Here is a 57,671-nt window from a genome sequence, read left to right as displayed (position 1 = left end):
GGCGAAAAATTAGAAGTTCTTGGTGAAGTAAATGCTGCTAGCCCTTAGAGTTGTTGGTTTGTCTGAGCTAGCCTTAGTTCTACCAAAACTCTTGGTCTAGTAGCTTTTTAAACTTCTAATATGAACATCTACTTCAGGCAAGCTTCAGTAGATGGGCTTTCATACTAAGCTCAGCTATCGTTTCACTCAACTTCACTAAGTATTCAATGCCTCTTTTTGTAGCCATTTGTCTTATGGAGCATATTCTATTTATCTTTTTAGTTTTATTCACATTTTAAAAACTATTTTTATAATTTCCTATGATTTTAAAATATCCACTATTCTTTTCTATTAATTCTAAAGCATTTCTAACAGTTTCCTCTTTTAAATTACCTTCAAAATCAACATATAATAAGTATTTCCAAGACTCATGCTTATTAGGTCTTGATTCTATCTTAATCATATTGATGTTATTTTCAGCAAAATGGCTTAACAATCTATATAACGCACCAGCCTTATCATCTAGAGAAAATACTACACTAACCTTATTAAAGGAATCATCATAATTTAAATCCTTACCTATTATAATAAACTTCGTATGATTATCTTTCTTATCATTAATGCTTTCTTTAACTATATTTAATCCATAAATATCAGCAGCTCTTCTGCTTCCAATAGCCGCCTTGGTTTTATCCTGCAAATCTGCTATATGTTTTGCACTTATTGCAGTATTATGATATGGAATTAATCTTAGATCTGGATACTTACTTAAAAATCCCTTACTTTGTTCAAAGCCTTGTGGATGAGAATATACTTCTTTAATAGTATCGAGGCTTGCACCTTCAACACTCATAAGATGCTGATCTATTTTTATGCATTCTTCTCCTATAATATAAAAATTATATTTTACTAAAAGGTCATAAACTGCAGTAATAGCTCCAGTATAGGAATTTTCAATTGGAAGAATTGCATATTTTACTTCATTATTTTCTAAAGCCTTAAAAACATCATAAAACTCTTCATAATTTTGCAGCTTACTATATGATTTAAAATATTTTATAAGAGCTTCTTCACTAAAAGATCCTTCTACTCCTTGATATCCTATAACATCATTTTCATCAATATTAAGCTCTTCATTTTTCCCTTCACAATTATCCATTAAGTTTCCTTGAAGGGATCTGCTTAACTCCATTATATTTTCAAAAAATCCTCTAGTTATATCAGTATATTCTTTATTCTTAAGGAGAGAAATATTCTTTTTTATTACTTCCTCTTCTCTTTTACTATGAAATATAGGTAAGTTTCTTTCTTTTTTATATTCTCCTACCTTTAAAGCAACATTCATTCTCTTTTCAAAAAGGGAAACTAACTCCCTATCTATGGAGTCAATTTCCTTTCTATACTCTTCTAAGTTCCCCATTACTCTCTCCCCTTTAATAAATCAAATATTCCAATTGCAGTAACGGCTTCAATAACCGGTACTGCTCTTTGAGCTATGCAAGGGTCATGTCTTCCTTGAATTTGTAATTTAACATTTGTCTTATTCTTGATATCTATAGTATTTTGTTCCTTTAATATAGATGAAGTTGGCTTAACAGCAACCTTAAACACTATTGGCATTCCATTAGAAATGCCTCCATTAATTCCACCATTATTATTAGTCTTAGTTTTAGCTACATCTCCATCATAGTAGAACTCATCATTAGCTTCTGAACCATATAAAGTAGTAATATCAAAGCCTCTTCCAAATTCTATTCCCTTAACTGCAGGTACAGAGAATATTAAATGTGATAATGTAGATTCAACAGAATCAAAGAACGGATTTCCAACTCCAGGCTTAATACCAACTACCGCACACTCAACAGTTCCCCCTACAGAGTTTCCATCATATTTAGCTTGCATTATTGTATGCTTAATCTTATCTTCTAATTTTGAATCTAATAAAGGAAGTTCTTTTTCTCTTAATTCTTTTAACTCTTCTTTTGAAATATTAATACTATCAAAAGCTTTGTCCTTAATATCCTTAACAGAAGCTATATGCGCTCCTACTACTATTCCTCTATCTTCTAGTATTTGCTTACATATAGCTCCAGCAAATACAAGTGGTGCTGTAATTCTTCCTGAGAAGTGTCCACCGCCTCTATAATCATTAAAACCTAAGTATCTTGCATTACCTGCAAAATCAGAGTGTCCAGGTCTCATAAAGTCCTTAGTTTTCTCATAATCCTTAGATCTTGTATCTCCATTTCTAATAATTGCACATAGTGGTGCTCCAGTAGTTTTCCCTTGGAAAACTCCACTTAAAATTTCAGGTAAATCCGCTTCTTTTCTTGCTGTAGATAGCTGATTCCTACCTGGTGCCCTTCTTGCCATTTCTTCTAAAATCTTATCCATATCTAATTCAAATCCTGCTGGTAATCCATCTATATTAATTCCAATTGCATTTCCATGAGATTCTCCAAATATAGAAACCTTCAAGTTATTCCCCCATACTGCACTCATTTACTTTTCCTCCTAGCATTTTGTAATCCTCAAAAAAGCTTGGATAAGACTTTGCTACACAATCATAATCTTTTATAATTATAGGCTTTTTACACCTTGTAGCTGCAATTGCTAATGTCATTGCAATTCTATGATCCTTCCAGCTCCAAACTTCAATGCCACCTTCTAATCCTTCTACTCCATCTATTATTAAACCTTCTTCTTTTTCAATAATCTTAGCCCCTAATTTTTTAAGCTCAGTTGCAACAGCCTTTAATCTATCACACTCTTTAATTCTAAGTCTTCCAGCATTAATAATTTCAGTTCTTCCTTTTGATAAGGCTGCTACTAAAGATATTACAGGTATAATATCTGGACATTGAGATGCATCTATTAATGTAGATTTTAATTTACAATTTTCTTTTATAGTTATACTATCTTTAAATTCGAATTTTGCACCCATTCTTTCTAAAATATCTATTACTTCCTTATCTCCTTGCAGAGAATCTTCTCTTAAATCTAGAAGTTCAACTTTAGAACCTAAAGCATTTGCAGAAAGATAAAAAGCTCCTTGAGAATAATCACCTTCTACTCTATAATTTCTTGAATTATAGCTTTGGCCACCTTTAATTATAAACTCTCTATAATCTCTATTTTCTATATCTATACCAAAATCCTTCATACAAGCTAAGGTTAAATCAATATATCCTTTTGATTCTAATTCTGTGCTTATTATTATTTTTGAATCTCCCTCTAATAATGGAAGGGTAAATAATAATCCAGTTATAAATTGAGAGCTAATATTTCCTGGTATAACAAATTCTCCAGCCTTTATACGTCCTTTTACCATTAAGTTTAACTTATTATCTACTGCATTATATTTAATTCCTTGTGCTTTAAATATATTGTAATAAGTATCTAGTGGTCTCTTGCCTAAATTTCCTCTACCAATAAACTTAGTCATTCCATCAAATAATAGAGATATTGGAACTAAAAATCTTAAAGTTGAGCCTGACTCATTACAGTCAATTGTTCTTGCAGCACTCCTTTTTGCATCTTTATGAAATGCACCTGTTATAGTTAATTTATCTTCATTCTTATCTATAACTGCTCCAAGAGACACCATTGCATCTATAGTTGCATTAATATCATCTGAATAATCAATATTATCAATTACTGAAACTCCACTACTAAGAGAAGCACAAATTATTCCTCTATGAGCCATACTTTTTGAAGGTGGTATCTTAACCTTTCCTTCTAATTTAGTATTTAACACTTCAATTTTCATAAAAACCTCCTCTTCAATTAACAATTGGCAATTAGTAATTAACAATTATTGATGTAATTCCTTCGGAATTACTAGAGTAAATTACTTTCAAAACTCCTATAGAGTTTTCTTCTTACCTCTTACCTTTTACTTCTTATCTCTTACCTGTGCAACAGCACTAATGAATAATAGATAATTGACTTTGATCTATTGGTTTAACAAAGCTATTTCCTATTTCAGTAATAAAAATTAAATTAAGCTTTTTCCCTAAATTCTTTTTATCTAAAGTCATAGCTTCCTTTATTTCATCAATATTTATATCTAACTTATAAGGCAAATTGTATTTTATTAAAATTTCTTTTATTATTTCAGATTCACCTTGTTTAGTTGCACCTAGAGCTTCACTTAACTTAGTTATTTCATACATACCAATTGCAACTGCCTCACCATGAGTATATTTACCAAAGTTATAATATTGCTCAATAGCGTGACCAATTGTATGCCCAAAATTTAAAAGCATTCTATCCCCAGTGTCTTTTTCATCCCTTTCAACAACTTCCTTCTTAATTTTACAACAATTATTAATAATGTATTCAATATTGTTCATAACTTCTTCTTTACTGTTAAAACTTTCAAGTTTCTTAAAGAATTCACTATCTTTAATACATCCATACTTTATAACTTCTGCCATTCCATCATTAAAGAATTTATCAGTTAATGAAGATAATACCTCTGGATCTATAATAACTTTCCTCGGGTGATAAAAACTTCCTACTAGATTTTTCCCTCTTTCTAAATCTACTCCTACCTTACCACCAACACTACTATCTACTTGAGCTAAAAGAGTAGTTGGACATTGGATAAATGGAACACCTCTTAGATATGTAGATGCTACAAATCCTCCTAAATCTCCTATCACTCCTCCTCCTAAAGTTAATATTAAATCATTTCTATTAACCTTAAAATCTAAAAGTTCATTATAAACTTTAGGTAAAGTATTAAAAGATTTGGTTTCTTCACCTGCTTTTAAAACAAGCTTTTTAACAAGATATCCTTCTTCTTCTAAAGCCATAACCACCTTATCGCCATAATATTTATCAACATTTTCATCAGTAAGAACAAAAATCTTATTACCCGTGCATAAAAATTCTTTAACTTCTTTACCTATCCTACTTAATAAGCCTCTTTCTATAACTATGTCATACTTGCTATGAGATAAATCTATAGATAGTTTCATTTCTACACCCCTTTTTTCAATTAATAATTAGCAATTAACAGTTAACAATTTTGGATGCAATTCCTTCGGAATTACTTTTTTAAAATTAAGAATTAAAAATAAAAAGTGAATGATATAACTTTTCAGAGCTAAGTTATTAAAATAAAAATTAGATTAAGAAACTCAGCTTGCCTGAGTTTCCTCCTCCATTCTACATTCTTCATTATCCATTCTATATTTTTAATTATAACTCAGCACACTGAGTTATAATTAAAGAACTCTACCTACTGCAGCTGCTATTGCTTTTAATTCTTGTACTAATGTTTCATAATCATTTGGTCTTATTGATTGTGGACCATCACATAATGCCTTTTCAGGATTGTTGTGAACTTCAATTATAAGTCCATCTGCTCCTACTGCTACTGCTGCTTTTGCTAGTGGAGATATCATAAATCTCTTTCCTGTTGCATGGCTTGGATCTACTATTACTGGTAAGTGACTTAGCTTCTTAACAGCTGGAATAGCACTTAAGTCTAGTGTATTTCTTGTGTAAGTTTCGAAAGTTCTTATTCCTCTTTCACAAAGAATTACATTTTCATTTCCTCCAGCCATAATGTATTCAGCTGACATTAACCATTCTTCTATAGTAGCTGATAAACCTCTCTTTAATAATATTGGCTTTCTAGTTCTACCTAATTCATTTAATAAATCGAAGTTTTGCATATTTCTTGCACCAACTTGAATAACATCTACATCTCTTTCAAAGATTTCAATATCATATGGTGACATAATTTCTGTTACTATTGGAAGTCCTGTTTTTTCTCTTGCAATCTTTAAAAGTTCTAATCCGTCATATTTTAACCCTTGGAAACTATATGGAGAGGTTCTTGGCTTAAATGCTCCTCCTCTTAAGAAGTTTGCCCCTAATTTCTTAACTTCTTCTGCTACAAATGTTAGCTGTTCTTCGCTTTCAACTGAACAAGGTCCAGCTATCATTGCTAGCTTATTTCCACCTATTTCACTTCCATTTACATCAACTATTGAATTATCTGGATGGAATAATCTATTTGCCTTCTTAAATGGCTCTTGAACATGCATTACTTTTTCTACAATATCATTAGCCTCAATTTTTAAAGCATCAATTTTACTAGTGTCTCCAACTAATCCTAAAATAATAAGATCTGTTCCTATTACAGGGTTAACTTTAACACCTTCTCCTTCTAATTCATTTGTTAACTTGTCAATTTCCTCTTGTTTTGTTTTTGGTTTTAAAATTATTACCATGAATAAAGCCCCCTTTTATTTTAATTAATAATTAAAAATTAACAATTAATAATTTAGGTTATAATCTAGTAAGCTAGATTGTTTAAAATTTAGAGTCATATTTTAAATAAATTTAAAATCAAATATTGAAACTAAATTTCTATTAAATTATTATCTTTATTAATTCAAATCACTTTTTTATATTAAAAAAGAGAACTCCTATGAGTTCTCTTGAATAATCAAAATATTTTAGTTAAAAAATATATAAATTTATACTATACACTCATAAGAATGGAATTATTATTTTTTTTGCAGAACAAATAGCCAGCGCTAAAGAAAAAGCCCCAGAATATAAAGTAAAAAAAGCTATTAAATTGTGCTGCTTTATTTATAATTCCTTTCATAAGAATCCTCCATAAATTTATTTTTAAAAATTTCTTTCCCTAATTATACCAAACCATAAGTCATTGTCAATATTTTTAAGAATATTTTTTCAATTTAACATTCCATATTTCACTACAGAATCTACATTTATAGTATTATTAAATTACAGATTAAAAATGCTTTTTAATAAATTATCTAAGCTGAAATCATCGTTCTTTAATTTAGATATAAGTTGCCAAGATAACTACCTACTTAAATATTTTAAGCACAAATTATAATTTAATATAAAGTAGAATCTTTATTGCAACTTATATAAAATATTTATTACCATATTAATTAATCTATAAAATAGGTGCAACAAGTCTTATTAAGGCTTCTTTAATCTTAAGTGCTCTACTTCTATTTTCATATTCTTCCATAGTAACTAACTTACAATCTTCAATATCCTTAATAAATATATCTTCTTGTTCTTTAGAGAACTTATCATCATAAATAATAGCATTTATTTCAAAGTTTAACTGAAAACTTCTAATATCTAAATTAGCTGTTCCAATGCTACATACCTTACCATCTGAAACTATTGTCTTAGAATGTATAAATCCCTTTTGATAAGTGTAAAATTTTACACCCCACTCCATAAGATCTCCCATATTAGCACTTAATATCCATTTCATAAAGAAGTGATCTGGTTTATCTGGAACCATTATTCTTACATCTATTCCAGATAAAGCTGCAATTTTTAAGGCTTCCTTCATTGGCTCATCTGGCACTAAATAAGGGGTTTGAATATAAACACTTTCCTTAGCATTGTTAATTATCTTCATATAAGCATTTTTTATATACTCTTCCTTATGATCTGGTCCTGAGGAAACTATTTGAATTCCTATATTACCTGAATCCTCTTGTAACTTAAAATACTTATCATAATTTTTAAGCTCACCTTCTGAAGCATAGTCCCAGTCTAAGATAAATCTTTTATTTAATTCATTTACTGCTTTACCCTTTATTCTTATATGAGTATCTCTCCAGTAATCAAATTGATCACCTTTATTTACATATTCATCTCCTACATTGAAGCCTCCTACATATCCTACTTCCCCATCAATAACTACTATTTTTCTATGATTTCTAAAGTTTAGACGTATGTTTACATAAGGTAATATTCCTGGGAAGAAGATATGAAACTTAATTCCAAGACTTCTTATATATTTTATATCTTTATTCCTTATACTTTTAGATCCCATAGCATCTACTACAAATCTAACTTCTACACCCTCTTTGACCTTTTTGCTTAGCTCATCAATTAATGTTTTACCTAGGTTATCCATTCTAAATATATAATATTCTATATGTATAAATTCTTTTGCTCCTCTTATATCATTAATTAGTGAGTTAAACTTTTCTTCACCATTTATAAATGTAGTAACAGAATTTCCATCAGTATATATGGCTCCAGAATGAGTGTAATTCATTCTAACTAATTCTAAGAATTCTGCTGATGTTCCCTTTTCTTTTTCTTCCTTAAACTTTTCCATTAAAACTTTTGATTTCTTTTCATCTACAACCTTTTTTTCTCTAAATATTTTTTGCCTACTTAAGTTCTGTCCTAGTATCAAATATATAATGAACCCTACTCCAGGTAATATAAATAATATCAGTAACCATGCCCAAGTTGTATTAGGTTCTTTTCTTTCTATAAAAATTAAAGATATTGCTGATAAAATACTAACTAAATAAGCTATTATTAATATAGAACTATTCATCATTATCACCTCATTTTTCAACAATTTTCCTTCACTTAATTATAACCTAATTTTCTAGAAAATAATAATTAAATAATTGATAACAAAAAAAGCTACCAAAAGGTAGCTATAAGTTCTTTTATTCATTTTAAATAATCAAAAATATCATTTAAATTATTTTATTTGCTTTCTATTTCTCATATTCCTTTATAGCATGTCCATTTACACTTCAAAAAGAATCTTTCTCAGCTCCTCTACAGTAGTACAATAATTAATGCAATTCTTCTTCATAAAATTCATAATTGTAGGTATAGAATGTGCCCATCCTACTCCAACAAAATCTACATCACAACTATCAGCCATATCTTTTCCTGGCTTTAAATCATCTACCATTATCATATCTTTTGAAGATATTTTTAATTCCTTCATTATACTTTCTAAAGGATATGGAGAAGGCTTTCTCTGTTCAGGTAACAGCTCCCAACCAAATACCATATCTGGAGTTGGTAATCCATTTGCTTTATAATCCCTTATAATATTATCCTTCATAGAATGAGAAACAACACAAATATATCCACCTCTATTTTTAAACTCCCATATCAATTCATTAATTCCAGCGAAGGTCTTTGGAATATGAGAATCCACATACTCTAACCAATTCTTTGTTTGAAAATCCATTTCTTCTTTTGTGAATCCTAAAATTTCATTACAATACACACTAAAACCTGGTTCAAAATTATATAAAAAATGTTCTTCTAATGAAATTTTCACTTCAGGACGTAGCTTTTCCAATGTTAAAGAAAAAGCTGGATAGTGAATTGTAGAAGTACTATTCACTACTGTATCATCATGGTCTAAAACTAAACACTTATATTTCATAAAAATTCTCCTATAATACATCATCTCTTATGTAAATTATTATTTTGCATATATCTGTTTCATCTATAAATTCCAATTTACCTAATATATTTCTAATAATTTACCATAATAATTATAACATAAGCCAATAACACTTTTTAGTATCACTGGCCTAATTAAAGACAAAACTATTTATAAGAAAATCTCCATAATTATAATATAATTTAAACATTACAAAATTTTCATCTGATTCCATTGTATATCTCATATCTTCATGTTTATCTATAATAGTCACTCCAATATTCTTTACTATCACTATCCTTTCAAAACTTCTATGACATATAGTATCATTAGAATCAGTGTTTCAAATGAAGGCAATCTATATTTTATGTGAAAAATAATAATAAAAATCTACTAAAAAGACATAATAATCTGCTAATTCTTCTTAACTATTAACAAATGTTAATGTTGTTCTTAGAAATAACATATAAAATAAATTTGGAGTTGATATTAATTGAAAAAAGAAGATAAATATATATTAATTAAAAATACTTTTAGTAATAGTAATTACTGTATTAGCCATGAAATAATTGAAAAAATACTAGCAATAAGTTCTGAAGCTCACTTCCTTAAAAATGATATGATCTTAAATATGTGGGATGAACAAAATGAAGTATACATAATCTTTTCTGGAATAGCTAGAAGCTATTATTTAGATAAAGACGGAAATGATATCACAAAATTTTTTATGAAAGAAAATGATTTTTGTATAGGAGAAAGTCTTTTTTCTAATCAGAAAAGTATTCAAGGCTTTGAAGCATTAGAAAATATAAAGGCATTAAAATTTAAGGCTAAAGAATTAAAAGAATTAATTTTACAAAATGAAAGCCTAACTCGTTTATATATGGAATTTTTAGAAAATAATCTACTTTATAAAATGCAAAGAGAATATGCATTTCAAATAATGAGTGCAACAGAAAGATATATAGCTTTTCAAAAAGAATATAAGGATATTAAAGAAAGAGTTTCTCAGCATTATATTGCTTCTTATTTAGGTATAACACCAGAATCCTTAAGCAGAATAAGAAGAACTATTAAAGAAGAAAATTAATACGAAAGGAGATTTAGTATGAATTATAATGAACAAAAAGCATGGAAAGAAATCCAAAAATTCTTACCACAAAAATTACATTTCACTTCTAATTACAATCCTGAAGAAGAATGGTGGAATTGGAAAGGAAATAAGGTGCATTTAGATACATTTAGAAATAAGAATGCCAAAGCAAAAGTTATTTTATTTCACGGTGTAGGAACAAATGGTAGGCAAATGTCAACAATTATTGGAGGTCCACTTTCTAAAGATAATTTTGAGGTAATAGCTATAGATATGCCCCTTTATGGTGTAACTGAAATTAATAAAAATATGACTATTACATATGATGATTGGATTAATTTAGGGAATGACTATATCAATTACGAATTAAGCAAGGATTCAAGACCAATATTTCTTTATGGTTTATCAGCTGGTGGTATGGAAACCTATCATGTTGCCTGCAAAAATAAGAAAGTAAAAGGTATAATCGGAATGACATTTTTAGATCAAAGAGATCAAAAGGTTAGAGATGAGACCACTAAAAATATATTTTGGGCAAAATTAGGTGTTCCATTATCAAAATTATCTTCTAACATAGGTCTTTCAAAGTTTAGAATGAAAATGACTATTTGCTCAAAAATGAATACTTTATGCAATGATGAAAATGCTCTTAAAGTAATGCTAAAAGATAAAACTTCGGCTGGAAGTAGTGTACCATTAAAATTCATTTACACTTATATGACTTATATACCTGATATTGAACCTGAAAATTTTAATATTTGTCCAATTCTATTAACACAGCCTAAAGAAGATAGATGGACTCCACTACATCTTAGCACAGAATTTTTAAATAAAATTAAGAAAGTTCCAGTAAAAATTGTAGAATTAGAAAAGGGAAGTCATTATCCAATAGAAGAACCAGCCTTAGACAAATTACATTTAAACATTTCACAATTCATAAATAAATATCTAAATTAATATTATAAAATCCAGCAATTTATATGTTGCTGGATTTATTTTCGTAACTTTAAAATTATAATAAAATACTTAATTAGCAGCCTTCTTTTTCTTAATTAAACTTTTTTAATTAAATCCAATAGCCCCTAATAGTTCCTTGACCTTCAATTAATTATAATAATTCTTTAGCTAATAATTTATATGTTCTAAGTTTAGATTCTATTGAATAATTTATTCCAACTATCATAGCCTCATCAATGCCATACTTTTCTTCGTTACTTCTTAATATATCTGCAATTTCCTTTGAAGATCCTACTAACATACGATTACGATTAGCTTGAATTCTCATCTTATCAATTTCACTATAAGAATACCTTAATGCCTCTTCTGGAGATACAAGAGAACTTGAAATACCTTTTCCTATATTTAAAAACATTAAATCTAGACTTGCTGCTTCAAACTCTGCTTCCTCCTTAGTTTCTGCTGCTACAACAGAATACCCAACATTTATTTGTGGCTTTTGCATAAATTCTGATGGAATAAAACTTCTTCTATAATCATCAAAAACAGATTCTAATAATCTACCACCAATAAAATGAGCATAAGAATATCCAAGTCCCAATTTACCTGCTTGAACAGCACTATTTCCACTTGAACCTAACATCCAAGCCTCAGGAAGGGGTGATCCTATAGGTGCTGCAAAAGCCTTTTTATTTGGGTGATTATTACTAATATACATTAGTGTTTCTGATATTTTACTATATAAGTTATGCATTTCAGGATCTTTTCCTTGAGATAATGCAAGCATAGATGCATAATCACCACCAGGTGCACGACCAATCCCAATGTCTATTCTATTTGGATTTAATGTACTAAGCATATTAAATACCTCTGCAACCTTATAAGGAGCATAATGCATTAACATTACTCCACCTGTTCCAACACGTATATTTTCCGTTACAGAAGCAATATGTGCCACTAATATTTCCGGAGCTGTACAAGCTAATCCTTCACTAGAATGATGCTCTGAATACCATAATCTATGATACCCCAATTCGTCTACGACCTTAGCAAGTTCTACTGTATTATTCATAGTATCAATTGCTGTATTTCCCTTTGATATTATTCCTTGATCTAAAACACTTAATTTCATATTTAAACATCTCCTTCTATTCTAATAGCTATTGCTATCTATTTTTCTTAATATACAAAACACCCTATAGCTAGACACTCTTATCCTATCTAACTATGGGGTGAATTTTATATTAATAGCCTATAGTGTATTTCTAAATCATTACTATTTAATAATATCTAAACTCTAATTCATTTAGATTTAAAAAATTTCTAAGTTACCTAAATTACTTCCATTGTGCAATTTGGTCAATTGGAAGACGTACAGATTTAAAACCATTATCAGCAGCTTTACCAATTGAAATAAGCATAACTGGAACATAACGACTTTTATCTAAATCAAATACTTCTGCAATTTTATCCTTTTCAAAGCCACCTATTGGACATGTATCATATCCATGTGAGCGTGCTACAAGCATTAGTTGCATAGCTACAAGACCACCATCAATTAATACTGTTTCTTTGTTTACTTGTGGATCTATTGTTGATGCATGGGCTGTAATACCTCTTATTTGTTTTTCTTTAACTTCTAAAGGCATATATCCAAGCTCTACAGCCTTACTATAAATTTCTTCACTATAATCAAAATTCTTAAGATCCCCAAATATAGCTATTACTGCTGAAGATGTTTCAACTTGAATTTGATTAAAGCTTGCAAGTGGAGCAAGATTTGCTTTCCCTTCCTTGCTTTCAATTACAAGAAAACGCCATGGCTGCATATTAAGTGAAGAAGGTGCAAGGGTTGCTTCTTCAAGTATTTCTGCCATTTCTTCTTTGCTTATCTTTACAGATGTATCATAGGTACGAATTGAACGGCGTCCCCTTAAAATTTCATTAAAATCATTAACCTCTTGTGTTTTTCTCATATTTAAATTCCCTTCTTTTCATATTATTTAAAATATTTTCTTAATGTCACCTTGAGCCTTATTTGATATCTTCATTAATTACTCAAGTATTTTCTTAGGATCCATTCCCTCCAATAATATTTTATAAATTAGTGGAGTTTTTCAAGGATTATCCTAAGACATATCTATATAATGCTTTTTATTACAAAACCATATTTTCTTTTATCCATTCTTCTAAAGATTGAACTTTAGGCTTAAAATCCTCTTTTATTTTTTCATATAAGGATGCTATTGTTTCACCTTTCAATACAGATTTCCAAGACTCCTCAGCTTCCTTCATTAATCCTGTTAGTAAACACCCTCCATCTTCACATTCTAATTCAAGCATATCATTTAATACACCTCTTGAAGAATAAAGAGATTGCTGTCCCTCTATAGCAAGATATATATCATATACCCTAATATCTTCAGGCCTTTTACTTAATCTAAATCCACCCTTAACACCTGGAACAGAAATAATCAAATCTGCATTAACTAACTTCCTCAATAATTTTTGAAAATATGTTGAAGAGGCACCTAATTGTTGACTAATTGCTTCCCCTGGTAATACAGCCTTATCAGGTAACATATTTAAAATAAGAATTGCATACACAGACTGTTCAACTCCGGTTTTCATCTTCATTATAAGCACCGCCTTTATATATACCTTTTTAACTTTTATATATTCTAGATAACCAGGACAATCATTGTCCACATTATTTTATCATAAAGTGTATTTAAAAGTCAATTTTTCTATTTTATTAATTATCTTCTCTTAATATCATTATTTACATAATGATGATTATTATAGAAAAAGTATCGAAAAAATAGTAGCCCCAATAATACCTTAACTAAATAACTACTTCTGTAATTAAGTTACATAAAAAATATTAGTTTTAATTTAATATAGTAAATACATAAAATTTTATTTATATAATAAGGAGAGTTTTAGTGATGATAAAATATATTATTGCTCCAATTATTGGCGGATCATTAGGTTATTTATATTATAAAAAAATTGGTTGCGCTAGTGGAACATGTCCAATAACATCAAACCCATATGCTTCTATCATATATGGTTCTATAATAGGTCTATTATTTGCTTCTTAAAACTATATCAATAAGTATATTAATATACTAAAAAAACAAGGCCAAGTTAAATAGTTATTAGCTATTTAACTTGGCTTTTATTCTTATTATTATTTAAATTTACTTCCTAAATATTAATACTTTATTATCTTTTAATATTTCTTCCTCTGTATGAACAAAACCCACCTAAAACATTAACTAATTTATAGCCTTCCTTACTAAGTATTTTTAGAAACATATTTATACATAATAGATAATAAAACGTCAAAAAAGGTTGTAGTATAAACTACAACCTTTAACAATCTAAAATTATCTTCTATTTTGTTCTTTTTTAGCTCTTCTACAAGATACACATCTTGTTGGCTCATTTTCGAATCCTTTTTCTTTATAGAATTCTTGTTCTCCTACTGAAAATATGAATTCGCTTCCGCAATCTCTGCATGTTATTGTTTTATCTGACATAAATGTCCCTCCTAAAATTAAAGATTCTAATTTGATATAATAATCTCTAATTTGCGAGAAACTATTTACCCAAATGAAACTTTTTATTGTTAGCAAACTTTGCTACTCATTTATAATAACACAGTTTTTATTTAATAGCAACCTTTTCTGTAAATAATTTTTCTTACAACCGATTTTTAACAATGAAACAGCTTTTGGCAAGATATATAAACACCTAAGACTATAAACCTCACTTCTAAGAAAACTCGACTAGTATTTTCTCGCTTAGTAAGTTTACCTAACCAAATATAAAATTTGGAGGCTTACTTATGGTACGATTCACCATAACTACGTTGAACAAAAAGTGGTAATAATTTAAAGATTACATCTATGTAGTACTCAAACACCATTACCTTTTCTACATATAGTGCAATAAACTTCTTTATAAGTTCATTATCTCTTTGCTCTAATATCTTTTTATGTTACTTAACATTTTGAATGTTCTCCTTCTGATATTAATGTGCAATTGCCAGGCCACATTTTTTTATATCAGAAGGAGCTTTTCATACTCATAGGTATAAGCTATACGGAACCCCACATATAACACTGGGTTTTCTAAACACAAAAACTTTATATTCTAAACTTTCCTATATATAAGATTTTAAAACTATCAAATCTCCACTAATAATATATTCCCCTAATGTAGCTGGGATTAATATACTTTCTCCTTTTGATATATCTAACTTCATATTATTTTTACATTCAATGATTCCTTTTCCATCTACACAAGTTAATATATAAAACTTATTTATATCACTTTCTTCAACTAATTCTCCATTTATAATATATTTTTCAATAGTAAAATACTTAGTTCTACATAAAATATTTTTTCTATATTCAATATGTTCTTCTAATTTATTGTTCCCATAGTTTACTGCATATAAATTAAATTTTATTACATCTAATGCTCTATCAATATGTAATTCTCTTGGTCTTCCATAATCATAAATTCTATAAGTTATATCACTATTTTGTTGAATTTCCGCAATAATAACTCCTTCACAAATAGCATGGACAAGACCACTGTTTATAAGAAAGCAATCTCCTTTTTTAACTTCTATTTCATTTAAATATTCTTCAGTTCTTTCTTCTTTTATAGCTTTTTCAAAAATTTCTTTATAGCAATCTTTAGTTCCAACTATTAATTTAGCTCCTGGCTTTGCATCAACTACATACCAGGCTTCTGTTTTACCTAAAGAATTTTCATTTATTCTTGAATATTCATCATTAGGATGCACTTGTACTGATAATTTTTCTTTTGAATTTATAAGTTTAATTAATAAAGGAAATTCCTTATTCTCAAAATTCTTCCCCAATAAATCTGTACCATATTCTTTAATCAACTGATCAAATCTTTTTCCTTTAAACTTTCCATTTGCTACTATACTCATTCCATTTGGATGACAAGCAACATCCCAACTTTCACCAATATTCCCTTCCGGCAGATTATCCCTAAATTTTTCTAAATCTCTTCCTCCCCATATTTTCTTATAATATAAATTTTCAAACTTTATTGGATACATAGTTTAATCTCCTTCGCTTTATCATGTCATATTTACTTTAAACAATACTATATTCCATATTTCAAAATAGGCTGTATCAAAATATATATGATACAACCCTATCCATTAAAAATATTAATTTATAAATGATATTTTTAATTTATTACATATACCTTTAACATAAAATACTAATGATTTTCTAATCATAATTATTTAAAAGTATAATTTTATTGTTATTATATTATATGGGTCAATTACTAACTTAGAATTATCTTGCACTTCTTCAATAGCATTTACAATTTCCCATCTTTTAAATTTATTAAAATCATATCTGTCTACTATTAGCTCCTCATTACTACAATTTTTCATTCTTAATAGTATTGCGTTATCTTTAAGTGATGCTGATATAGAACTTATACATATGTTTTTATCAAATTCTAAAAGGCTGTATTCTCTCTTTAAATCTAATTTTGTTCTAGAGTTTTGTATTTTATTATCCAACCTGTTTATAAATTTATTTAAACCTTGTAATTGATAGAATATATTTTGTGAATTAACTTTCTCATATCTTTTTTCAACTTTGTTTTCATTAAAGCTTTCCTCTAAAAGTGATATAGAAAACTCAAATTCATTCTTACCTAACTGTTCTGCATTTGGTGTAGCTATCATTACATGACCTTGCTTTGTCGTATCTCCTGATGCTCTCCCTGGTCTATATAGTAAATTTGGTTTTCCTAATTGGCTTGTAGTGGATAACAATGTTAAATACATTCTATCCTCTATAACTTGATATTCCTTTATCCCCTTAGAATATATACTTAATGTATTTTTATCATCTGTAATAGAAACAGTCCCCTCGAACACCTCAATATCTATTGGAATTTCAAGATAACTACTATTCCAATCCCCAATTTTGCCATTTAATATTGGTCTTTTTATATAACCAAAAGGTATAGACGCAATTGATTCATTAGATAAAATATCAGACTTTATACAAGCTCTTAATCTGTGACTTAATATATTATTATCAACAATTATCCTACAATTAATTAACTCATCATCTTTTAGTAAAGAGATTATTAGTTTAATATCTAATGGTTTTAATTCATTTCTATCAAGTCTTGATTCAAGATCTTTTGGTAATAATACTCTCCCACTTAATTCTAACTTTTCAATGCCTTCTGAAGCTTTTCTAATTCCTTCAACTATTCTAAATGTTATATTTGAATCTCCTCTAAGTGGTGAAAAATCATAAGTGTCTCCATCATTACCACAGTTCTCAAAAGTAATGAAATCTTCAATCTTTCTTCCATCTTTAAGTTCTACACATAGTTTTTCATTTTCTACAAATATCTTATAATTATCATTTTTTATTTCTAAATTATTACTATTTTCAATTATATCTACTTTTCCTTCACTTAACTTGAATACCTTATATCCCATAGACGGTAATGTAGTTTTAATTAAAGCAGTTATTTTATAATATCCATCCTCATTTATAAAATAATTGCCTTCTGGTGCTTCAATTAATATATTTTCTTTTCCTTCATACTCATGAATATCTAGTACAGTACACTTTTCAACATCTGCTACAAATTTATCCTTTGTGCTACTTAAAAATTCAACAACTTTAAAACCATCATATTTGTAAGGTAATGTGTTAAATACTAAAATTTCATCCTTACTTAATTTTAATCCTTCAGCAATTCTTTTCTTAACAAGGTTTTCTATTCCATCTACAATTTCCCTTGCTTGCTTCATACGGTATAATACATCATTTGCCACATCATCTGTTATACAGCCAGCCATACCATCATGAGCTTGACCTTCCATTATTTTTTTCCAAGCTGTTGTAATTAAATTCTTACTTATTTTTATTCCTAGGCTTTCAGCTATAGCATATAATGGCTCAACTCTTTTTAAAAGGCTTTGCTCCATATCGAAATTCATTTTCTTTATATCATATCTAACTGATCCTATTGTCTTATGAATTCTACCAGTTTTAGGTTCTCTAAATTCACCCTCATATCTCTCTAGTTTTTCACTATTTTTTCTTATATAATCAATAAAATCTAAATATGTACTTTGAACATATTCATCATCACTAATTTTATTAATTTCATCAATCTTATTTTTAATATTACAAGTTATTTCTACTTGGTCATTCCCAATAGGTATTAAAATTTCATCTAAGTCAGTCATTGACTTTATTTTGTCAGCTAACTTAAATAGCTTATTATTTAAAAATTCTTCATTAGTAAATAGTCTTGGAATGCTTCCATAACCATCAATTAAATTAGCTGCATAAACTTCTTCATTACCTAAGCCCTTCCATTTAAAATAGGGAGACTTAACATGCTTATCTAAGTTTATACCTCTCCAGAAAATTATGTTATCTATATTACAATTTCTAAGTATAGTTGGCATTTGTGCATTAAACCCAAAAGTATCTGGTAAATAACCAACTTCCATATGCTTACCAATTTTATTTGTCTCATGTATCCCTATACTTAAATTTCTTAATATAGATTCACCACAAACTAATTGAGCATCTGTTTGAGTATACCATGGTCCAATTAGAAGCCTTCCCTCTTCTACTAATTTCTTTATTTGAGGTAATCTTTCTGGTCTTATTGATAAATAATCCTCTATTATGGATGCTTGACCATCTAAACAAAACCTAGCATCAATATTCTCTTCTAATTCAATTAATACATCTTCAAAAACTTGATCACTTAATAATAAAGCATCCATAGTTGAAAAATACCATTCTCTATCCCAATGTGTATGATTAACAATATTAATTTTAGTCATAACTTCTCCTCCAAATTTAATATATATGCCTCATTAGTACTATTTTTATTGATATATTATTTAAGCCTAATGAAGTCAATTTGTTATGTAAGTATATCTTAATTTGATACTATTATTACTGAATTTATTCTATTAAAGAATATATTTACTAAAGGTGCTACTGAAAGTATTATTACTATTGTTCCTATTCCAATTGGTCCTCCTACAAGGATAGCAAAAATTATTCCTACACCATCTGTTACTAACTTTGCCATACCTACGCTTAAGTTAAATTTATTCCTAAAAGCCATCATGCAATCATCTAATGAGTTAGGGGCAAGATTTGGTGTTAAATAAATAGCTAATCCCATAGAAAGAATCAGAATCCCCAATAAAAAATACACTACTCTATTTATATAACTATCTCCTAAAGGAAGTTTGTTAACTACAAATAACCAAAAGTCTGTAAAACTACTTAAAACAAAGGCAGTGCCTAATGTATATAAATTAAACTTTCCATTTCTTAAAATAGCTGCTATTATTGTCATTATTATTGCTATTATGAAAGAAAATGTTCCAACTGATAACCCAAATCTATTGCTTAGTCCTACGTTAACAGAATCCCAAGTTCCTACTCCTAAGTCAGCTTTTACAGTAAGAGCAACTCCAAGTGTTAATATCATAATTCCTACTACAAATAATATAATTCTATTTTTGAAACTACTTAAATTCATTCTTTTCTAATGCCTTTCTCTTATACTGAATTTCAAAATAAAAGAGGAGATGTTTCTATTTTATTCTTCAACATCCCCTCTACTATTTTAATTACATTACTCCATCAAACTCGTCAGTATCAAAACCTTTTCCTAAGAATATAGCTCCCGCCGCTACTATTAGGCTTCCTACTAAGATTCCTAAAACATATACCGGCCATTTTTCCACTAATAACCATCCATATATACCTGATATAGGAATAGTATTTACTGCTCCAAGTGATACAGCAATAGCTGATCCAACTGCACAACCAATTATATTTACTGGAATCATTCTCATTGGATTAACTAATGTAAAAGGAATAGCACCTTCTGAAATACCTACTAGTCCCATTATAAATGAAGCTTTACCAGCTTCTCTTAATTCTTCAGAGAACTTAGTCTTCTTAACTAATGTAGCTATACCATAGCCTAATGTTGGTATAATAATCGCAACTTGAGCTGCAGTGTTTGCTATAAATAATCCCTCTGAAATTAATGCCATTGCAGTAACAACCGCTGCTTTATTTATTGGTCCACCAAGGTCAAAACCTATCATTCCACCAACTACAAGAGCAAGAACTAATGCGCTGCTTCCAGTGCTCATTGTACTCATCCAATTTATTAATCCATTATTTAATGCTGCAAAAGGCCCACCGATAACATATTGCATTATTAAAACTGTAAATAATGTTCCGAATACTGGTAATATAAATACTGGTACTACACTACTTGCACTCTCTGGTAACTTAATATTATTTGCCATAATATATACTATATAACCAGCAATAAGACCTGATGCTAACGCTCCAAGGAATCCAGTTCCTAGATTATTAGCAAGTAATCCACCAACAAAACCTGCAACTAATGCTGGTCTATCAGCAATTGAATAAGCTATAAACCCTGAAAATACTGGTAACATTAAACCTAATGCTAGTCCACCTAATCCATCTAAAGTATTGAAAAATGGTATAAGGCCTTGAGCTGTTTTATGTGCACTGTCCCAGATATCTGTAACTCCATAAAACATTCCACCCACTCTAGCAATTCCCATTATAACAGCACCAGCAATTGTAAATGGAATCATATATGATACGCCTGTTAATATATGTCTTTTAATATTTTGAAAAAATTCCTTCATTCCTTTCATCCTCCCTACATATATCTAAATTTCAAATTAAAGTAATGCTAATGCATCTTCAATTACTTTTACACCATTCTTAATTGGTGCTGCTACTGGAACCTTGTGTATAACCTTTCCTGCAAATCTTTCTTCTTCTCTAACCTTCTGCTCTACTGCAAAAATAACTACATCTGCTTCTTCAATTTCTTGTTTAGTTAGTCTATTTTGAATTCCTAATGCTCCTTGCTTTTCAATTTTAATTGTATGACCTAACTTCTCTCCTGTTTTAACTAAAGCCTTTGCTGCCATATTTGTATGTGCCACACCTGTTGGGCACGCTGTAACTCCTACTATCTTCATTTCATTTTCCTCCCTTAAACTAAATTATTATGTAAAAATTGAATTAATTTATTCTTATCATCCATGCTAAATAGAGAATCCTTAAAGTCATCCTCCATTAAGTTTGATGCTAAACTCGATAATATTTCAAGGTGTAAAGTTCCTTCGTCCTTCTTTGGTATAGCTAATCCTATTACCACATTTACAGGCTCTTCATCTAAAGAGTTCCAATCAACAGGAATATTTAATTTTAAATATACTATTGTTGGTTTTATTACACTCTCAACCTTACAATGAGGTATAGCTAGTCCAAAACCTATTCCAGTTGTACATTCCTTTTCTCTTGCAATGTATCCATTAAGAGTTTCAGTCTTATCTGTAATTCTATTGTCTTTCATTAAGATGTCTGTTATTTTCTCTAACACCTCAATTTGTGAATTTAAATCTACATCAAATTCTACTGTATCTACTGTTATCATTTCTTTTATGTCCATCTCTTCACCTTACCTTAATAATTTAATAAAGTCCTTATATGTTTTTATATTTAAAACCTTAGAAACTTTTTCTTCATCGCTTAAAGTCATATAAAGATTTTCTAAAATTTCTCCAAAATCTAAATACATCTCCTTTTGTATACTCATTAAGATTACTAATCTTACCTTTTCATCTTCCCAAGATACTGCTTTTTTATTAATTAATACACAGACCTTGCTAACATCTGGATCAATATCAATCGCATGTGGAATTGCTATCTGGTTTCCAATTTCCGTAGATGACATATTTTCTCTTTTATAAAAGCTTTCTTTATCAACTTTAGTTAAGTAACCCTTTGAAACCATTCTATCTAACATAAACTCAAGAATTTCTTCCTTAGTTTTCAAATTTTCATCAACAAAGAATAAATCTTCATCAGTAAACTCTAAAAACTTTAATAAATAATCCTCTTTATTTTCATGAATAAATTCTTTTAAAGCTGTTAAATCTTTTGCTTTTAGTATAGGTGATACATACATTATTTTTTTATCTTTAACCCCATACTCATTAGTATCTATTTTTATTGTTGATATAATTATGTCATAGATATTTCTATCAATTTTGGATAACTCATTTAAAGGTATTATCTTTATTATTTCAATGCTGTTAGAAAACTCACTTTTTATTTTCGCTGACATTATCATTGAAGTTCCTAATCCTGAGGCACATACAATTAAAGCCTTAAGTTTACCATTACTTCTTCTATCTTTTATTCTTTGTAATGATGCTGCAAAATGTAAACAAATAAATCCTACTTCATCTTCATTTATTTCTTTATTAATTTCTTTTTCTATATATTGTGTAGCAATTGAAGCTATCTTATATGCGAAAGAATAACTTTTCTTTATTTCATGAAGCATGTCATTAGTAATGTGCATATCATACTTTATTCTAGTTATAGCTGATTTTAAATGAGTGGATAAACTCCAAATTAGTGAATTATCTTTACTAAAATCTATTCCTATAGTAGAATCGACATACTTTAACATTTCAAAAACCATTGAAGTATAATCATCATTTATATCTACTGTTTTTTCTTGCTCTTCATCATCAATAAATTTTCTTGTATATAGATGCTGAGTAATATAAAATATTTCTTCTTCTGGAAGTATAATTCTGTATTCTTTAAAAATACTACTAGTTACCTCTTTAGCAACTCTATATTCAAGAGTTTCCTTTAATTCATTATCACATTGAGTAGTTTCAAGTATATTCTCATTTTTAACTCTATTTATAGCTATTAATATATGAATTAATAAATTGTAAAAGCTAATATCAGTAATACTAATCTTGTTTTTGTTTATTACATTGGTTAATATATCATCCATTTTTTCTATATCTTCTTTTTCAAATATAGGTTCAATAGATTTTAAACTTATTATATCGTTTTCAAAGCGTCTAAAAATATAATAGCTTATACAGCTTCTTATATCCTCCTCGCTTCCTCTTAAAGCAATTCCTTTAACTCCATCCCTCAAAAGATCTATATCAAACTTCTTTAACTTTTTCTTTACTTCAATTAAATCTGCCTTTAGAGTAGTTAATCCTATATATAGATCATCACATAGTTTTCCTTGTGTAATTCCTTTATTGTGTTTCAACTCCAATAATAATAGTTTTTTTATAATATAAACTACTCTTCCTTTAGAGGTTGTGGGGATAAGACTATTGCTATTTATATTTTCCTCATAAAGTTTAACTAACTCGTTATTAAAGCTATCTTTATCGCTTATTTCTAAAATATAACCTTTTCCTTTTACACAGGATATTTTTGAACTAATCTTTACTAATCTTTGATTAATACTTTTAATATCTTGTCTTAATGTCTTAGATGAAACCCCTATAAAACTTCCAATTTCTTCACCTGTAATGTGGTGATCCTTATCTTGTAAAAAGCTTATAATCTTTAATTCCCTTTTATTAATCATTGCTTTCACCTCGTCATGTCTTTATTTTATCAGCAATATATACTTTCAAATAGACCATTCATTTCCTTTGCTAAGGGAAGTTCTATGGCTATTAGGGTAAAAAACTCTGAACTAATATAAACTGATTTATCTCAAAGATTTTATAATTATTTTTAACTTTATATTAAACATTTTAGAGATATTGATATTTACAACAGATACTCTTCACTGCACTGTAAATTAGAATCTAAATCTATTATTTAGCCATTCAAACTTATACAACGAAAACGTGAAATCAAAACTATAGAATTCTCCATATATATTAGTAAATAAAATTTCAATTTTTTTATTAATTTCTTAAAAGTACTAAATAAAAATCCATAAAGATAATTATGATTTTTAACTTACTCTATATAATTGATTCAAAATTGCCATGTAACTAAATTCACCAACACTATTTACTATATTAAATGATTCAATTCATACTTCCTTTATCATATAACTCTTTTAACTTTATTCTTATAGTACTATCTTTATATTTATAACCATACTTATGAAATAACATATTAAATATATAATCTTTTTCAGTAAAAAATTGCATTTCTATTGGATAATAAATATCATTTTATATCTAAATTGCAATATCAAATTGAACTATTTTTGTTAAATTGAATAAATAGCATCTAAATATTAATCAAAGAGTTCTTCTGGTGTCTTATAATTTAACTTTCTTCTAGGAAGAGTATTAATCCAATCTTCAATACGAGATATCTCATCGATAGTATATCGTAATATAGCTTTTCCTTTTGCGATAAATCTTCTTATTAGTCCATTATATCTCTCATTGAACCCTTTTTTAAAAGATGAATAAGGGTTCGTGAAATATACCTTAGATGACCAATTATCTTTTAACACCTTATTTGTAACATAATCTATAAATCCAGAGCATTTTAGAAGCTTGTATTTTCCTTTGCAATTTTCACGATTTTGAGTATAGACTCTTTCACCTACATCTTCAAAGTATATTGTAATTTCTTCTCCATTTTTTATTTGTTTTACTGATCCACGCTTAATTTCATTAAGAACTGTATTTATTGTTCTGTTAATACTTTTAGAAATTTTATAATCACTCCAACCTTCTTTTAATCTAATTTCGATAAAACACCTTTCTTGTAAACTTAAGTGTTTATTTTTCTTTGTATTTGTGATATTCTCTTTAGTGTCCATAGTGATTTCCTTTCGTGAATTGTTTCTGCAAATTCAATTTTAACACGAAAAATCACTATGGATTTTTTTACTTCAATTTAATTTTACAACTAGTCACATTTTAATTATATTTAAATATATAATTTAATTTCTTGCTATGAAAAACTTTTAATAATAAAAATAGCTTTAAGCAAGTTATATTGATGCTTAAAGCTACAAATCGCACTTATTTATGGTACGGTTCATTATAACATATTCTAAATCTAATAAAATATCACTTACTAATTTATAAATCTTCATCACCTTTAAACATTACATTTGCTAAATCTATAGTCTCATTAAATTAGTAATTAACAAAACACTTTTATTAAAAATTGATTTTTCAATTTTCTAATATTATAATATATCGAAAGATATCAATTATACAGTAAGTGCTTAAAAGAGCTATAGTATTCTTATAGATACTAATGGAAAGGACGTGACTTAAATGGAAAAAGAATTTCCTGATTGCCCTGTTGAAATGACTCTGCAACTTATCGGTGATAAATGGAAAGTTTTAATAATGAGGGACTTACTAACTGGTACTAAACGATTTGGAGAACTAAAAAAGTCTGTAGGTAATATAAGTCAGAAAGTTCTAACTTCAAATCTAAGAGCTATGGAAGAAAGCGGATTACTAACAAGAAAAGTATATGCAGAAGTACCTCCAAAAGTAGAATATACTCTAACTGATCTTGGCTATAGCTTAAAACCAATCCTAGACTCAATGTTTAACTGGGGAACAGAATACATGGCTAATAAAAAAATAAATTAAAGAAAAGAGGCTGTATTAAATCACTTTAATTAAGCCTCTTCTACATTAATTTCATATTCTTTCTTTAAAAATTCTAATTACTCTAATATATAAAACAACAAACACCTTTAAAGTAGCCGAAACTATGGTTAAAGGATTAGCTAATTATTCTAATATATAAAACAATAAACTAAGTATCACGATTATTTAGAAACTACAGAGAATCTTTTACCAATATAGTTAGCATTCTCTGCCTCATCAATCATTGCAATAGCGTAATCTGCGTAACTTATAACACTTTCTCCATTTGAATTTAATGTTAATTCTTCTCCACCTAATTTATATTCTCCAGTTCTTTCCCCATCTGCTCTGAAGTCTGCTGCTGGTGATAAAAATGTCCATTTTACATTATCTACTTTTCTTAAATCTTCTAATGCTTGTCCTTGTGCACTTGCTAATGGTTTAAACATTTCTGGGAAATCTACTCCATCCATTAATTTCACTGTATGTTCAGGGTTCACATATAAACTTCCTGCCCCTCCAACTACTAATAAACGATTTTCTTTATTCTTTAATATGTTACATAAATACATTAATGATTTTCCGTGTAATGGTAGATCTTCCTCTGCCCAGAATCCTAATGCATCAATAATAACTTCATAATCTTTTATATCATCGTATTTTAAATCAAACACATCTTTTACTATTGTTTTATTTGCTATGGATTCTCCCTTTCTTACGAATCCTGTAACCTCATGCCCTCTTGACATTGCTTCTTTCACTAATAAACTTCCTTGTTTTCCACTTGCACCAATAACTGCAATTTTCATAACCTATTCCTCCTTCTTGATAGAACTTACTATCTATACTTCTATTATATTCCTTCACCGTAGTTATAAAAGTACGCACTTTAAAGTGGTATAGTTACTTCTAGGAAACAATTTAGATGTTTACTTACAAATCATATATTAATTAAAAATATCTCTTATCATTATAAATAAAAAAATTGATAATACAATTTTGTACTACCAATAATTCTATTTATCTAATTTTATAGTTATATTATTTTCATCCTTAATATCTCCATTTAAAATACTGTCTATATAAGAACGTAATGAAATATCTCCCTTATCAATCCATAGCTTATAGCTATCACTTTCTAATATTTCTAAATATACATCCTTAACAGTTCCTGAAAAATAATTGGGATTTAACTCTTCTACAGTCTCTGCCATTAAAACTCTCTCTTCATTTGTCATCTCATATTCCAATAAATCTTCAAATGCCTTTTTATATGAACTTTCTCTAAAAAAATCATAAGAGTACTTTTCAAAATTCACTAGTTTCTCATCAGTTATACCATTTCTTTTTGCCCATGCTTCTATATCAATAGGATTTGTACTATAATTAATTTTTTCTCCTGGTAAAAAATCTATCATACCATACTGATTAGCGTAAACACTTAAAGAACTTGTTACAATATCAGTTACTCTATTACCATCTGCCATCTTCTTTTCCGCTATACTTTGAGCATGAATATGCCCACTCAAATTAACTTTTACATTATATTTATTTAGTAAGTCACAAACTTCTTCACTATTATTTATAGTAAAGCCTTTATTAAACACCTGATTATGATTAACTAAATTATGATGCATAACTGTAATTGGGGTAACTCCCTTACTTTCAGCTTTAGCTAACCATTCCTCTAGCCATTTTAATGTATCATCTCTAAGTTCACCTGATACCTCAGATCTATTTATCCTATTATTTTCATAGATATTTGAATCTAACATAATAACCCATAAATCCTCTGATATTTCTGATACATAACTTAAAGAACTTGGATCATAACTAATTGCACTGTTAAAACCACAATTTTTATATATATTCTTAAAATCTTTTGCAGTAATATTATCTACAGAATATATAGAATCATAATTAAATCCAATAGCATTATAATTTTTAATATCATGATTACCTGGTGTAACTAAAACCCTAATTCCATTATCTATAATAACTCGTAGTTTCTCTGCTAATTCTTCATGACTTTTATTCTCTCCATTAAAAGTTAAATCACCACTTAAAATAAGTACATCTGGTTTCTTTTCTATAACTTCTTCAATAAATGCCTCAGTTATTTCATTTATATAATTCACTTGCTTTCCATCACTAGAAAGATACATATTGTCAAATTTAGGTCCTTTCTCTACAAGTTCTGTAGAAAGGTAATGTATATCAGTAGCTACCATTAACTTTACTGGACTTCCTTTTGGTAAAGCCTCTGATTCCATAATATATTCTGCACTACTGTCGCAGCCAGACATTACTAGCATAAAACAGAATATAGTAATTAACTTAATTATTTTCATTTGTATACTCCTAAAAATTTTTCTTTTAATTCTACATAACTTATAAAATATACACTCTTAATATTAATTGCATTTGTTCTATTTGTATAGTAGTAACTCTAGAGTGCTATAGTATCTTTAAGAAATCTTTACCATCGCAATATCCTTTAGTATCATTCGGATATTTTTATTAAATTATACCTTAAGACTACTGCCTCTTCTATAAATACTTCCTTAACTTATCTATAAAACTTAAGGTAACATCCTTAGCAATAACAGATGCTTTCTTACAATTCTTCTCAAAATTTTCTATTCCTGCATGTGTTGCTGTATCTGTTATTGAACGTATTGCAATAAATGGCACTTTATTTACATAACACACATGGGCAATACTTGCTGTTTCCATATCAACTGATAAAGGTTTGAATTTTTCATTTATGCTATCTCGGAAATTATCTTCAATGAATTTTTCACCTGTTACCATAGTACCAAAGTGCATCCTATTTTCTTTGCTTAGTGTTTTTGCTACTGATAGAAGTGTCTCATCGGAATTAAAATATATAGAAGACATCCATGGGTGAAACTCTGTTAATATATCATCATCTACGTCATGATATGCTACTTGAGTTGAAATTATAGTATCAAATAATTCTATTCCTTCATCCATACCTCCAGCTACTCCAGCATTTATTATGGAATGAATATCATATGTGTTAATTAATATTTGCGCTGCAATAGCAGCATTCACCTTGCAAACTCCGCTATATAATGCAACTATTGGTACACCATTAATATTTCCTTCATAAAATTTCAGCATAGCTTTTTCTTTTATAGTAACTTTTTCAATATGGGCTAAAAATGGTTCTAATTCTACATCTCCAGCACAAATGATACCGACTTTCTTCATATCCTCTCCTCCAGATTTAAACTAATGTTTTAATTATAAAAAAAATTTCCACTTCCTTATTGTAATTATCTCTACATATTTACATTTCTCTCTGCATAATGGTCCACAGCAAAACTAAAAGCAACTTTTACTATATATAATATAAGTATTACAAATAAAAATTGGGGTAACTCATAGAATTTTACTTTGTGACCCTCTATCTTTTAACATTTATTTCCTGTATTTTCATGATAGTATTATATTGAGAATATAATGCTATGGGGGTGTTAAAAATGGATGAACTTAGAATTAGAGAAAATCGACTTAAGCAATTAGGTTTAACCTTATTAGGACTTTTAATGGTTCTAGTTTCTATCTTACTATTAATTATAGATGTGAATATTATATCTACTAAAATTTTAGCTAGAATTGTAGGTTTATTTGGAACAATCTTTTTTGGTACTTGTTTCTTATTTATATTAAAGAATTTAATAAGTCCAAGGGAAATACTTATTGTAAATCATTTAGGAATTACTGATAACTCCTCTACTACAAGTATTGGTTTTATTCCGTGGGAATATATAAATGATGCTTTCATAATTAAAGTTTTGGATCAAGAATTTATTTCACTAGATATTAAAGATCCAGATATTCTTTTTAAAAACATATCTGCTTCAAAGCGTTGGTTTATTAATTTAAATTCAAGATTTGGTTTTTCAAAAATAAATATTACTCTTCAATCCACAAGTTATAAATGTGAAGATGTTCTAATGGTTATAAATTATCACTTAAATAATCATAATCGATAATAACACTCTTATTTAGGGTTATTTATTATCTTTTAAATAGCCTCCCTTCACCTTATACTAATAAAGAAATAATTATTAACTGAAAAAAAAGCTGCTCAAAAAGGCAGCTTAAATCTTCTAAGTCTATTATAAATTCCACTTTGTTTTATATCATAAGCAGTTAGTTCTTAAGCTCTTGTATCTCAATCTGGTATATCATCATAATGCAAATCTGAAAACATAGCAAAATTCACTTAAACACCTTTATAAGCCTTCTCCCTATCATACTAATCTATAATTATATATCTTATTCCCTTTGTCATATTTCAAAATCAGGTATTGATCCATCATTAATGTAACAAACTATTTTCCATGCTTCCTGCCTTGCTCTAGTTATTCCTTCTTCAGTACAGAACCAATTATCTCGTCTTGTCTTTATATCCTCAGCTGGACAAGGAATTATTTTTATCCAATTTGGAAAATATGTTTTTGCCATTAGCATACTTCTTCTTATGTGATATGCTGTTGTAACTAAAATTATTTTTCTTAAATTACTTAATTTAAATTCTCTTTCTAGTGGTAATAATGCACAAATAATATTTTCTTTTGTTGTTAGAGAATTCTCTTCAAATAATAAATCAGTCTCTTTAACACCAAGTTCTATAGCCTTATTTTTCATAAGCTGGACTTCTGTAATTTTTCCATATTCTGTTTCTCTAATTTTTCCACCACATAATAATAGCTTATTCACCTTTTGTATTTTATATAAATTACTTGCAACTGGCACTCTATATTTGGGAGCTGTCATACTTCCTAAAACCATAGCACACTCAGCTGCTTCTCCTGAATACTCTAATCCTTCAAATAATATTTTATCAATTATATTTTCACTTAAATCTTCTTTGCTTAATTTAGAAACTTTCATCATTTCCCCCAATCTAATTATATAATTAAACTCTATCATATAAATTTATATTTAGATGTTAGTTTTTTATACCAATCAATTTCTATATACATTAATTAGTAATTTGTACATATTATATACTACTTTAATTATATAATAAATAATATAAAAAAAGAAAAACCATTAAGCTTTTAAATAATATTAAACTTTCTATAAAGCACTTCTACTTTAACTAACGCTCTTTAGTTTATTTTATAGATTGTGTTATAGGTTATTTAACTGCTTATATATTCAATATAATAGTTCATAAAATTCTAATAGTATATACAGCTATACTTCTCTTTATAGGTCAAATACTTACAAGTTCAATTATAGACTATTTATACTTCAATATTTTTTTATTGGGAAGTTAGTCAACTGTGTACTACTCTTAATAGGTATTATACTTAATGCAAAATCTAATGAAAAGTATAAAGAAAAATAGTTTAAATTACTTAATAATCCCTTATCCTAGCTATTTATATCCATATTCAAATATCTTCATTAGATTTATAAAAGAAAGGGAGATCATAATCTGATCTGGTTCCCTATAGTTACAGCTTTATTATTTAAACTGTCTACTATAGAAGTTCATATCAGATATGACCTCCATTTATTTTACAATCCTAATCTAAATCTTCACCATTAGTTTCTATAACTTTTTTATACCAATAAAAACTATCTTTTCTTATTCTTTTGTAATCACCTGTTCCATCATCATGACGATCTACATATATAAAACCATATCTTTTATACATTTCTCCAGTACTTGCACTTACTAAATCTATAGGTGCCCATGAAGTATATCCAATTAAATCTACTCCATCAGCTATGGCTTCACCCATGGCTTTTACATGATCACGCATATAGTCAATTCTATAAGTATCATGAATCTTACCATTTTCTACCTTATCAGGTGCTCCTAAACCATTCTCTACTATCATTAATGGAATTCTATATCTATCCCACAAATCATTTAATGTGTAACGTAATCCTTCTGGGTCTATTTGCCATCCCCATTCAGATGCCTTTAAATAAGGGTTTTTAACTCCTCCCATTAAATTCCCACTTACTTTTTCTACACCTTCTTGTACACTAACACAATTTGACATGTAATAACTAAAGCTATAAAAATCTACTACACCAGCTTTAAGTAATTCAATATCTCCTTCTTTAAATTCTATATTTATATTATTTTCTTCCATCCATCTAAAGATATAAGAAGGATATTCACCACGAACTACTACATCACCTGAAAACTTATTTAAAATTCTATCTTTATGTTGACATTCCAACACATCCTTTGGATTACAAGTTAATGGATATTGAGTTATATGTCCAATCATACATCCAACTTTGTTCTCAGGATCAATTTCATGTGCTGCAATTACCGTAGCAGCACTGGCTAAAAACTGATGGTGTAAAGCTTGGATTTGCTCTTGCATAGATACTTTCAAATCACCTTTTGCTATATCTTCTTTGCTATTTAAATCCTCTTTATTTATTAATCCTAATGACTTATAGGCTCCCATTTCTAAAACGCCAAAATTAATTTCATTAAAAGTTAACCAGTACTTTACTTTTCCTTTATAATATTTCATAACAGTTTTTGAATATTTTACAAAAATATCAATAGTCTCACGACTTAAAAAACCATTATATTTTTTTACAACTTCCCATGGAATATCAAAATGACTTAAAGTTACTATGGGCTCTATATTATATTTTTTGCATTCAAGAAAAATATTTTCATAAAATAGTAACCCTTCTTTATTAGGTTCTAAGTCATCACCATTCGGAAAAATTCTTGCCCAACTAATGCTCATTCTAAAGCATTTAAATCCCATTTCTCCTAATAATGCAATATCCTCAACATATTTATTATAAAAGTCTATTGCATTATGACTAGGATAATATTCATTTTCATTAATAACTGGCGTAAACATTCTAGGCTTTGATGCAGTTCCACCCTTTACAAAATCCTGAATTGTTAAACCTTTGCCTCCTTCTTTCCAACCACCTTCACATTGATTAGCAGAAATGGCTCCTCCCCATAAAAAACTTTTTGGAAATGCCATGATTTCACCTTCCTATCTTTTGATTTTCCTTCCAATATACTCACTTAATCTCTCATCTGAATAAATTAAATTTACGCTTTTATAAAAATGTTGGTAACCATTCCCCATAAAAGATCGGAATTCTTTATCATTTTTATAATTATTTATTAATTCTCTTTCAAAACATTCTATTTGATCTTCAACATATGTAATATCTATAGGTGATTTTCCGTGTGCTGGGAAAATATCTTTTATTTCTTCTTTATATTTCATAATCTTTTTTAGACTATTTAAAGCCGTTGAAAATGGCGCTTGATGATCACTTGTTGCAAAATACCAAATATTATGTCCTGTAACTTGATCTCCACTAAATAGTCTGTTATTTTCCTTATCTAAAAGCATAATATGACCATAGCTATGCCCAGGAGTGTGAATGACTTCTAACTTCTTATTTCCAAGATCAATTACATCATTATCCTGTAAAAAATGTGGAGTTACTTTATTTATAATTCTAGTCTCTATAAACTCTTCTTTATTTATTACTTTTCCTAATGATGGCATTTTATTAATTCTATATTCAACAGCTTTTGTTCTAAGTTCTGAATTATCATTCCATAGTAATTTTCCATAGTCTAACTCATGAATCCAAATCTCATCAAAATGCGAACTCCCTAACCCATGGTCTGGATCACCATGACTTAATACCAACATAATTGGTAAATCTGTGATTTCACGAATTAAAGGTTTTATATCTTCATAACCATATCCTATATCAAAAACTACTGCTTTCTCACTACCTATTATTAAATAGCAATGTACACTATCTGTTTCTGTAATTACGTATAAATCATCGGATAATTTTTTTACTTTATTTAATTCTGACATTTTGTCACCTTCTTAAATTCTTGTAATATTATATTCCTACTCATAACAACTATCATCAAATCCAATTAACCATGTTGCTGCAAAACTTACTACAATAGTTAATATTATTGCTATAATTGCAAAATAAAAATTAGTCATAGTTCCATCAGGATTTAAAAAAATTGGCATAGTGAAGAATGATGGTGCTCCAAAGCTATATACACGTACACTAACAATTGCGCAAAATACTGCATTTACAACACATGCTATCCAAGTTGCAATTAATGGCTTTTTCATACGTACAGAAATACCATATAATGTAGGTTCTACAACACCAGCTAAAAATGATGTTAAGGCACAAGAAGATGCTAATGTACGTAAGTTTGAGTTTTTAGTTTTTATCATACATGCTAATGCAACTCCAAATTGAGAAAAATTCATACCAATAAATGCTACAAAAAGCATATTGTCATATCCTACAGTGCTAAACATTGTCATAACTAATGGTATAAGTGCTAAGTGCATACCTGTTAGTACTAATAATGGTACAAGACTTCCTATAACTAATACAGATGCCCAAGGAGCAACATTATTTATTGATGTCATTAATTCACATAAAAGCTCTCCAAGGTAACTACCTATTGGACCTGTTACACATAACATAACTGGAATCATTATTATTAAAGAAAGTAATGGTCTAAATACAAATTTAATTGAACTTGGTACTATTTTATCAACTAATTTTTCTACATAACTAAAAGCAAATATTGTTAATATAATGGGAATTAAAGTAGATGTATAATTAACTGTTCTTACTGGAAGTCCAAATAAATCTACATATGATCCAACTTCAGTAAGTCCTATTAATACTGGACTAATCATTATACCCCCAAGAAAAATACTAATCATAATATCAGTACCAAATTTTTTAGCTGAAGTATAGGCTAAAAGTATAGGTAAAAAATATAGTGCTGCATTTCCAACCATATTTATAATAGTGTAAGTACTACTTTCTGGATTTAATCCAAATCTTGTTAAAATTACAAGTAAAGCTGAAATTAAACCACTACACATTATTAATGGAATAGCTGGTCCCATAATAGCAGATAAAACATTTAATAATTTTGAAAAAATGTTTTGCTTATTAGACTCTATTTTTTCACCTGAATCATTACTAGTACCTAAGTTATATTTTTTTGTTATTACATTAAATACCTTAGTTACATCATTACCTATAATTACTTGTATTCCTCCCACGCTACTAACAGCACCTAATACACCATTAATTTTTTTTATTTCTTCAAGGTCCACAATATCTAAGTTTTTAAGTTCTGTACGTAGCCTAGTTGCACAGTGATAAATTTTAGTGATATTTTCTGGGCCACCTAGCTTCTCAACTATCTTCTTTCCAAGCTCATCATAATTTTTACTCATAATTTATCTTCTCCGTTCCTCTTAATTATTACGTTTACATTTGTATTATAATATTAAAATTACCCATAAGAAACTTGGTCTTTTTCGCTATTAATAGCGAAAAAGACCAAGCTACAATATATTTACATATATGAATTTAATATTGTTTTTACCAAATCAAAAAACTTCACCATATCCTCATCGCCTCCATAATGAACAATAAGTAATCTTGAAATTTGCTTTCTCTTATATGTAAATGCATTTTTTACTATAACCTCTTTAATACTACTTTCTTTTGTTCTAGAATGTGATGTTACACATAAAATTTTACTTCCTATACTCTCTATTGAAACTTTATTGTCCTTATTTACTTTAAATCTTCTTAACACCTTATCCAATGTTATCTGTTCATCTTTTTCAACCTCATAAAGTTCACGTTTAAAATACCTATCAAACATTTCCTTTACGTTATTATCAGCTTCAACCTTTTCTATATCTTTTATTTTTTTCCTAATACTTTCTATTTCATCTGATATTATAAATTGATTAATAAGGAAAAACCTTTTACTTTTTAATGCTAGTTCTTCTTCTGTTGTTATAAATAACTTATATTTAGAAATATATTCTTTTTGTTTTTGTTTAAATATATATATCGGTATAGTTTCAATTTCAGTTATTCTTTCACCTATGAAATATTTTAAGTATTGCTGTAAATTATATATACTTGCCGCACTCTTATCACTAACAAGAAGAAGCTTAACTTTCTGTCTATTCTTCTCTATAGTTGCTGTAAGATATAAAACTAAATAATCTAATTCAGATTCTGGAATATCAAATCCTAAAATTGAGCATAGACATGTTTTTAATAAATGTTGCTCCAATGGGTATCTAAGAGAAAGCTCTTTTGTATAGTTTCCAATATTATTTCTTCCACTTAAAATCCTTTTTTTCATACGCATAATATGATTCGCCATGATATCAATTAATTCCTTATCCATATTGAGGCTATATCCAGTTTGCATATATACTTCTTTTTCAAATCTATTTAAAGAGTCTATAATCATTTTATTTTCTTGTCTTTTCTTTTTTATCAAATTCAACTCTTGAACTCTTAATTGAATATAATATAATTCTGAATTGCTAAAGACATAATTAATTTTTTCTTTTACTTCTGAGGATATTTCAATCACTAAATCCTCAATATCAACATTATCATTTTCTAGTTCTACTTCTTCAAACATTAGCTTGGATCTAAGGATGCTAATTGAAAGAAATCTTATAAAATCCTTATAAGATTCACCTGTAGCAATAATATCATATTCTATAAATAGTTTAGATATTATATCACTTAATATTTCTTCATAATGGTATATATTATTGAATTCATCTATTCCTAAAATAGTAGCGTAGTCTACTTTATTTTCCATAGCTTTCATACAAATTATTCTTTTCCTATTTTCAGAGGCTTGTATACGAATCCCCCTAGATGCTGATACTTCAATATTTACGCCTAAAGTTCTCTCTATAATCCTCCTAACTTGTGATAAGTTAGTATTAATTGTAGATTTAGATAAAAATAATTTATCTGCTATATCCCCGATTTTAATATAGTCTTTTTCAAAAAGTAGTAACATTAATATTTGCTTAGATCTCCCATAAACCCCTTGAGAATTTAACTCTTTTCTATCCTCCAAATTTTGTATATCATTAAAAATCACATCAGAACAATCTAATAAATATCCAAGTCTATTATTGGATAAAATTATAGGTTTATCTTGATACTGTTCATTAATTTTTTTAATATCTATTTGCAAGGTTTTCACACTTACCCCAATAGTTTCAGCTAATATTGAGCCTTTTACCCATTCTCCAGCTCCTTTTAAGCCTGCTATTATTTTAAACTGTCTTTCAGTAAACATAATTACACCTTCCTACAAATAGATATCTATCTAATTATAAAATAAAATTTTTATAATTTCTTTTTTTATAATTGTATCATGATTATTTAATTAATGTTACATTTACTGATAAGACCAGTTAAACTTTAAAAATAATTTTTTTATAGAAAAAAAGCTGCCCAAAAGTCAGCTTCATAATTCTAATTTCAGAAATTCCTAGCAATTTCATCCTTAATTATTCATTTTTAATTCTCAATTGAAAAAAGAGGTTTAGTACAATATGCACTAAACCTCTTTACTTATATAATACTAGTTTTGACCGAAGTATCTATCTAATAATCCCTTGAATGCTTGTCCGTGTCTAGCTTCATCTTTACACATTTCATGAACTGTGTCATGTACTGCATCTAAGTTTAATTCCTTAGCTAATTTAGCTAAATCCATCTTACCTTGGCAAGCTCCATGCTCTGCATCAACTCTAGCTTGTAAGTTAGCTTTAGTATCAGCAACTACAACTTCTCCGATAAGTTCTGCAAACTTAGCAGCGTGCTCAGCTTCTTCAAATGCTATTCTCTTATATGCTTCTGCAACTTCTGGGAATCCTTCTCTATCAGCTTGTCTTGACATTGCTAAGTACATTCCAACTTCTGTACATTCTCCAATAAAGTTAGCTTGTAATCCTTCCATAACTCTTGGATCTACATCCTTAGCAACTCCTACTCTATGTTCATCAGCCCATGCTAAATCTCCTGATTGTTCTATAAACTTATCTGCTCCAACCTTACATACTGGACATTGTGCTGGTGCCATATCCCCTTCGTGAACATATCCACATACTGTACAAACAAATTTCTTCATTATTAAACTCCTCCACTTTCACAACTATTGTTTTAAAATCTTATTTACTTATTTTTAATATTTGATATAATTCTTATTAGTGGTAATCATCTAATCAATAATTATTATCCACTGACAATTGTTATTATATAATATCATTTGTTCTTTGTAAAGAGGAAACTTAAAAATTTTTTAAATAAAAAAATCACCTGCAAAGTTAAGACCTTTTAAAGTCTCTTTACAGGTGATTTTAATATTTAAAACTTCTTTATATTATATAAGTTGTGTATATAATTTACTAACTAATAGTTTAGGTATAAACATAACTTAATAAAATGTAAAAATTTTATTACAACTTATATACTATTTAATTCCTACTGCTGTTTCCATATCTGAAATAATAGTATCTATTGCCATTATTCCACTTCCGCCGACATACCATGCTTGTGGATCAACATATACAATATGTCCATCTTGATAAGCCTTAGTTGTCTTTACTAATTCATTTTCTATAGCTTCTTTAACTGATGCTTGAGCTCCAGTTATAGCTCCTCTATCTAAAACAAGTAAGTAGTCTGGATTCTTTTCTTTTAAGTATTCAAATGAAATGTTTTGTCCATGGTTAGATGATTCAATATTAGCATCAGCTGGAGTGAATCCAAACTTGCTATAAACCATGTCATATCTTGATCCTTCACCATAAACTGATAATGAACCTTCATTAAACATTGCCATTAAAGCTGTTGTGTTATTTTCTTTTACCTTAGCATTTACTGCTTCTAATCTCTTATTGATGCTTTCTAATTCAGTTGTAACGCCTTCTTCTTTATCAAATACCTTACCTAAAACTTTAGCATTATTTTCTGCTGAAGCAAATATATCACTGTTAGCTGTACCTAAATATAATACTGGAGCAATCTTCTTTAAATCTTCATAGTATGATTCTTGTCTACCTTCAATTATAATTAAGTCTGGTGCTGCTTCATTTATTTTTTCTAAGTCAAATTCTTTTAAAGAACCTAAATCAACATATTTTTCATCTTTATATTGTTCTAAATATGATGGTAATGAACCCTTTGGAAGAGCAACTGGCTCAACCCCTAATTTAGTCATTATATCTAATGAACCATAGTCTAATACTACAACATTCTTAGGATTAACTGGAACTTCAACTTCACCCTTTTGATCAGTAACTACTACTGTCTTGCTTTCTTCTTGTGCTTGTTCACCTGAACCACCTTGAGTTCCACATCCTACGACTCCTACTGCTAATAACATAACCATACCTAAGATGGCTGCGATTCTTTTTTTCATTGTATAATACCTCCATGCTTTTAATTAATAATTAATTACTTTTTAAAACTCCTGCAGAAGTTTAAAATTATTAATTGATATTTGCTAATTATTGATGTAATTTGTTCCAACTTGCTAAAATTTATTATTTATAAAGCTTGTATAAAATTTCTCTGTTTAATTTTTTAATAAATAGCTATTTAATTAAATATATCTTTTAATTTTTATATTTTTAGAAATAAATACATATTTTTTGATTATCTACTTCTTTAATATTGAAATTCATATCATAAAGACGTTTTAAATTATTTTCAGTTATCATTTCTTCTGTTGAAGTATGATTAACTAATTTCCCATCCTTTAGAGCTACTATTGTATCTGAATAACATGATGCAAAGTTAATATCATGAATTACTATTACGATAGTTTTTCCAAAATCATTTACCATTTGTCTAAGCATTCTCATCATTTCAGCTGAATGCTTCATATCTAAGTTATTTAGTGGTTCATCTAAAAGTATGTAATCTGTATCTTGAGCTAATATCATTGCAATATATGCTCTTTGTCTTTGACCACCACTTAACTCATCTATATATTTATCTTGAATATCTGTAAGCTGCATATAACTTAAGGCATCCTCAATAAACTTTTCATCTTCTTTTTTAAGCTTTCCCTCACAATATGGGAATCTTCCAAAAGAAACTAACTCTCTTATAGTTAATCTTATATTTAAATTATTATTTTGCTTTAATATTGATAGTTTTTTAGATAACTCTTTAGAATCCCAAGCTTTTATTTCTTTTCCATCTATAAAAACTTCACCTGAATCAGCATCTAAAAGTCTCGAAATTATTGATAAAACTGTACTCTTACCAGCTCCATTAGGCCCTATAAAAGAAGTTATTTTTCCTTCTTCTATATTAAAAGAAACATTATCTACAACTTTTTTACTTCCATAACTTTTATTAATATTTTTTATTTCTATCATAGCTTACTCTCCCTTAATAATAGATTTATAAAGTATATTCCACCGATAAAATTAATTACTATACTTATAGTTGTAGTAAAGTTAAATACTCTTTCTACTAAGAACTGTCCTCCTACTAAAGCAATTATGCTAATAAGAGTTCCAACTATAAGAAGGACTGAATGTTTATAAGTTTTCGTTATTTCATAAGTTAAGTTAACAACTATAATTCCTAGGAATGTTATTGGCCCAACTAAGGCTGTTGATAATGATACTAATATTGCTACAATTACTAATATCTTTTTACTAAACTTATCATAATCTACTCCTAAGTTTACTGCTTGTTCTCTTCCCAAGGACATAACATCTAGCTTATTAAAGTCCTTGTATAGTAAAATTGCTATTATAGCTAGTATTATTACTGAAACTACTAATATCTTTGTATTAACTAAGCTAAAGGAAGCAAATAATTTTGCCTGTAGGGCATCAAATTCATTAGGATCTATAAGAACCTGCATAAAAGATGACATACTTCTAAATAATGTTCCAACTACAGTACCTACAAGTAGTAAGAAAAATATATTGTTTCTTCCACTCTTAAGAACCACCTTAAATAAAATCATAGCTAAGATTACCATTAAGGTTCCTGATACTAAAAAGTTAACTGTTTTATTAACCATAAATATTGATGTTGATCCAAATATAAATACTACAATGGTTTGTACTAACCCATATAATGAATCTAAACCAATAATACTTGGTGTTATGATTCTGTTATTAGTTATTGTTTGGAATAAAAGCGAAGCTACTGAAATAGTGCTTCCAGCTATTAGAATTCCTAATACTTTTGGAATCCTAAGAGATAAATTAAATCTATAGTTTTTTGCATTTAATCCCCATACTACAAACAATACTAAGAATGTTATTGCAAGTAAGGACATTATAATTATTTTTTTCTTATTATTTCTCATTATTTATTCCTCCTAAATATTAGATAAAGGAATATTACAGCTCCAATAACTCCAATAGTTAAATCTATAGGGATTTCATATGGTGCAATTATTAGTCTGCTAATAATATCACAAGCTAGTACAAAACTTGCACCTAGGAGAGCAACTATAGGCATATTATTCTTAAGGTTGTCCCCTTTCCATATAGAAACTATATTAGGTATTATAAGTCCCACAAAAGGAATGCTACCTACTGTTATTACAACTAAGGATGAGATTAATGCTACTATTGTAATTCCTATGTTAGTAACCCTCTTATAATTTAATCCAAGGCTTACTGACATCTCTTCTCCCATACCTGCTAATGTAAATTTATGTACATAGGAAAAAGCTATAATTACTAAGGGAATACTCAAATAAAGTATTTCATAGTTTCCTTTTAAAACAGTTGAAAAATTTCCTTGTAAAAAGGCTCCCATACTTTGATTTAAGTTGTATTTATATGCAAAGAAATCTGTTATCGATCCTATTACATTACCAAGCATAATACCAACCAGTGGTATAAATATTATATTCTTTATTTTTATCTTCTTTAGGATACCCATAAATATAAACGTTCCTACTAAAGAGAATATAAATGCTAGCATCATTTTTTGAAATATATTAGCTGATGTAAATAATATTAAAGAAAATAGAACTCCAAGTTTTGCTGAATCTACTGTTGCTGCTGTGCTAGGTGATATAAATTTGTTATTACTTATTTGCTGCATAATAACACCACTTATACTCATTCCTACCCCAGCTACCAATATACTTAAAAGTCTTGGTAATCTACTTATCATAAGGATTTCTATATCCTTAGACTCCATATTTAGAATGTTTATTTCTGATACTCCGATAAAGATTGATATCACTGATAAGATTATAGTAATAATCAATAAAGATTTTTTAGTCATATGCTCCACTCCCGCTATTTGATAATCCGTATCAACTGATTACTATTATAGTTGATAAAGATTATCAATGTCAATACATATTGAAAATAATTTCCCATTTTTACACTATGATTCCCTATTATAGATTTCTATGCAATCTTTTAATGAATAATTGTAATGCGTAATGCATAATTCAGGTTGTTTTTCAGGGTAAAACTTAAGTATTAGTTAGTGTAAAGTATTCTTTAATCCTTAAGAATTTTTTCCCATAATTATTAATTGCGAATTTTCAATTGTCAATTATTCCATTTTATAAAAATGTTTAGACTCCTTGGATTATTTAATATTGTCTCCTAATATATAATTATTGTAAAATAATTACATAAACATAAAAATAAAGGAGGCTTAATTTTGAAAAAATTATTAACTTCTATAATATTGATACTGATCTTTTCTACATTTTTTATTGGATGTAGTGACAAATCATCTATCCTTGAAAAAGATAATATTAGGGAAGCAGCTTATAATTGGATTGATGACAATATAAAATACACAATAATAGATTGGCAGACCTCAAAAATAGAAAATATAACATTTGATAAAGAACATTTAATTATTAATGAAAGAGAAACTTTAGATATTATCAACACAGAAGTTTTTAGAGTAACTTTTACTACAAAAGATGATGATTTATTAGGGCCAGTTATAGTTTATTTAGATACAGATACTTTTGAAGTGCTAGGTATGGACTTTAGAGAATAAATTAAAAATTATAATCTTCTAAAATTGAATATTAGTATATTTACAAAATATATTATAATAAACTCAGAATTATATTGTTATGTGAGTTAGTCAATAAATTAGAATTTGGAGGCTGAGTATGGACTATACAATACGAGAAATGAAAAAATCTGAATACCCATTGCTAAATGATTTTTTGTTTGAATCAATTTTTATATCAGAAGGAATTGAAGCACCACCTAAATCTATAATAAACATTCCTGAATTTCAAGTTTATGTTTCAGACTTTGGAAGTTCTAAACATGACAAAGCATTGATTGCAGAGATAGATGGAAGAGTTATAGGTGCAGTCTGGGTACGTATTATGAATGATTATGGACACGTCAATGATGAAACACCATCATTTGCTATATCTCTATATAAAGAATATCGTGGATTAGGAATAGGAATAGCTATGATGAGAGAAATGCTTTCCATCCTAAAAGCAAGCGAATACAAACAAGTCTCTCTTTCAGTACAAAAGGCCAATTATGCAGTAAAGATGTATCAAAAAGTGGGATTTGAAATTTATTCTGAAAAAGAAGAAGAATATATTATGATAAATAATCTACAACTATAAATTAAAATTGTTAATTATAAAAAGCCCAGCAAAGCTGAGCTTTTTATTCCCTGTATTTATTAACTTCCTTTTTTACTAGAACTAATAAATTATTAAGTTCATTTATTTCACCATCTTCAACAAGCTTATTTAATGAACTTTCAAATCTAACTGCCTCTGCGCTTTTGCCATAAGATCTTAAAGTCAATATATTATGCATTATATTTGAAATTATATCTGATTTAATTTCAAATAACTTTTGGGCATCTTTTATTTCATCTTTAATATCAAGCATCAGTTCATCTAGTTCAAAGGCTGCATCTGCTGCTTTTTTAAGCTTTTCTCTTACTACATCTGGTAATTGTTTTTTATACTTATAGTTTAAAGAATGCTCTATTGTAGCCCAGAAATTCATGGATAAAGTTCTTATTTGAAACTCAGCCAGTATTTCTAGTTGTTCTTCTGCCATATTAATTGGATATTTTATTACAATATGGTAGCTTCTATATCCACTTTCTTTAACTCCTCTAACATAGTCTTTTTCATAAAGGATTTGCATATCACGTCTTCCTCTTAATATTTCAACTACCTTATCTATATCATCAACAAACTGGCACATAATCCTAATGCCGGCTATATCTTCAATTTCATATTTTAACCTATCTGAAGGAATTTCAAATTTGTTAGCCTTCTCTAAAAGGCTAGATAATTCCTTAACTCTACCCGTTACAAATTCTATAGGTGAATACTCATTTCTTTTTCTATATTCCTTTCTAATACTTCTAAGCTTAACTTTTAACTCCTCTACTGCCTGCTCATAAGGCATGAAGAATTTTTTCCAATCATGATTAACCATATTCATCACCCTTTTCAAACTTCACCTTAATCATTATATCAAAAATATCAAAAAGTGTAATTATATAATTGAATTAATATATAAGTTGTATTAAAGTTTTTATATTTTATTAAATTAGTTCAGATAAAAAATATTTCAATTAAGTAAATACATACTCAACTTATATAAAAATTAAAAGATTGCAGCTTTCAATTAATGTAATTCACATCTTAAAATTATTTTCCACTCAAAATAATATAGGCACTTAAAATGTAGATTATTTATTGAAACATAGATTATAAATTCATATATCTACAAATAATGCTAGAATATGCTATAATTAGATGTAACTACATTTTTAAGGGGAATACTTATGATAAAAAGTAATATAGATAAAAATAAAAATATTAGAAACACTAAAGAGTCATTGTTAGATATCGATAATGATACTAGTAAAATTAATAATATATTTTTTAAAGCAGTTGATTGTCCAGCGTGCAAAAACTCTTTTAAAACGCCAACAATAAAAGTTAATGTTCCAAGAGTAGCCTCAAGGGACTCTGATTTTTTCATTAGATATGTTGCAGACAATCCTTATTTTTATGAAGTCTGGATTTGTCCATCTTGTGGATATTCAGCTTTAAAAAGCGATTTTCCAAAACTTAGAGATTATCAAGCTAAATTAGTTAAAGAAAAAATTACCCCTAAATGGGTTAATAGAGAATATGCTCTACCCTTTAATGAGAATACAGCAATAGAAAGGTACAAGCTAGCCCTAGTAAATTCTTTAATTATTGAAAGTAAATCTAGTACTAAAGGGATAATTTGCTTGAAAATTGCTTGGATATATAGACTTCTACTAGATGAAAGTAATGAAAAAAACTACATAAAACAAGCTTTAATAGCACTAGAGGACGCTTACATAAATGAGAAGTTACCTATCTACGGCTTAGATAGATTCTCTATTATGTACCTTATTGGTGAATTAAATAGAAGGCTCAATGAAAAAACAATAGCACTAAGATGGTTTTCAGAAGTCATTACATCTATAGGTGCTCCACAAAAAGTAAAAGAAATGGCTCGAGATAGTAAAGATAAAATTGGGAGGTACTAATATGGGTTTATTTTCTAGATCTAAAAATAATACTTTAGTTAAAGAAGAATCTAAAGTTGAAACAGTAACTGAAACGCCTACTTATGAGGTTAACACACAGGATGAAACAAATGGTATTTTAAAGGATGAGATGGCTAAATTAAGTCAAAGCAGCTCAAGTATTTCTTCTGCTGTTCAAGAAGTAAATAGTTCACTTTCCTCATTAACTAATGCTACATTATCACAAGCTGAAGAATTAGGTACTGCTCGAGATATTTTAGAAAACTTCAATAACCGTATGGAACAACTTGCATACAATGTAACTAATGTTCAAATATCAGTTTTAGATACTGATAAAGTTGCAGATGAGGGCTTAAATACTTTTACTGATTTAGATAAATCCTTAAAGTCCTTACAAGAAGCTTTCACAACAGTTAGCAATACTGTCAATTCACTAGTTTCTAAATTAGAATCTGTAAATTCTATTACAGACTCTATAAGTCAAATTGCTAGTCAAACAAATTTATTATCTTTAAATGCTGCAATTGAAGCTGCTAGAGCTGGCGAAGCTGGTAAGGGATTCTCAGTAGTTGCTGGAGAAGTTAGAAAACTAGCTGAAAACTCAAAGCAATCTGTAGAAAGTATAACTAAAATATTAGACGATATTAAATCAGATATACTTGATACTTCTAAGTCAATGCAAGCTGCAAATGATGTTATAGATAATCAACAAAAAACTCTTCAATATACTAAAGGAAGCTTTAATAATATTAAATCTTCTATAGGTGAATCTATAACAGAAATTGATAGCTGCATAGAAAATCTTACTGTAGCATCATCTGAAAAAGATAATGTTTCAGCAATTATGGAAAAGGTTTCAACATTATCACAAGAGCACTCTGCCCTATGTGAAGAAATAGCTGCAAACATGGATCTTCAAGTAGGAAGCCTTGAAGAATTAGACTCCACTATTTCAGTGTTAAACAACAACCTTTAAGTGCTCCGCACAATTAAAAATTAAAAATTAAAAATGAAGAATTAAGTAAGTAATTTCTACGAAATTACCAAATTAAAGTATGGGATCTATTATTATCAGATTTTTTCTGATAACAATAGATCCCTTTTTCAATTAACAATTATCATTCAAGAGTTAACAATTATTTTTTCTAATTTTCACCTTTATCTAAGGATAAAATAGCTAATATAAAAGATGTTACAAAAATTGATAAATCTGATGCAGATACACTTTCCATAAAATAATCAACTATTGCCATAGTAATTCCTGTTCCAAGGGTATCCATTAATATAAATAAAGTTTTCTCTATTTTTCTATCAATTTTCAAAAGTGAATTCAAAGCTTTTGATAAGGCTTTTATTATAATTTCCAGTGGAAAACCTACAACTGAAACTATTGTAAAATATAAAATAACACTCCCAACAGAATTATATCTAAATCCAAAAACTCTCATAACACCACCACATAAAATAGCAAAAACAGATATAATAGCAATAAGTACAATTGTAACTAATCCATATCCAGTAATGGCTTTAACAATTCTTTTAAAATTCTTCATATGATCTCCTTATCAAAATAAAATTTTCATTAGTTAATATTTATATTATATAACTTTTTCATAAGTACCCTAGATTATCTATACATTTTAATACAAAGATCAACTTGTACTACCGTTTTAACAATTATCAGTTAACATTTAACAATTATTATGTAACCTCAGCTTATATGGGTTTCTTCCTTCAATATCACTCTTTCTATGTCTTACTACAATATAGAAATAAGAAATAACCTCATATAATTCTCTTATAATATTTTCAAGTTATTGATATAATTATCTTAAGCTCTATATAATTGAAAGATAAACTGATTATATTAGGGTAAGCTTAAAAACAATAAATAAATCTATATAAAGGGGTCGAATTATATGAGAAAAAATGCAAAGGACTATTTGTTTAACATTGCAATATCAGTAATAACACTTTTTAGCTTTTTCATGACTATAAAAATAGATAATGATTCAAGACTACCTCAAAATATTAATACTGACTACCATATGAATTCATTACCATATATTTATATAATATTAATTTGTTTAGCTACTTTAGTTATATTAAATCTATTCAAATTTATAAAAGTAAGAAAGACAGCATAAAGATCATTAAGAATAAAAAGTATAATAAAACCTAATCTTTATATACTATACATATGTAGTATTGAGTATTAACAAAGTCCAGCAAGGTTATTGCTGGACTTTAATTCCTATTTTGAGTTCTTGAACAAAATATTAATTGCACTTAATCTATCACTATTCATTTCTTCATAAGCTCCCAGAATTTTGTATAGGTTAGACTACTTGTTATTTTTGAACTGCTAAATAAAAAATGCCGCATATTCATTTGAATAACACGGTATTTTTAATCATTAAAATTTAATTTTATCTTCGTACTATATTAAAATTTTTGCTTATAAATGTATTAGTTTAACAATGGAATTTATTTTTTTAGGTTATTTTTATAACTAAGAACCATTCCACTAATTAACATACAAAGTGATAGCGTAATACCTAATATTTTTATGGGTATTGTAAAATTAATATATATGAATGTTCCTGTTAATCCAACACCAGCACCAATAAATAAAGCATAAAGGATTTTTTTTATCATAACTCCCTCTCCTTTTTATACACATATAATGAATTATAAAATACTATTAAAAACTAATTATAACATATTTTACCAAAACAATGTTATTCAATTTTCAATGAATAAATTTTCTTAGTTAGTTCGTAATAGGTTCAAATCACTCATTATATTTGAACTTCGCATTAAAAATACCGCATATTCTTTTAAATAATACGGTATTTTTAACAATTTAATATTTAATTTTATCTTCGTAATACTTTAAAACACAGCCTTAAATTAATACAGATTAAAATGATTTAATAGAAGTCGCAATACATTTGAACATACATAAATCATCGCAAATATTTTTGCCTTTGCATAGTTTTTATTTTTTAAACCAATCAAAAAATAAACAATCATTTCAATAAATGCAACGATGATAACAATAGCAAGTGAGTATCTAAATAGATCTTGAATACTAACAGTCATTTTATTATAACCCCCTTATTCAATTATACATAAATAATACAATTACGAGTTGATTATAACATATTTTGTAAATACTGAATTATTTAATTATTAAAGACTATTTTTTATTAATTACTTCGTAATACATTCAAATAAGGCACTATTCAATTTTCAACGAATAAATTTTATTAATAATTATAAATTAATGTTGAAACTCAGCTCGCATGAGTTTCCTCCTTCAGTAAGCCAGCACACCCTCAATTTAAATATAACAAAAGAACTTTATACATTCTTATGCGGTGGGCTGACTTGGAGCTTGCGACGGAAGCCTTAGCATAAAATGTATAAAGTTCTTAGTTAATTAATTAAATAAATAGATTTACGTTGGAGGAATTTGCTTCTCCTAAGTAGTATCCCACTCCCCCATAAGTTATTCCATCTATTAATTCTTCTTTCTTTATTCCCATTACATCCATAGACATTGTACATGCAACTATTTCTATTCCATTTTCTATAGCTGCTGTCATTAAGTCTTCTAAGGATTGGATATTTTTATTCTTCATGACACCTCTTATCATTTTAGCGCCCATTCCACCCATGTTCATTCTTGATAAACCAAGCTTTTTACTTCCTCTTGGCATCATCATTCCAAAGGCTTTTTCTATGATATTTTTAGGTGTATTAACTTTTTCTGGTTTTCTTAAGATATTTAATCCCCAGAAGGTAAAGAACATTGTAACTTTTTTACCCATAGTAGCTGCACCATTTGCTATTATAAATGAAGCAATTGCTTTGTCTAAATCTCCACTAAATACTACCATAGTTTGTCCGTTATTATTTTCTACTATTGTATTTGATGTAGTAGATGCTAATGCTTTATCTGTTGTTTCTGAATTTCTATTACCTGTAGAATTTCCTTCTCCACTGCCTTTTAAAATAGTAGCTTCTATTATACCTTTGTTCTTTTCAATATCTAAAAGCTTATTATTAGTTATTTTAGTCCATGCTTCTATATCTCTGTAGAACCCTTCATCTGATGCTCTAACCTTTAATATTTCTCCATCTTCCATCATATCCATCATTTGTTTTACTTGCATTAATGGTCCTGGACAAGATAATCCTGTAGCATTTAATTCTCTAATTTTATCTAAGGCAACTTCTTTCATTGCTAAATCTTCACTCCTATTGCTAATACTATTATTTAAATCCTTAGCCTCATACTTCCAGTTAACATAACTCTTATATCCACCATTTAAATTCTTAGCCCTGTATCCATAAGCCTTTAAAATTCTAACAGCAATATATCCCCTTATACCCACTGCACAATACACTATTATTTCTTTATTCTTATCTAATTTATCTAAATTGTTTCTTAATTCATTAACTGGTATATTTATTGAGTTTTCTATACTTCCTAAAGCTACTTCTGATTCATCTCTTGTATCTAATAATATTTGCTTATCTAGATCTAGATTTTCTAAATCTTCTATGTTAATTATATCTACTAATTCCTTAGCTTCATTTTCCGCTATAAAGCCTGCCATATTAGCTGGTGATTTAGCTGATAAAAATGGAGGTGCATATGCTAAGTCTAAATCTTTTAGATCCTCCATGGTGCCTCCAAACTTAATAGTAGTAGCAATTACATCTATAAATTTATCTACACCTTCATATCCCAATACTTGAGCTCCTAGTAATTTACCATTTTCAGTATCATATAATACCTTAATGTTTAAGTTAGTTGCATCTGGATAATAACCAGCATGACTTAAAGGATGTAAATAAACCTTCTTATAATTTACATTATTTCTCTTTAAAGCTTTTTCATTATTCCCAGTTGCAGCCGCTACCATATCAAATATCTTTATTATAGCTGTTCCAAGGCTTCCCTTGTATTTAGCTTCATTTCCTGAGATATTATCTGCTATTATTCTTCCTTGCTTATTAGCTGGTCCTGCTAGAGGAATATAAGCTTCCTTTCCACTTACTATATCCTTTACTAATACTGCATCGCCTGCTGCATATACTCCTTCAACGCTTGTTTCCATTTTTTCATTTACAAGTATATGACCTCTTTCCCCAAGGCTTATTCCACTATCTCTTATAAAACTTGTATCTGGAGATACCCCTATAGCTGAAATAACTATATCAGTCTCTACTTCTCTATTATCTTCAAGTACAACCTTAACTGTAGCATCCTCATCTTTAAAAGCTACTACTTTCTTATTTAAAATTATGCTTACCTTATTATCATTTAATTCTTTTTCTATTAATATAGAAAATTCATCATCAAAGTTAGATAAAAGATGTGGAGTTGCTTCTACTATAGTTACATCTAATCCCTTATGCCTTAAGTTCTCAGCCATTTCTATACCAATAAATCCACCACCAATAACTACAGCTGACTTCATATTAGAATTAGTTGAATACTCTTTAATTCTATCAACATCTTTTACATTTCTTACAGTAAAAACTTTATTGCTATCAATGCCTGGAAGGTTTGGTTTAATAGGCCTTGCTCCAGGTGCTAAAATTAAATAATCATATTTTTCTTCATACTCTTTATCAAAAGATTTTACCTTAACCTTTTTCTCATTAGTATCTACAAAAACTACTTCACTATTAACCCTAACATCAATATTAAATCTATCTTTCATTTTTTCAGGAGTTTGTAATAATAAACTTTCTCGCGTCTTTATAACTTCTCCAATATAATAAGGCAGTCCACAGTTAGCAAAGGAAATATGCTCACCTTTTTCAAATATTACTATATCTAAATCTTCCTTTAATCTCCTAAGTCTTGCAGCAGCAGAAGCCCCACTTGCTACTCCCCCTACTATTAATGCTTTTTTACTCATTAAATTTCCTCCTAAAATATCAATTAATATTATTATATCACTATATTCAAATATTTAAATATATATTGTATAAAAAAAGCATCTTAAAATTTTATAATAATCAGTAACATTACTTATATGATATGTTTACTATCATATTAAGTAATATAAATAATAAATTTCTTGATACTTTCTTTTGTTACCCATATTCATTTAAAAAACTTTTTTACCTAATCTACTTTTATTACTTGTTAAAAATGAAATTATTCACTTATTAAGGATTTAATTATTCCTTCTACTCTTTTGTCTACTACTTCATAAACTATTTCAAGACCATTTCTTTCACCTTTAATAATTCCTATGCTTTTTAACTTTTGCAAGTGTTGTGAAATAGTTGATTGAGGCATTCCTAAACAGCTATGCATATTTGTTACATTACAGCATCCCTTTTCTAAAAGGTTTTTAACTATACAGATTCTTACTGGGTGTGCTAATACCTTTAAAAATTCTGCTACTTCTTCGTATTGTTTATAATTACTATCCACCATACCACCTCATTTACGACTTTCCCTTTTAACATCATTTTATTCTTATATTCAAATTTTAAAACATTGTTAATAATTTGTCAAGTTGCTTAGTAAATCCAATTCTTAATTTTTATTTTTCCCCTACCAAGTTCTAATATTCCTCTCCTTTCAAGAGACTTAAGACTTCTACTTACTACCTCTCTTGAAGATCCTATATCAGCTGCAATTTTTTCATGAGTTGTATAAATTATTTTACTACCATTGTTATTAGCCATTGTAGTCTTAAAATAATCTATTATTCTATTTTCTATACTATCAAAGGTAACCTTTTGAAGCCCTTCAACAACATTTTCAAACTTATTATATAAGTTCTTAAATATATACTTTAAAAAACTATTATTATTAAGTAAATATTTCTTAAATAAATCCATAGGAAGTACTGCAATTAAAGCATTTTCTTCTACTTCCGCAAAAGATACTTCATCAGTATCAGTTAGTGCACAAAGAATAGTATTAAAGCAGTTGTCCCCTTTTCCTAGTCTATAAAGGGTAATTTCTTTACCATCATCACCTAATTTATATACTCTAAGTCTTCCTTCTAATATAAAAGAAAATCCTATACAACTAACTTTATTATCAAATACATTTTGTCCTATTTCATAACTATTTAAAATTATTCTCTCAGAAAAAGTACTTAGTGCTTCTGTATCTAATTCATTTAAAAATGGGTAGCTCTCACATATATCTTTTATTTTAACCATACTTCACCTACTCAATTGAATGATTTAAATTACTTTCTAAATAAAAAAAGTAAAACTACCTTAATTGTAGCTTTACTCTTTTTAATAATCAATAGTCCCTATATATAAGTTACTGAAATAATAATATTTCTTAAATATTATTTGTATAAAATATATCTTTATAGAAGTTAAAATATAATATACAACTTATATTATACTTTAAAGTCCTAATAAGCGATCAATTTGTCTCTTATCAAATCCAACTACTATATTACCATTTATATCTAGAACAGGAACTCCCCTTTGTCCACTCTTTGCTACCATTTCCATAGCTCCTTGTCTGTCGTAAGAAACATTTACTTCTTCATATCCAACATGGTTACTTCTTAAGTAATTCTTTACCTTTGTACACCATGGACATGTGTTGCTTGTATATACTTTTATATTATTCATTTTTAAATTCCTCCGTATCATAAATTCTATTATGATATAAGTATATTCTTAAGCACCCTTTTTGACTGTAACAAAGTCACAAAATAATTAAGAATGAATTATAAAATAATTAAAAAGTACTGCACTAAATGATGTAGTCAAGAAAATCTAAATTTAAATAATAGTTGTTGATCTTTTCTAAAGTTATAGGAAATAATCTTATTTAAAAACAATTATATTTAAAATACAGCTACAACTAAAAATAAGTATACAAAGAATCCAATAGTACTAATTATATGAAGTTTTTTCGAAAGTCCCCTTTTTTTCGTTAAAAAATATCCTGTAACTCCAATAGATAGCATAACTAAAGTAAAACCAATATATTTAATAAAATCTTCAGTTCCTATCTTTTGAAATAAAGCCAAGCACATGGCTACTACAGATAAAGTACCAACAGCAATATGAGCTTTTCTATAATTGAACTTTCTTATTTTAAAAAGCTTTGGTATATAATAAACAATAAGTGCTAACATAAATAAATTTGATGATATTCTTTCCATGGTTCCTCCAATTATAGTTCCTCTTTAAGTTTTCTAATTGCTTTTTCTTCTGGTGAAATAGTCTTTATTCTAAAGATAAAATAATAGAATTTACATAGAATAAGTAAAACTATAACGCCCTTCATAATTAAACTATCTATAAGTATTAATGGAAATGCTAACATAAAGTCTGCAAAAGCTAATAAAGCAACCTTTTGTTTCAATGTCATTGCTCTTTCATTTACAAAGGATTCTAAATGGTTTTTATATAGCTTTGTATTTATAAACCAATTGTTAAATCTTTCAGATCCCTTTGCAAAACAATATGATGCAAGAAGTAAAAATGGTGTTGTTGGCAATATAGGTAATGCCACTCCTATGGCCCCTAACACTACAGCAATAAGACCTACTGTTATATAGATATATTTTTTAATAGACTTCATAATAATTCCCCTTTTTATTAATAATTTTCCACATATAGATTTGTATTGAGTTCTAATAAAAAAACTTGATACTATGAGTTAATATTTATCTAACTCCTAAAGAATTAAAACAAATTACTTAAAATGTATTGACTTAAAAATTAATGAGCAGATAAATAAGAATATTGATTAGAAATTTAAAAATAAAAATTTATTCTAACATCCAATATCTAAACTAAGTCTCAATATCGAATTAAAGTTATTTAAAATAAATTCACTGAAAATCTAATCCTCTAAAACTCATCATGAGTTTTTTCCTTAATTATTAACTGTTAATTGCTAATTGTTAATTGTCTAATACGTCATATGTCTAAATAATTCTATTGGATTGTATATAAGAAGCCTTGGACCTGAAAATCTCATAACTTCCTTAACCTTCTCCTTCATATCCTTCTTATAGCAATGTATTGGACACTTTGCACAGGTGCTTTTTTCTTCACCAAATTTGCAGTAGCTAAGTCTTTTATGAGCGTATTCTAATAACTCCTGACATTCCTCACATAATTCTTTATTCTTATGCTTTTTCTTACAATAAATATTTATCATAAGCTCAATAGTTCTTTTTTCTCTCTCAATTTTAGTCATATATCCCACTCCTATATTTATCCGATCGCTACCATTGCTAACACTCCCCCTTCTACAAGTGGGAGCTAAGCACTGCTACGCGCCTGTATTAGTTCTTCTAACCTTCAGCTGGAGAATAGGGTATTCCTGTTAAGAAAACTCCACCTGAAGATAAGAATCACTTTATATTAGTAAAATCTTAATGTCCATTTTAAATATATCTTTATAGATACTGATAATCATTATCATTGAATCTTTTTAAATAAGGGGCTGTCGTAAAAACAGCCCAAGTTAAGAATTAAAAATGAAGAATTACTAAAATTAATTTCTTTTCAAAACTCCAGAAGGAGTTTTTTCATTAATTATTCATTATTCATTCTTAATTTTTCATTTTGCGACAGCACCTTATTTCTTATGCTAGTTCAATTTTCTTATTTTCTAATTTATAAACCTTATCGCATATAGCAGTTGTAGACTTTCTATGTGAAATAAGAATTATAGTTTTATCTTCACAGTTTTCCTTAATAGACTTAAGTATTTCACCTTCATTTAGAGCATCTAAATTACTTGTTGGTTCGTCTAATATAAGTACTTCACTATCTTTTAAGAAAGCTCTAGCCAGGCCAATTCTTTGTTTTTCTCCTGAAGATAGATTTGATCCAAGTTCCCCAACTTTAGTATCATATCCTTTAGGTAATGTTAATATAAAGTCATGAATTGATGCTTTCTTACATGCTTCTATAATTTCTTCTTCAGTAGCATTTTTATTTCCTATCTTAATGTTCTCTTTAATAGATTCATTAAATAAAAATGTTTCTTGGCTTACTAATCTTTGAGTATTTCTTAAAGATTTTGTATTAACTTCTTTTATGTTTATATTGTCTATTTTTATATCCCCTGAATTTACATCAAAGAATCTCATTATAAGCTTAATAAATGTACTCTTACCTATCCCACTTTCACCTATTAATGCAACTTTATCTCCTTTTTTAATATTGATATTAGTTCCATCTAATATAGTTTCTTTTCTGTTTGGATAAGAGAATGTTACGTTATTGTATCTTATATCTTCACAGTTTACATCTGCTTTTCCTTCTACTTCTTCAACTAATGGATTTTCATCTAAAATCTCAAATATTCTCTCTGCACAAGCAAAGGTTTGAAGTAATGTATTTGAAAGATTACTTAATGCAACTACTGGTCCAAAAGAGGATGCAATTACTACTATAGCTACTATTGCAGCTGTAAATGTAATATCTCCTGCTAAGAACTTGTGAACTCCTAGAACTACAAAAGTTAATATTGCTATCATAATTGTAAGATCTGTTAAAGCTCTTATTATTCCTTCATGTTCCTTTATCTTATCTAAGCTCTTATTTAACTTAGCTGAATTTTCTTTTATTTTTTCTAATCTTTCTTCACCATTTTTAAATAGTAATACTTCTTTTAATCCTCTTAAAGAATCTAAAACATAGTTGTTACTTTCTCCAAATGAATTTCTGTAATTTACTCCTGCTTCTTTAGCAAAACTAGAAGATGCATAAGGAATTACAAAACCAATTATTAAATAAAATATAGCTGCAATTACTCCAAAGATAGGACTAATTGTAAATAATATTATAGCTATTATAGAGTTTGTTATAATTGCTATTGAAATTGGTGCTATTGTATGAGCATAAAATACTTCTAACAGCTCTATATCAGAAGTTATTAATGCTATTAAGTTTCCTTTTTCCTTACCTTCAAGCTTAGCTGGTGCAAGCTTTCTTAATACTGTAAAAATCTTATCTCTTAAAATATATAAAATCTTAAAAGCTATATAGTGACCTGATAATTGCTCACCATATCTTAAGAACCCTCTAAGAATTGCTGAAACTACCATAACTATTAATGCACCCTTAAAGGATATAAAAGTTATATCTCCTATATGAGCGCCTAGTGCTACTGCTCCAAAGGCAGCTATAGATGTAGCTGCTAGAAATCCTAAAACTCCTAGAGATATTGTTATTAACATTATTGGTGCTAGAGGTTTTAGTTCAACTATTAACCTCTTCATTATTTGGAAGCCTGATCTTCTTTTCATATTAACAAACCTCCCTAATTTCTTCTAATTCATTTTGCTTGTTAACCATGTTACTATAATATCCTTCAGCCTTCATTAACTCATTATGAGTTCCTTCTTCTACTAAAGATCCCTTATTCATAACATATATGTTCTTAGCTTCTTTAACATTAGCTAATCTATGAGATATAACTAATATAGTTTTATCCTTAGAAAGTTCATATATAGCTTCCCATATAGCTTCTTCACTTTCTACATCTATATTTGATGTAGCTTCATCAAATATTATCATCTTTCTATTAGCAAGTATTGCTCTAGCTAGGGCTAATCTTTGCTTTTGTCCTCCTGATAAGGCACTTCCTGCCTCACCTACATTAGTGTTTAATTTATCTTTTAATCCTTCTATAAAGCTATCTAATCTCGATACTTTTAAGGCCTCATTTATTTCCTCTGTAGTCGCATCCTTTTTACCTACTAAAAGGTTATCTAATATACTTCCATTAAATATATAGCTATTAGTAGATATTAAAGCTATATTTTCATATATAAGATTTGAATCTAAGTTTTCAATATCTTTTGAGTTTAATAGAACTTGTCCTTTATTAACCTTGTGGTTATTTAGGATTATTGAAGCTATAGTACTCTTTCCAGAACCACTTTCTCCAACTATTGCAACTATTCCCTTTGGTGTTATTTCCATATTAACATCTTTAACAACTTCTCTTTCTCCATCATAGCTGAAAGTAACATTCTTAAGACTTATATTAATATCATCCTTAATTTCTTTTATAGAATTATCTACTGCTTTTTCTCTTTCCTTAGCATCTAGAATTCCAAAGATTCTATCTGATGCTGCCATACCATTCATAGCTATATGGAAATAAGATCCTAAAAGTCTAAGTGGTATAAAGAATTCTGAAGATAAAAGTATTACTATAAGTAAGCTTCCTGGAAGTAAGTCTCCATTGCTAAATTGAATTAATGCAACTATAGTTCCTAGAGCTGCTCCTCCAAATGCAACTAAGTCCATTATTGTAATAGAGTTTAATTGCATACTTAAAACCTTCATAGTAATTTTTCTAAACTTTTCAGCTTCAACATTCATTTTGTCATGTCTTTCTTCATCTATATCAAAAACTT

At 28.1% G+C, this 57,671-nt stretch carries 54 protein-coding genes (1 of these 54 only partly in view); 10 read left to right on the top strand and 44 right to left on the bottom strand.

Annotated elements, in window-relative coordinates:
• Positions 1-274: 274 nt before the first annotated feature.
• The 7 genes from pheA to E5347_RS12580 form a co-directional block, all read right to left on the bottom strand.
• Positions 275-1,399 (bottom strand): prephenate dehydratase, encoded by a 1,125-nt coding sequence (gene pheA / locus E5347_RS12610; protein WP_136007585.1) that lies wholly within the window; start codon positions 1,397-1,399, stop codon positions 275-277.
• Positions 1,399-2,481, bottom strand: a complete 1,083-nt coding sequence (aroC, locus tag E5347_RS12605; protein WP_136007584.1) for a chorismate synthase — start codon at positions 2,479-2,481, stop codon at positions 1,399-1,401. The genes pheA and aroC overlap by 1 nt, the downstream gene beginning before the upstream one ends.
• A complete protein-coding gene (gene aroA, locus E5347_RS12600) occupies positions 2,459-3,748 on the bottom strand; it encodes a 3-phosphoshikimate 1-carboxyvinyltransferase (RefSeq protein WP_136007583.1) in 1,290 nt (429 codons plus the stop codon). The genes aroC and aroA overlap by 23 nt, the downstream gene beginning before the upstream one ends.
• Before the next feature lie 157 nt (positions 3,749-3,905).
• Complete coding sequence (gene aroB, locus E5347_RS12595) at positions 3,906-4,964, bottom strand: 3-dehydroquinate synthase (protein WP_136007582.1); 1,059 nt, start codon at positions 4,962-4,964, stop codon at positions 3,906-3,908.
• A 249-nt stretch (positions 4,965-5,213) separates the two neighbouring features.
• On the bottom strand, positions 5,214-6,227 hold the full coding sequence (gene aroF, locus E5347_RS12590; RefSeq protein ID WP_136007581.1) for a 3-deoxy-7-phosphoheptulonate synthase: 1,014 nt from the start codon (positions 6,225-6,227) through the stop codon (positions 5,214-5,216).
• Between the two features lie 704 nt (positions 6,228-6,931).
• Positions 6,932-8,353, bottom strand: a complete 1,422-nt coding sequence (cls, locus tag E5347_RS12585; protein WP_136007580.1) for a cardiolipin synthase — start codon at positions 8,351-8,353, stop codon at positions 6,932-6,934.
• A 201-nt stretch (positions 8,354-8,554) separates the two neighbouring features.
• The gene (locus E5347_RS12580) at positions 8,555-9,211 is read right to left on the bottom strand and encodes an HAD family hydrolase (RefSeq protein ID WP_136007579.1); all 657 of its coding nucleotides are present in this window, start codon (positions 9,209-9,211) and stop codon (positions 8,555-8,557) included.
• 493 nt (positions 9,212-9,704) lie between these two features.
• Here E5347_RS12580 and E5347_RS12575 point away from each other — a divergent pair, with 493 nt between their 5' ends.
• Both E5347_RS12575 and E5347_RS12570 read left to right on the top strand, forming a co-directional pair.
• Positions 9,705-10,301, top strand: coding sequence for a Crp/Fnr family transcriptional regulator (locus tag E5347_RS12575; protein ID WP_136007578.1), 597 nt, complete (start codon positions 9,705-9,707; stop codon positions 10,299-10,301).
• Positions 10,302-10,319: 18 nt separating this feature from the next.
• On the top strand, positions 10,320-11,261 hold the full coding sequence (locus E5347_RS12570) for an alpha/beta fold hydrolase (RefSeq protein ID WP_136007577.1): 942 nt from the start codon (positions 10,320-10,322) through the stop codon (positions 11,259-11,261).
• Between the two features lie 151 nt (positions 11,262-11,412).
• Here the strand turns inward: E5347_RS12570 and E5347_RS12565 are convergent, their stop codons facing one another.
• The 3 genes from E5347_RS12565 to E5347_RS12555 form a co-directional block, all read right to left on the bottom strand.
• Positions 11,413-12,393: an LLM class flavin-dependent oxidoreductase gene (locus E5347_RS12565; RefSeq protein ID WP_136007576.1), complete on the bottom strand. Its 981-nt coding sequence runs from the start codon at positions 12,391-12,393 to the stop codon at positions 11,413-11,415.
• A gap of 205 nt (positions 12,394-12,598) precedes the next feature.
• Positions 12,599-13,237, bottom strand: a complete 639-nt coding sequence (locus E5347_RS12560) for a nitroreductase family protein (RefSeq protein ID WP_136007575.1) — start codon at positions 13,235-13,237, stop codon at positions 12,599-12,601.
• A gap of 181 nt (positions 13,238-13,418) precedes the next feature.
• On the bottom strand, positions 13,419-13,898 hold the full coding sequence (locus tag E5347_RS12555; RefSeq protein WP_136007574.1) for an RrF2 family transcriptional regulator: 480 nt from the start codon (positions 13,896-13,898) through the stop codon (positions 13,419-13,421).
• A 311-nt stretch (positions 13,899-14,209) separates the two neighbouring features.
• On the opposite strand from E5347_RS12555, the gene E5347_RS12550 reads away from it, so the two are divergent.
• Positions 14,210-14,365, top strand: a complete 156-nt coding sequence (locus tag E5347_RS12550) for a DUF6132 family protein (protein WP_136007573.1) — start codon at positions 14,210-14,212, stop codon at positions 14,363-14,365.
• Between the two features lie 288 nt (positions 14,366-14,653).
• Here E5347_RS12550 and E5347_RS12545 read toward each other — a convergent pair whose 3' ends face one another.
• The 9 genes from E5347_RS12545 to E5347_RS12505 all read right to left on the bottom strand — a co-directional run bounded on the left by E5347_RS12545 (position 14,654) and on the right by E5347_RS12505 (position 25,022).
• Positions 14,654-14,806 carry a zinc-ribbon domain-containing protein gene (locus tag E5347_RS12545; protein ID WP_136007572.1) on the bottom strand — a complete coding sequence of 51 codons (153 nt, stop codon included), beginning with the start codon at positions 14,804-14,806 and terminating at the stop codon, positions 14,654-14,656.
• 626 nt (positions 14,807-15,432) lie between these two features.
• Positions 15,433-16,368, bottom strand: coding sequence for a type I phosphomannose isomerase catalytic subunit (locus tag E5347_RS12540; protein ID WP_136007571.1), 936 nt, complete (start codon positions 16,366-16,368; stop codon positions 15,433-15,435).
• A gap of 192 nt (positions 16,369-16,560) precedes the next feature.
• Positions 16,561-19,161, bottom strand: coding sequence for a glycoside hydrolase family 38 C-terminal domain-containing protein (locus E5347_RS12535; protein WP_136007570.1), 2,601 nt, complete (start codon positions 19,159-19,161; stop codon positions 16,561-16,563).
• Positions 19,162-19,259: 98 nt separating this feature from the next.
• Positions 19,260-19,874: a YczE/YyaS/YitT family protein gene (locus tag E5347_RS12530; RefSeq protein ID WP_136007569.1), complete on the bottom strand. Its 615-nt coding sequence runs from the start codon at positions 19,872-19,874 to the stop codon at positions 19,260-19,262.
• A gap of 91 nt (positions 19,875-19,965) precedes the next feature.
• Complete coding sequence (locus tag E5347_RS12525) at positions 19,966-21,033, bottom strand: PTS fructose transporter subunit IIC (protein WP_136007568.1); 1,068 nt, start codon at positions 21,031-21,033, stop codon at positions 19,966-19,968.
• 36 nt (positions 21,034-21,069) lie between these two features.
• A complete protein-coding gene (locus tag E5347_RS12520; protein ID WP_136007567.1) occupies positions 21,070-21,375 on the bottom strand; it encodes a PTS fructose transporter subunit IIB in 306 nt (101 codons plus the stop codon).
• 14 nt (positions 21,376-21,389) lie between these two features.
• Positions 21,390-21,848, bottom strand: a complete 459-nt coding sequence (locus E5347_RS12515; protein WP_136007566.1) for a PTS sugar transporter subunit IIA — start codon at positions 21,846-21,848, stop codon at positions 21,390-21,392.
• Between the two features lie 9 nt (positions 21,849-21,857).
• The gene (locus E5347_RS12510) at positions 21,858-23,816 is read right to left on the bottom strand and encodes a BglG family transcription antiterminator (RefSeq protein WP_136007565.1); all 1,959 of its coding nucleotides are present in this window, start codon (positions 23,814-23,816) and stop codon (positions 21,858-21,860) included.
• A gap of 669 nt (positions 23,817-24,485) precedes the next feature.
• Positions 24,486-25,022 (bottom strand): helix-turn-helix domain-containing protein, encoded by a 537-nt coding sequence (locus E5347_RS12505; RefSeq protein ID WP_136007564.1) that lies wholly within the window; start codon positions 25,020-25,022, stop codon positions 24,486-24,488.
• 466 nt (positions 25,023-25,488) lie between these two features.
• Between E5347_RS12505 and E5347_RS12500 the strand changes: the two genes are divergently transcribed.
• A complete protein-coding gene (locus tag E5347_RS12500) occupies positions 25,489-25,815 on the top strand; it encodes a winged helix-turn-helix transcriptional regulator (RefSeq protein ID WP_136007563.1) in 327 nt (108 codons plus the stop codon).
• Between the two features lie 182 nt (positions 25,816-25,997).
• Here E5347_RS12500 and E5347_RS12495 read toward each other — a convergent pair whose 3' ends face one another.
• The 3 genes from E5347_RS12495 to E5347_RS12485 form a co-directional block, all read right to left on the bottom strand.
• On the bottom strand, positions 25,998-26,624 hold the full coding sequence (locus tag E5347_RS12495; protein WP_136007562.1) for an NAD(P)-dependent oxidoreductase: 627 nt from the start codon (positions 26,622-26,624) through the stop codon (positions 25,998-26,000).
• A gap of 207 nt (positions 26,625-26,831) precedes the next feature.
• Positions 26,832-28,166: a metallophosphoesterase gene (locus tag E5347_RS12490; protein ID WP_136007561.1), complete on the bottom strand. Its 1,335-nt coding sequence runs from the start codon at positions 28,164-28,166 to the stop codon at positions 26,832-26,834.
• 199 nt (positions 28,167-28,365) lie between these two features.
• On the bottom strand, positions 28,366-29,052 hold the full coding sequence (locus E5347_RS12485) for a 5'-methylthioadenosine/adenosylhomocysteine nucleosidase (RefSeq protein ID WP_136007560.1): 687 nt from the start codon (positions 29,050-29,052) through the stop codon (positions 28,366-28,368).
• A gap of 272 nt (positions 29,053-29,324) precedes the next feature.
• Here E5347_RS12485 and E5347_RS12480 point away from each other — a divergent pair, with 272 nt between their 5' ends.
• The gene (locus E5347_RS12480) at positions 29,325-29,840 is read left to right on the top strand and encodes an STM3941 family protein (protein ID WP_136007559.1); all 516 of its coding nucleotides are present in this window, start codon (positions 29,325-29,327) and stop codon (positions 29,838-29,840) included.
• Between the two features lie 298 nt (positions 29,841-30,138).
• On the opposite strand, the gene E5347_RS12475 is transcribed toward E5347_RS12480, so the two are convergent.
• The 10 genes from E5347_RS12475 to E5347_RS12425 form a co-directional block, all read right to left on the bottom strand.
• A complete protein-coding gene (locus tag E5347_RS12475) occupies positions 30,139-30,744 on the bottom strand; it encodes a YdcF family protein (protein ID WP_168354966.1) in 606 nt (201 codons plus the stop codon).
• Positions 30,745-31,388: 644 nt separating this feature from the next.
• Positions 31,389-32,840, bottom strand: a complete 1,452-nt coding sequence (locus tag E5347_RS12465) for a glycoside hydrolase family 1 protein (RefSeq protein WP_136007557.1) — start codon at positions 32,838-32,840, stop codon at positions 31,389-31,391.
• A 12-nt stretch (positions 32,841-32,852) separates the two neighbouring features.
• Entirely contained in the window at positions 32,853-33,704 is an 852-nt protein-coding gene (locus E5347_RS12460; RefSeq protein WP_136007556.1) for an MBL fold metallo-hydrolase, read from the bottom strand.
• Positions 33,705-33,740: 36 nt separating this feature from the next.
• Positions 33,741-35,117: a PTS transporter subunit EIIC gene (locus E5347_RS12455; RefSeq protein ID WP_136007555.1), complete on the bottom strand. Its 1,377-nt coding sequence runs from the start codon at positions 35,115-35,117 to the stop codon at positions 33,741-33,743.
• A gap of 122 nt (positions 35,118-35,239) precedes the next feature.
• The gene (locus tag E5347_RS12450) at positions 35,240-37,015 is read right to left on the bottom strand and encodes a BglG family transcription antiterminator (protein WP_136007554.1); all 1,776 of its coding nucleotides are present in this window, start codon (positions 37,013-37,015) and stop codon (positions 35,240-35,242) included.
• Between the two features lie 288 nt (positions 37,016-37,303).
• Positions 37,304-37,852 (bottom strand): NADH peroxidase, encoded by a 549-nt coding sequence (locus E5347_RS12445; RefSeq protein WP_136007553.1) that lies wholly within the window; start codon positions 37,850-37,852, stop codon positions 37,304-37,306.
• Positions 37,853-38,194: 342 nt separating this feature from the next.
• The gene (locus tag E5347_RS12440; protein WP_136007552.1) at positions 38,195-39,145 is read right to left on the bottom strand and encodes a siderophore ABC transporter substrate-binding protein; all 951 of its coding nucleotides are present in this window, start codon (positions 39,143-39,145) and stop codon (positions 38,195-38,197) included.
• Positions 39,146-39,356: 211 nt separating this feature from the next.
• Complete coding sequence (locus E5347_RS12435; protein WP_136007551.1) at positions 39,357-40,112, bottom strand: ABC transporter ATP-binding protein; 756 nt, start codon at positions 40,110-40,112, stop codon at positions 39,357-39,359.
• The gene (locus E5347_RS12430) at positions 40,109-41,062 is read right to left on the bottom strand and encodes an iron chelate uptake ABC transporter family permease subunit (protein WP_136007550.1); all 954 of its coding nucleotides are present in this window, start codon (positions 41,060-41,062) and stop codon (positions 40,109-40,111) included. The genes E5347_RS12435 and E5347_RS12430 overlap by 4 nt, the downstream gene beginning before the upstream one ends.
• Positions 41,062-41,997, bottom strand: coding sequence for an ABC transporter permease (locus E5347_RS12425; protein ID WP_136007549.1), 936 nt, complete (start codon positions 41,995-41,997; stop codon positions 41,062-41,064). The genes E5347_RS12430 and E5347_RS12425 overlap by 1 nt, the downstream gene beginning before the upstream one ends.
• A gap of 390 nt (positions 41,998-42,387) precedes the next feature.
• Here E5347_RS12425 and E5347_RS12420 point away from each other — a divergent pair, with 390 nt between their 5' ends.
• Both E5347_RS12420 and E5347_RS12415 read left to right on the top strand, forming a co-directional pair.
• Positions 42,388-42,738: a hypothetical protein gene (locus E5347_RS12420; protein WP_136007548.1), complete on the top strand. Its 351-nt coding sequence runs from the start codon at positions 42,388-42,390 to the stop codon at positions 42,736-42,738.
• 118 nt (positions 42,739-42,856) lie between these two features.
• On the top strand, positions 42,857-43,336 hold the full coding sequence (locus E5347_RS12415; protein WP_136007547.1) for a GNAT family N-acetyltransferase: 480 nt from the start codon (positions 42,857-42,859) through the stop codon (positions 43,334-43,336).
• Positions 43,337-43,379: 43 nt separating this feature from the next.
• On the opposite strand, the gene E5347_RS12410 is transcribed toward E5347_RS12415, so the two are convergent.
• Positions 43,380-44,171, bottom strand: coding sequence for a GTP pyrophosphokinase (locus E5347_RS12410; protein ID WP_136007546.1), 792 nt, complete (start codon positions 44,169-44,171; stop codon positions 43,380-43,382).
• 352 nt (positions 44,172-44,523) lie between these two features.
• On the opposite strand from E5347_RS12410, the gene E5347_RS12405 reads away from it, so the two are divergent.
• Positions 44,524-45,264 (top strand): DUF2225 domain-containing protein, encoded by a 741-nt coding sequence (locus E5347_RS12405; protein ID WP_136007545.1) that lies wholly within the window; start codon positions 44,524-44,526, stop codon positions 45,262-45,264.
• 1 nt (position 45,265) lies between these two features.
• Entirely contained in the window at positions 45,266-46,240 is a 975-nt protein-coding gene (locus E5347_RS12400) for a methyl-accepting chemotaxis protein (protein WP_136007544.1), read from the top strand.
• Between the two features lie 169 nt (positions 46,241-46,409).
• Here the strand turns inward: E5347_RS12400 and E5347_RS12395 are convergent, their stop codons facing one another.
• A complete protein-coding gene (locus E5347_RS12395; protein WP_136007543.1) occupies positions 46,410-46,817 on the bottom strand; it encodes a regulatory YrvL family protein in 408 nt (135 codons plus the stop codon).
• 366 nt (positions 46,818-47,183) lie between these two features.
• On the opposite strand from E5347_RS12395, the gene E5347_RS12390 reads away from it, so the two are divergent.
• Positions 47,184-47,411, top strand: coding sequence for a hypothetical protein (locus E5347_RS12390; RefSeq protein ID WP_136007542.1), 228 nt, complete (start codon positions 47,184-47,186; stop codon positions 47,409-47,411).
• 340 nt (positions 47,412-47,751) lie between these two features.
• Here the strand turns inward: E5347_RS12390 and E5347_RS16925 are convergent, their stop codons facing one another.
• The 10 genes from E5347_RS16925 to E5347_RS12345 form a co-directional block, all read right to left on the bottom strand.
• Complete coding sequence (locus E5347_RS16925; protein WP_168354965.1) at positions 47,752-47,922, bottom strand: hypothetical protein; 171 nt, start codon at positions 47,920-47,922, stop codon at positions 47,752-47,754.
• 791 nt (positions 47,923-48,713) lie between these two features.
• Positions 48,714-51,206 (bottom strand): FAD-dependent oxidoreductase, encoded by a 2,493-nt coding sequence (locus E5347_RS12385; protein ID WP_136007541.1) that lies wholly within the window; start codon positions 51,204-51,206, stop codon positions 48,714-48,716.
• Between the two features lie 242 nt (positions 51,207-51,448).
• A complete protein-coding gene (locus tag E5347_RS12380) occupies positions 51,449-51,730 on the bottom strand; it encodes an ArsR/SmtB family transcription factor (protein WP_136007599.1) in 282 nt (93 codons plus the stop codon).
• Positions 51,731-51,819: 89 nt separating this feature from the next.
• Positions 51,820-52,473, bottom strand: coding sequence for a Crp/Fnr family transcriptional regulator (locus tag E5347_RS12375; protein ID WP_136007540.1), 654 nt, complete (start codon positions 52,471-52,473; stop codon positions 51,820-51,822).
• A 198-nt stretch (positions 52,474-52,671) separates the two neighbouring features.
• Positions 52,672-52,905, bottom strand: a complete 234-nt coding sequence (locus tag E5347_RS12370; protein ID WP_136007539.1) for a glutaredoxin domain-containing protein — start codon at positions 52,903-52,905, stop codon at positions 52,672-52,674.
• A gap of 218 nt (positions 52,906-53,123) precedes the next feature.
• Positions 53,124-53,444 (bottom strand): hypothetical protein, encoded by a 321-nt coding sequence (locus E5347_RS12365; RefSeq protein WP_136007538.1) that lies wholly within the window; start codon positions 53,442-53,444, stop codon positions 53,124-53,126.
• 11 nt (positions 53,445-53,455) lie between these two features.
• A complete protein-coding gene (locus E5347_RS12360; RefSeq protein WP_136007537.1) occupies positions 53,456-53,866 on the bottom strand; it encodes a YbaN family protein in 411 nt (136 codons plus the stop codon).
• 333 nt (positions 53,867-54,199) lie between these two features.
• On the bottom strand, positions 54,200-54,490 hold the full coding sequence (locus tag E5347_RS12355) for a nitrous oxide-stimulated promoter family protein (protein WP_136007536.1): 291 nt from the start codon (positions 54,488-54,490) through the stop codon (positions 54,200-54,202).
• 391 nt (positions 54,491-54,881) lie between these two features.
• Positions 54,882-56,552 carry a thiol reductant ABC exporter subunit CydC gene (gene cydC / locus E5347_RS12350; RefSeq protein WP_136007535.1) on the bottom strand — a complete coding sequence of 557 codons (1,671 nt, stop codon included), beginning with the start codon at positions 56,550-56,552 and terminating at the stop codon, positions 54,882-54,884.
• A 1-nt stretch (position 56,553) separates the two neighbouring features.
• Positions 56,554-57,671, bottom strand: partial view of an ABC transporter ATP-binding protein/permease gene (locus E5347_RS12345; protein WP_136007534.1) — the 3' portion only. 637 nt of this gene lie beyond the right edge of the window; only the last 1,118 of its 1,755 coding nucleotides appear in the window; the start codon falls outside the window, past its right edge — the gene reads right to left on this strand; its stop codon occupies positions 56,554-56,556.

The sequence above is a fragment of the Clostridium sartagoforme genome (genome assembly GCF_004794105.1).
GTDB lineage: Bacteria > Bacillota > Clostridia > Clostridiales > Clostridiaceae > Clostridium > Clostridium sartagoforme_B.
The sequence above is the reverse complement of the archived record's forward strand: the minus strand, read 5'-3'. Positions and strand labels throughout refer to the sequence as shown.

Bases quoted from the DNA above. Each gene is read 5' to 3' on its own strand.
- pheA (WP_136007585.1), bottom strand. From the start codon at position 1,399: ATGGGGAACTTAGAAGAGTATAGAAAGGAAATTGACTCCATAGATAGG.
- aroC (WP_136007584.1), bottom strand. From the start codon at position 2,481: ATGAGTGCAGTATGGGGGAATAACTTGAAGGTTTCTATATTTGGAGAA.
- aroA (WP_136007583.1), bottom strand. From the start codon at position 3,748: ATGAAAATTGAAGTGTTAAATACTAAATTAGAAGGAAAGGTTAAGATA.
- aroB (WP_136007582.1), bottom strand. From the start codon at position 4,964: ATGAAACTATCTATAGATTTATCTCATAGCAAGTATGACATAGTTATA.
- aroF (WP_136007581.1), bottom strand. From the start codon at position 6,227: ATGGTAATAATTTTAAAACCAAAAACAAAACAAGAGGAAATTGACAAG.
- cls (WP_136007580.1), bottom strand. From the start codon at position 8,353: ATGAATAGTTCTATATTAATAATAGCTTATTTAGTTAGTATTTTATCA.
- E5347_RS12580 (WP_136007579.1), bottom strand. From the start codon at position 9,211: ATGAAATATAAGTGTTTAGTTTTAGACCATGATGATACAGTAGTGAAT.
- E5347_RS12570 (WP_136007577.1), top strand. From the start codon at position 10,320: ATGAATTATAATGAACAAAAAGCATGGAAAGAAATCCAAAAATTCTTA.
- E5347_RS12565 (WP_136007576.1), bottom strand. From the start codon at position 12,393: ATGAAATTAAGTGTTTTAGATCAAGGAATAATATCAAAGGGAAATACA.
- E5347_RS12560 (WP_136007575.1), bottom strand. From the start codon at position 13,237: ATGAGAAAAACACAAGAGGTTAATGATTTTAATGAAATTTTAAGGGGA.
- E5347_RS12555 (WP_136007574.1), bottom strand. From the start codon at position 13,898: ATGAAGATGAAAACCGGAGTTGAACAGTCTGTGTATGCAATTCTTATT.
- E5347_RS12550 (WP_136007573.1), top strand. From the start codon at position 14,210: ATGATAAAATATATTATTGCTCCAATTATTGGCGGATCATTAGGTTAT.
- E5347_RS12545 (WP_136007572.1), bottom strand. From the start codon at position 14,806: ATGTCAGATAAAACAATAACATGCAGAGATTGCGGAAGCGAATTCATA.
- E5347_RS12540 (WP_136007571.1), bottom strand. From the start codon at position 16,368: ATGTATCCAATAAAGTTTGAAAATTTATATTATAAGAAAATATGGGGA.
- E5347_RS12535 (WP_136007570.1), bottom strand. From the start codon at position 19,161: ATGACTAAAATTAATATTGTTAATCATACACATTGGGATAGAGAATGG.
- E5347_RS12530 (WP_136007569.1), bottom strand. From the start codon at position 19,874: ATGAATTTAAGTAGTTTCAAAAATAGAATTATATTATTTGTAGTAGGA.
- E5347_RS12525 (WP_136007568.1), bottom strand. From the start codon at position 21,033: ATGAAGGAATTTTTTCAAAATATTAAAAGACATATATTAACAGGCGTA.
- E5347_RS12520 (WP_136007567.1), bottom strand. From the start codon at position 21,375: ATGAAGATAGTAGGAGTTACAGCGTGCCCAACAGGTGTGGCACATACA.
- E5347_RS12515 (WP_136007566.1), bottom strand. From the start codon at position 21,848: ATGGACATAAAAGAAATGATAACAGTAGATACAGTAGAATTTGATGTA.
- E5347_RS12510 (WP_136007565.1), bottom strand. From the start codon at position 23,816: ATGATTAATAAAAGGGAATTAAAGATTATAAGCTTTTTACAAGATAAG.
- E5347_RS12505 (WP_136007564.1), bottom strand. From the start codon at position 25,022: ATGGACACTAAAGAGAATATCACAAATACAAAGAAAAATAAACACTTA.
- E5347_RS12500 (WP_136007563.1), top strand. From the start codon at position 25,489: ATGGAAAAAGAATTTCCTGATTGCCCTGTTGAAATGACTCTGCAACTT.
- E5347_RS12495 (WP_136007562.1), bottom strand. From the start codon at position 26,624: ATGAAAATTGCAGTTATTGGTGCAAGTGGAAAACAAGGAAGTTTATTA.
- E5347_RS12490 (WP_136007561.1), bottom strand. From the start codon at position 28,166: ATGAAAATAATTAAGTTAATTACTATATTCTGTTTTATGCTAGTAATG.
- E5347_RS12485 (WP_136007560.1), bottom strand. From the start codon at position 29,052: ATGAAGAAAGTCGGTATCATTTGTGCTGGAGATGTAGAATTAGAACCA.
- E5347_RS12480 (WP_136007559.1), top strand. From the start codon at position 29,325: ATGGATGAACTTAGAATTAGAGAAAATCGACTTAAGCAATTAGGTTTA.
- E5347_RS12475 (WP_168354966.1), bottom strand. From the start codon at position 30,744: ATGAAAGTTTCTAAATTAAGCAAAGAAGATTTAAGTGAAAATATAATT.
- E5347_RS12465 (WP_136007557.1), bottom strand. From the start codon at position 32,840: ATGGCATTTCCAAAAAGTTTTTTATGGGGAGGAGCCATTTCTGCTAAT.
- E5347_RS12460 (WP_136007556.1), bottom strand. From the start codon at position 33,704: ATGTCAGAATTAAATAAAGTAAAAAAATTATCCGATGATTTATACGTA.
- E5347_RS12455 (WP_136007555.1), bottom strand. From the start codon at position 35,117: ATGAGTAAAAATTATGATGAGCTTGGAAAGAAGATAGTTGAGAAGCTA.
- E5347_RS12450 (WP_136007554.1), bottom strand. From the start codon at position 37,015: ATGTTTACTGAAAGACAGTTTAAAATAATAGCAGGCTTAAAAGGAGCT.
- E5347_RS12445 (WP_136007553.1), bottom strand. From the start codon at position 37,852: ATGAAGAAATTTGTTTGTACAGTATGTGGATATGTTCACGAAGGGGAT.
- E5347_RS12440 (WP_136007552.1), bottom strand. From the start codon at position 39,145: ATGAAAAAAAGAATCGCAGCCATCTTAGGTATGGTTATGTTATTAGCA.
- E5347_RS12435 (WP_136007551.1), bottom strand. From the start codon at position 40,112: ATGATAGAAATAAAAAATATTAATAAAAGTTATGGAAGTAAAAAAGTT.
- E5347_RS12430 (WP_136007550.1), bottom strand. From the start codon at position 41,062: ATGAGAAATAATAAGAAAAAAATAATTATAATGTCCTTACTTGCAATA.
- E5347_RS12425 (WP_136007549.1), bottom strand. From the start codon at position 41,997: ATGACTAAAAAATCTTTATTGATTATTACTATAATCTTATCAGTGATA.
- E5347_RS12415 (WP_136007547.1), top strand. From the start codon at position 42,857: ATGGACTATACAATACGAGAAATGAAAAAATCTGAATACCCATTGCTA.
- E5347_RS12410 (WP_136007546.1), bottom strand. From the start codon at position 44,171: ATGGTTAATCATGATTGGAAAAAATTCTTCATGCCTTATGAGCAGGCA.
- E5347_RS12405 (WP_136007545.1), top strand. From the start codon at position 44,524: ATGATAAAAAGTAATATAGATAAAAATAAAAATATTAGAAACACTAAA.
- E5347_RS12400 (WP_136007544.1), top strand. From the start codon at position 45,266: ATGGGTTTATTTTCTAGATCTAAAAATAATACTTTAGTTAAAGAAGAA.
- E5347_RS12395 (WP_136007543.1), bottom strand. From the start codon at position 46,817: ATGAAGAATTTTAAAAGAATTGTTAAAGCCATTACTGGATATGGATTA.
- E5347_RS12390 (WP_136007542.1), top strand. From the start codon at position 47,184: ATGAGAAAAAATGCAAAGGACTATTTGTTTAACATTGCAATATCAGTA.
- E5347_RS16925 (WP_168354965.1), bottom strand. From the start codon at position 47,922: ATGATAAAAAAAATCCTTTATGCTTTATTTATTGGTGCTGGTGTTGGA.
- E5347_RS12385 (WP_136007541.1), bottom strand. From the start codon at position 51,206: ATGAGTAAAAAAGCATTAATAGTAGGGGGAGTAGCAAGTGGGGCTTCT.
- E5347_RS12375 (WP_136007540.1), bottom strand. From the start codon at position 52,473: ATGGTTAAAATAAAAGATATATGTGAGAGCTACCCATTTTTAAATGAA.
- E5347_RS12370 (WP_136007539.1), bottom strand. From the start codon at position 52,905: ATGAATAATATAAAAGTATATACAAGCAACACATGTCCATGGTGTACA.
- E5347_RS12365 (WP_136007538.1), bottom strand. From the start codon at position 53,444: ATGGAAAGAATATCATCAAATTTATTTATGTTAGCACTTATTGTTTAT.
- E5347_RS12360 (WP_136007537.1), bottom strand. From the start codon at position 53,866: ATGAAGTCTATTAAAAAATATATCTATATAACAGTAGGTCTTATTGCT.
- E5347_RS12355 (WP_136007536.1), bottom strand. From the start codon at position 54,490: ATGACTAAAATTGAGAGAGAAAAAAGAACTATTGAGCTTATGATAAAT.
- cydC (WP_136007535.1), bottom strand. From the start codon at position 56,552: ATGAAAAGAAGATCAGGCTTCCAAATAATGAAGAGGTTAATAGTTGAA.